Below are 57,671 nucleotides of genomic sequence, written 5' to 3' on the forward strand. Positions count from 1 at the left end.
TTCCAGGTCCTCCACCTGCAGAGGCCTGAGTTACTGATGATACAAGTAATACGAGTGATAACACGAACAACGCCATTTTTTTAACAGCTTTTTTTCCCTTCAAATATAATCCCTCTAATCTGTGGCTATTACGCTGTAAGCGGGTCCTTCTTTGGTCACAAGACTGACAGCAAAAGTAAGTTCTTTATCAAAATGTAAGAGTCCTCTACTCCAGTAGACTGGATTATTAACAGCGAATACACCTCTAGTTTTTGTGAAATCATTAATTACGGGACCAGCATATGCAGCAAAGGCTTTCGAAGTTGGAGAATTCATAGGATTAATTGTTGCTGAATTAAGTAAACTTCCCGCTTGTAGTGCATTCATGGTAGTACTTTTCACGTTCAATTCAAGTTCCGCAAAAGAATAATAAGCTCCTCGTACCAAGGTGTATCCCTCATCTACAAAAACCGGGTAATAAATACTCCTTTCAGAACCCTTTGCAAAGGTATTAACAATAATCCAATTTTTTATCTTGAGATCGGCATATTTAGTATCTGTAATAATATTTTTATTACGAACTTTCGAGAAGTCGTCTGTAACCTCACTGTAGTCAACGTCGGGTCCAACCTTTTTCTCAGGCGTTTTTTTGTAAGATGGCGCAATAATACTCAGATTCGTTCCCGTCAAGCCCACCGCTCGCAGCTCATTCAGCCCCTGAAAATCAGCAGGTTTTGTCTTCGCAACTGCTGCATAACGGGCGATCAATACAGCTACTTCAGCTCTTGTTGTCGTACGATCGACACCAAATGTTTTATCGTTTGCTACACTCATCAGTCCCGTTCCCAGTGCAACAGCGACTGCATTTTTTTGTGCGCTTGCGAGTTTACCTGTGAAATATTCCTTTGCAGGCACAACGGTGTTGGTCACATCAGAGAGTGCTTGTTTGTACTCAGGATCAACCACGGTTAGCCCTTGCGTCAGCCAAGTAGCCATCTCGCCTCGTTGAAGAGCACCTTGTGCATCCAATTTTCCCTTGTAATGAGAAGGGCTGATAAAACCTTTTGCAATAGCCGTAGAGACACCACTTTTTGCCCACTCAGGTATGTCCGTGAAATTATTTTGTTCCTGAGTCAATGCATTGGGCTGGTCGGATAAACGGCCCAGGATACTTGCCATTTCAGCTTTGGTAACCGGTGAACTTGGTTTAAATGTCCCGTCAGCATACCCCTTGAAATAACCTTGTTCCACGGCCGAATTAATCGCTGACGATGCCCAGTGTGTAGCCGGAACGTCTTTGAATGTAGTTGTAGCTTGTGCAGCTTCTACAGGATTGCCAATGGCTCCAAAACCTACGATCCCCCCTGTTAATATAGCCAATGCCGTTGCGCCGGAAATCATCATTTTTTTCATGAATCTTACTCCTCTCCATTGTCGTTTGTTGTATTTGGTATGTACGATTTAGGTTACTAGATACTAAATTTGTGATATTAATGAATATTCTACCATGTAATACTAGGCTGTTGGTATGATTTATCAATATGTTTTCTCCCCTCCACACCACTCTTACTAATTCTCCAGACCTATATTCCCTCAAAAAAACACAAAAAAAGGCCACGAATCCGCAGATTCATAGCCTTATGCTTTAAGGTCTTTAACATATGTAGTTCCTTCATAAACCATCAATACATCAAGAATACTCGATTTCCAAACATTTGAAAAGCCCATATCTTCTTATTCAATATAAAGTCAGGCTATCGGTGTTCCATTAGGCAATGTGCTATCTGGTGTGAGCAAGACTACATCGCCTTCACCCGGCACGCCGCCCAGCACAAGTACTTCAGAGACAAAACCCGCAATCCGGCGAGGTGGGAAATTAACTACAGCAACAACTTGTTTGCCGATGATCATGTCAGGCGTATATCGTTGGGTAATCTGAGCACTGGAGCGTTTAAGACCAAGTGGTCCGAAGTCAATTGTCATTTTAATAGCGGGTATGCGAGCTTTGGGGAAGGGTTCGGCTTCCACCACTGTACCAACCCGGATGTCATGCTGCATGAACTCTTCAAAAGTAGCCATAGGGAGAGATCTCCTTTCAATTATGGGATTATTATAAATGAATAATTAACAAAAAATCCAGATTACGCGGTATCGTAACCTGGATTTCTGTTGTGCTGCTTTGCAGCAAATTAAGCGCCGTTCCAATTTTCCCCGGTGAGATATTTCTCGGTGAGGATGGATAACATCTGAATACCTACTTCATTATGTCCGCCTTCTGGAATAATGATATCGGCATACTTTTTGGATGGCTCGATAAAAGCATCGTGCATCGGTTTTACCGTTTCGAGATATTGTTTGTACACGGATTGGATCGTGCGTCCGCGCTCTTCAATGTCCCGCAGTACTCTGCGCAGGATGCGCACATCGGAGTCGGTATCAACAAATACTTTGATGTCCATCAGACTGCGAAGATGTTCGTCAATCAGCACATGCAATCCTTCTACAATGACAATATGGTTCGGTGCCAGTTCAACCGTCTCATTGGCAGCACGATTATCTATGGTGAAGTCATATACGGGAGCATACGCCGCTTGGCCTTTTTTCAACAAAGTGAGATGCTCAATCAACAGATCATTATCGAATGCAAATGGGTGATCGTAATTGGTGAGTCGGCGTTGCTCAGGTGTGAGCTGCGACTGGTCTTTGTAATAATTGTCTTGGGATATAAACGTGACTTTACCTGATCCCAGACGGTCGATGACGGAGCGAGCTACCGTCGTTTTACCGGAGCCGGTTCCTCCGGCGATACCAATAATGAGCATGGTTGTTCCATAAGCCTCCCTAAAATGGCAGCATGATGAATGGATAAAAGCGCATCAGAAATCCTTCGTTCATGGCCTTTATCCACATGTCTGTCTCTGAATACACAATTCCTTCATTGTACCATAGCAGACGGCTTTTTTCATCTTGGTGCATGGACCATGTTTTGCCTTCAGGGGCTTTATGCTTGTTCATATTCATTTTACTGCATATCTTTGGATGATACTCCCCGTGGTGACTCCCATAGGGCCAGCAGGCGCTGTCCGATGGAACTTTTTGTGAACATATTCAGGATGACATAACCAAGAACACATCCTGTTGTATTGGCTATCAAATCGTTCAGATCGGTGCTGCGACCGTTGCCTAAGGTTGCTCGGAGCAGCAACTGTGTTATTTCGATGAGGAAACTTACGCTCAATCCTGCGAATGCTGCTGTTCGTATCGAGTGAATCCAAGGCTTGATGAAAGGAAGCATGAACCCCAGTGGCATAAACAGCACAATGTTGAGGAGAAAGCTTGGTGCATCTGCAGTCAGAAGCGGAATCCATTGAATGCTTTGATACCATGGGGTCTGATTGGCATAGATTCCGATGTTCACGTCGATAGGGAAAAATACAAAGTGCATAACGCTCAACATATATATGGAAAATGTGAGCATCGACACATATTGTCTGACCGTATATCTGGTTTTGCTCACCCTGGCATGGAGCATCAGGGCGAGCAGGACCAGAACGAATAATGGACCAAGTACGATGGGAGATGAGATTGAATATTGGATGGACATGCGATGGCTCCTTCACCAGGAAATGAGATCAGGCTATTGAAGCTGAATCTTCATTTCCATTCCCTTGATGAATTGAGTGTCTTTAACCTCTTCCGTAAAATCATCCTTGATCTTGAAAGGTTTCACTATCAGATATTTTACATCCTTGGCAGTTGTGGCATATATGCGTTCCGATTTCAGTTGGTTCCCCTCGTATAGACCTTCGCCGCTGAGAGCGGTTAGCTGCCGCCCCTGATCATCATAGACGGCGAATCCGATGTGACGCAGCTGTTCTTCCTCTTTTGCCGTAAGTGTACTCTTATCGTTCAACCCAATCACGGTAGTTAAGCGGGTGGTGACAGGGGTAACCTCCGCTTCCGTAACAGCGGCTGTATACACATCGTTGGTCATGGCTGTGTTAGGCAGAACCTGATGAACGTTTTCTGTTGATTTGGCAAAAGGAACCGTCAACTCGAACTCATGATCGATGCCTTGCAACGTCAATTGAACCTTCGCCTCGAACTGATCCGGCAATTGTGCCGTTCCCTGATCGGAGGAAATGACCTGCTCAAAGAGCAGTGTATTCGGCTGCGTTTCTCCTACCGAACTATAGAACATACCGCTATCCGAGAGGGACCCGTCGACTTTGAAAAAGACATTCTCAATACCACTGCTCAGTTTCACAATGTCCTTGCCATTGTCATATTCACCCTGATTCAGATTCGGCGCAGTGAAATGAACCAGGAATGCAGCACGGGTACCATCATAAACCGTTTCAAGGACTTCCAGCTTCACATCCTGGTAAGCGACCTTGCTGTTAACAGGGGTAGTCAAGCCGTCGTTGCCCGCCGTTCGCAGACCCATATCGGCTTCGATTGAGCTGAAGAGGCTTCCTACAAGTGGGATGTTGCGCAAGGAGGCGGCCATGGCCGGTGACACAAAGCCGGATGCAAATACGGTCACGCCCAATACTCCGGCTGCGATCGTCGCAGCTGCAGCCTTGTTCCATCGCTTGTTCCGGCGACTGGAGCGCAAATTTTGTTCGGTTTTTAATGTGTTTGGGGAAGCCGGCAGAGAGTCCAGTGTGGCATCAATCCGGTTACGCACAAGTTCAGACATCAGAGGACGCTCCTTCGCTTGGTTCTTTAATTCCTGATCGATATTAAACGGGTTTGACATGTAAGTTTACCTCCCGAAAATTTTTGAATTTTTGATATAACTCCTGCCTTGCCCGAGTAAGTCTCATTTTCACTGCACTTTCGGAAATATTCAGCGCATCGGCGACTTGACGCAGGGATAGGTCCTCAAAATAATGCAAAACGACTACAATTCGTTTCGATTCCTCCAGTCGGTCTACTGCTTCTCGCATATCGACCTCATCGTAGGGACTAGAATGCTCCCGCTTTTCTGAAGGTACCTCCGCATAAGCGGTGGATAGAGAGCGGCGGGACAGGATCGTGTTGCATTCATTGATGAGGATCCGAAACAGCCAGGTTTTGAAATACCGGGGTTCCCGGAGCGTGGGCACCGATTTATATGCGTTCAGAATGGTCTCCTGAATGGCATCGGCCACGTCCTCCTCTTTTCGCAGCATGGATTTTGCTGTATTGTACAAAGCGTTCTCAATGTCTCGAATAAGCCGGATAAAGGCTTCACGATCTCCTTGGATGGCCTGGTTAACGAGATCGGTTGAATCCATGGATAACAGCTCCTTTCGTATTGGGAGGAATGAAGTCAGCACTTGGCTGGTTTTGATATGAATTAGACTGGCGGGCGGGGCATATGGTCACATTTTCTTTTTATAATTTTTAAAAAAGAGCGTTGTTATATATGACGTATCGGTTCTCTACGATCCCTTCAATGCTAAGAAAGGTTGATTTATCCTGAAGATTGCATGATTGACTTTTTCAAAAACAGCACTATAATAAACTTATATTCATAACACGGACTGTTACTGGGGAAACCAGGCATGACCGAATTCGATTGCTTAACTGTAATCGCTTTCGGTCTTTTTTTATTTTTGTTGGGGGGTGAGAACATTGAAGGTTATCAAGAAAGTAAACAATAACGTGGCCATTGCTATTAATGAACATAACGAAGAGGTATTTGTTGTAGGTAAGGGTGTAGGATTTCTGAAAACGCCTTATGAGCTGACGGAGACGGACTTGGTGGAAAAAATATTCGTAGCTCCGAAGAACATTCGGATGTATGATCTGCTGAACAGTATTCCAATTGAGGATATTTATCTCGCGGAGGAAGTCATCAAGCTGGGCAGTCAGATCCTGAATAAAACATTTAACCCGAATCTGCTTCTCACCCTGTCTGACCATATCAGTTTTGCATTAACCCGAACCAAAGAAGGCATCCGTATCAAAAATCCGCTGGAATGGGAAGTGCGGACACTCTATCCGGACGAGACCCGGGTGGGGGAGGCTGCGCTGAAGCTGATTCAGGAAAAAACGGATATCGCTCTGCCGACAGCCGAAACAACACTGATTGCTCTGCATTTTGTTAATGCCCAGGTGGGCTCTGGAGAGATGAGTGATACCACCAAGGTAACCACAGTTACGGGCGAGATCCTGTCCGTGATCAAGTATGCGCTCAAAATTGACTTTCAAGAGGATTCCATCCATTTCATGCGTTTTGCCACACATATTCGGTATTTCATTCTGAGGCAGATGAGCGGTAAATCGCTCAAAGACGAGAATGAATCGCTTTTCCTGATGGTGAAGGAGAAGTTTCCGAAGGAACTCGCTTGTGTGGAGAAGATTGCGGATTTCCTGAAAAATAACTATGGCTGGACCTGTTCGGATGATGAAAAATTATATTTGATTTTGCATATTCAACGATTGATCTCAAATGAACCAACGGAATGAACTAGTGAAGGAACTAACCGAATAATCCATATTGGACTGTTACTGATTCGATCAGGCATGACCAAGCGTAGGGAATGACGATTCCCCGGCTTGGTCATTTTTTATATATCCAATTTATTGATGTAGAGGAGAAGAGTCATGAACAACAAAGAATTGGCTAAAAACGTACTTGATCTCGTTGGCGGCGAGCAAAATATATCGGGTCTGACACACTGTGCAACCCGTTTGAGATTTGTACTGAAGGATGATCACAAAGCAGACCTCAAGGCGCTGGATCAGCTCGAAGGCGTGCTTAAGGCACAGAATTCCGGGGGGCAGATTCAGGTTGTCATCGGTGCCAGGGTAGATGCAGTCTACAGTGAAATGAAAAATCTTACCTCTGACCATATTGGCGAACTTATGGAGTCTGCAGATAGTGGACCGAAAAAGAGACGTAACCCCGTCAATGTCGTGCTTGAAACCATTGCAGGTATCTTCACGCCTGTTCTGCCAGCACTCGTTGGTTGCGGGATGATCAAATGTTTAGCCACCGTTATAACTGCCATGGGTTACTTGGAAGGCTCTGGATTCCTAACGATCATTAACATGATCGGGGACTGTATTTTCTACTTCATGCCATTCTTCCTGGCAGTTAGTGCAGCAAACCGTTTCAAAACGAATCCCTATTTGGCGGTAGCTCTCGCTGCGGGACTCATGCATCCAACCATTTTGAACGCTGCGGCTCAGATTGCTGAGACGGGTGTAAACCGTATTGATTTTCTCGGCTTGCCGATTCTGTTGATGAAATATTCCTCTTCCGTCATTCCAATCATTTTGGCGGTATGGATTATGAGTTATGTGTATCCAATCGTCAATCGAGTGATTCCCAAGTTTCTACAGGTCCTGCTTACCCCAATGATTGTTTTGTTCATTATGATTCCAGTGGAACTAATCGTGCTTGGTCCAGTAGGTTCATATATCGGTGACTGGTTGACCAATGGCATTAATTCATTGTTCTCAACCGCAGGTGTCCTTGCTGGTGCGATTCTTGGATTTTTCAAACCGATTATGGTCATGTTCGGTATGCACTATGCCATCATGCCTATTCAGGTTCAACAAGTGGCTACACTGGGTGCAACCGTGCTGTTACCAACGGCACTGGCAGCGAATTTGGCTCAGGCTGGAGCAGCCTTCGGTGTGTTTGTACTGACAAAGAGCAAAACGATGAAATCAGCGGCTGCTTCGAGTGGATTCACCGCGTTGTTCGGGATCACCGAGCCGGCGATCTATGGTGTAACACTCAAATATAAACGTCCTTTTTTCGCAGGTTGTCTTGCAGGTGGATTAGTCGGTGGATTCTACAGCTTGGTGCATACCACAGCGAACGCTATTTCACTTCCAGGTGTATTGGCAATTGGTACGTATTCATCTGATCGTTACATGTATGTTGTTATTGGTTGTATTGCCGCCGTTGTACTCGGTTTTGTCTTCACGCTGATGGCAGGCATCAAGGAAGATGCAGAAGGAGCCAAGTTGAAGCAGCAAACCACTGGTGGAGTAAATAGCAATCCAACCGTTGCTGCCACAGAGGTAACTCCAGCATCCGCATCAACACAGACATCCACATCTGCTGACATGCTTATCGTTAGTCCGATGACAGGGGAGATCAAACCGATCTCTGAAGTGGAAGATCAGGCATTTGCCCAAGAGTTAATGGGTAAAGGTATTGCGATTGTTCCGACAGATGGCAAGGTATATGCTCCATTTGACGGAGTAGTCGAGGCCCTTTATCGTACCAAACATGCCATCGGATTGAAGGCGGCGAATGGTGTCGAGATCCTCATTCATATCGGGGTAGACACCGTCAGCCTCAAAGGCAAATATTTTACCGCCCATATCGAACAGGGACAGACCATCAAGGCTGGCGATTTATTGGTAGAGTTTGATCCAGAGGGCATTACGACAGCAGGTTATAACACCATTACATCCATTGTGGTGACCAACATGCAACAGTATGGGGACGTGCTGACTACAGCGACCAGCGGCCCGATCCGGGAGAGTGAGGCGCTGATCAAGCTAATCCCCTAGAACGTTAAATAAACCATTTAAACAACACGTAATAACAGGAGGAAACTAAAATGACTCATTCTAATTTTCCAAAAGATTTTTTGTGGGGCGGGGCGCTTTCTGCCTGTCAGGCTGAAGGTGCTTATAATGTTGATGGCAAGAGCCTAACCATTCCAGAAGTGATGAAGTTTAATGAGAAGAACGACCGCAAGGTGACCAAGCAGATCAGGGTGAATTGGGAGATGATTGAAGAGGCCAGGAATGACCCGGATACGATTAAATATCCAAAGCGCCGGGGGATTGATTTCTATCATTCTTTCCGTGAAGATATCGCCTTGTTCGCCGAGATGGGCTTCAAAGTATTCCGTTATTCCATTTCATGGGCCAGAGTATTTCCAGGTGGCGACGATGCTGCTCCGAATGAAAAGGCACTGGAGTTCTATGATCAGGTTATTGATGAATGTCTAAAACAGGGCATGGAGCCCCTGATTACCATCAGCCACTTTGATACACCGATTGTACTGATGGACAAGTTCGGAGGATGGTACAACCGCAAGTTGATTGATCTATATGTAAACTATTGTGATGTGCTGTTCAAGCGCTACAAGGGCAAAGTGAAATATTGGGTGACGTTCAACGAGATCAACATGAGCGTGAAGGCATCGGCCAAGACGCTGGGAATCATTGATTATGATGCGCCGAATTATGAGGAAATGCTGTTCCAAGGGCTGCACCATCAATTTGTAGCAGCGTCCAGAGCAACCAAGATGGCTCATGAGATTGATCCGAATAACCAGATCGGAAGTATGGTGGCTTATTTTACAACGTACCCGTACACATGCAAGCCGGAGGATGCACTTCAGATGCAGCAGGATGATCAGATGAAAAATCAATTCTATCTGGATGTGCTCAATAAAGGCGAGTATCCTTATTATAGTAAAACGTATTTCAAAAATAAGCAGATCCAGTTGAACATCGAGGACGGTGATCTGGATAATATTCGCGCACATACAGCTGACTTCGTGGGGATGTCGTATTACAACTCCATGATATCCAGTAGTGATACCGAACAACTTGAATTAACAGCCGGGAACGTACACAGTGTCTACAAAAACCCGCATTTGCCTGCAAACGAGTGGGGTTGGCAGATTGATCCCATTGGCCTGCGGTATACGTTGAATCTCGTCTATGATCGATATCAAAAACCGGTCTTCATTCTGGAGAACAGCTCAGGCTTCTACGACAAGCTGAATGAGGACGGAACGATCAACGACCCCTACCGAATTGATTTTCTGAGCAAACATATTGAACAGATGGGACTCGCCATTGCGGATGGGGTCGAAGTATTGGGTTACACGATGTGGGGACCCATTGACATGATCAGTTCAGGGACTTCCGAGATGAGCAAACGGTACGGATTTATCTACGTGGATCAGGATGATTACGGTAATGGTACGCTGCAAAGATATCGGAAGGATTCGTTCTTCTGGTATCAGAATGTGATCCGTACCAACGGAGCAGAACTGTAACAGGTCATGAATATTCTGGGCCGAATCAAAAAAATTCCCGGCGGCTTGCTGATTGTTCCCATGCTTGCCGCCGCGGTCGTCAACACGGTGTTTCCATCGTTGTTTCAGATCGGAGATCCAACGACAGCACTATTCACATCGAAAGGTACCATGGTGCTGATTGGCATGATTTTGCTCGTGTCCGGAACACAGCTCAATCTGTCACAGCTTCTGGTGACCTTGAAAAGAGCAGGGGTACTTTGTATTTCACGTATTCTTATCAGCTGTCTGTTCGGCTGGGCGTTTGTACACTTTTTTGGCATTAGTGGGGTTGGAGGCGTGTCTGCGGTAGCTTTCATTGCTGTTCTGACCAGTTGTAATCCGGGTTTATATCTGGCCTTGATGAATACGTATGGAGATGATGTGGATCGTGCCGCGTTTGGCATTCTGAATCTGATTGCCGTACCGGTTATTCCGGTTATGATATTGAATTCGGCAAGTGGGGTCGGTATCGATTACCTCAGTGTCCTTGCTACCCTGGTGCCTTTCTTCATCGGCATATTGCTTGGCAATCTGGACAGTAATATACAGAAGATGTTCGCTCCGGGAACACTGATTCTGCTGCCTTTCCTGGGCACAAGCTTTGGGTCCAATATTGATCTGCGCATTGCATTTCAATCCAGTCTATCCGGTTTGCTGGTCACGGTGTTATTTTTGCTGATCTGCATGCTGCCGCTCATTGGAATCGATCGTGCGTTATTAAGGCGGCCCGGTTATGCAGCAGCTGCGACATGTTCGGTTGCTGGATTGTCTATGGTGGTACCTTCAATGGCTGCCGGGTTCAATCCGGCATATGCGCCCTATGTGGACACAGCCATCGCTCAGATTGCGTTTGCCGTGATCCTGACATCGGTGACCGTGCCTTATATCGTGAAGCGACTGGCTACAGGAACAGTGACGGAAGCTTCGACAAAAGCAAATCATTAAAAAACAGCATGTGTTCTGTCAGGTCATGACGGATCACATGCTGTTTTGCTTTTACATCTATATGATCTCCTGGGGGGAGGAGAGGGATCGATCGGTTTATTTTACAGACCCAGCAATTGTTTAACACTTTCAGCTACTGCTTTGCTAGATTGCGGATTCTGTCCTGTGACCACGCGGCCATCTGTTGTGACATAAGAGCTGAAGGCAGCAGCTTTATCGTACTGTGCGGCACGTTCTCTCAAAGCATCTTCCAGCAGGAAAGGAACATATTCGGTTTGTTGTGCCAATGCTTCCTCTTCATTCGTGAAGCCGGAGACGGTTTTGTCTTTGATCAAGAGCAAGCCGTTGGACAACTTCACGTTCAGCAGGGCTGTAACCCCGTGGCACACACCGGACACAACGCCACCTTTTTCATAGATTTCACGAGAAAGCTCTTGAAGTTCCGCATTGTCCGGGAAATCCCACATTGTACCGTGACCCCCTGTGAAGTAGATCGCATCATAATCACTTGCATTCACTTCGCCAGGTTTCAACGTGTTCTTCAATTGGTTCATGAATGTTTCGTTCTCGAAATAGGCTTTGGTGCTCTCATCCAGGGAGTCACCGAGACTTTTCGGATCAAGAGGTACGTTACCCCCTTTAGGGCTAACCAGATCGATCTGAACATTGTCATTATGGTCAAACTCTTCAATAAAGTGAGTTGCTTCGCTCAGCCACAAGCCGGTAGGTTCGTCCTTCGTTGCGTATTTATCTACGTTTGTTAGTACAACCAGTATCTTTTTCATATAAAAACCTCCCGTAAAGTGTATAACATCATTTATATTAAATATCACAAAATTAAATTGTGTAAAATATATTATTAAACATAACATAATCATGTTCTAAAGTAAAATCATGAACGTATCTTCGATCTCCATTGTTACTTTCAAGCGTAGGCGTAAAGAACAATCTAGTCGTAGTTAATATGCTCTCAAGAATGCACGTTTACTTATAATGTTCTTTTTAATTTACTCAATTTGTAAGCGGAGGTAGGCATGTGTAAGGGTTATCAAAATTAATTCAAATTTGATGATAATTTGATTGAACAACTAGTTCTTTTGATTTAGAATGGCGGAAGATACCAACAAAAAACTGGTACATATTACATAGGGACTCGGAGGAACACAAATGAAACGTTCAGGTAAATTTTTCGCTTCAACAGCAGTTGCTGTTGTCGCTGCAGTCTCCATCGTCTCTTCAGCCTCGGCAAGCACAATCTCTAATTCGAATATCTCTAGTATTTCTATGGCTAATATTCAAAGTATGGATATCGAAACTGCTTTGATGTTGGTTCAACAAGAACGCACCAAATTATTGGATGCCCAATTGCAGACACAAATTCAGGAAGTACAGAACCGTAACAATTATATTGCAGATTTGAATGCACAATTGTCGATAGCTCAACAAAACGGGGATGAAGCAGCTATTCAGAAGCTGAAAGGCCAAATTGATGCTGCAAGCAATTCCCAACAGATGGACATGCTTCGTCTGCAGTCCCTGTCCAACAAGCGTAATGAAGCATTTGACGTAATGACAAACTTTATCAAAAAAATGCAGGATTCAAGATCATCCATCATCGGTAACATGCGTTAAGAACGGATGATTAACTGCAACAATACAAAAAGAGCGGAGCCGGAATTTTAATTCCGAAACTTCGCTCTTTTTGTGTTTTTTATTTGTTTTATCTCTCTGAAATCCGGGTTTGGCCTGTACTATAAATCTTCTGCCAGGTTACCCCGACCAGTCACGACGCCGAGTGAACAGATCCTTCAGCTCGTCCGTCGACAGTTCCGTAATCCAGTTCTCGGAGCTTGTGATGATGTTATCGCTAAGTTGTTGTTTGCTCTCCAACATCTCGTCGATCCGCTCCTCCAATGTACCGAGAGAGATGAACTTATGCACCTGTACATCTTTGGTCTGACCCATCCGATAAGCCCGGTCGGTGGCTTGATTCTCCACAGCAGGGTTCCACCAGCGGTCAAAGTGGAAGACATGATTGGCTGCGGTCAGATTCAATCCCACGCCGCCTGCCTTGATGGACAGAATGAAGACGGACGGCTGCTTGTCCTCAGGCAGTGTTCGGGATTGGAATTCCTCAATCATGCGGTCCCTTGCCGTCTTAGAGGTGCCCCCGTGCAGATACAGCACAGGTTCCTGCAACTCCTGACGCAGTACCTGTTGCAGCATCTGTCCCATACCGATGTATTGGGTGAAGATCAGGCATCGCTCGCCCTCATCCCGCAATTCACGGACAAGCTCCATCAGTCGTTCCAGCTTCGCGGAACGGCTGATCAGCATCGCCATATCCTGCGGGCTGTACACATCATAAGAAGATGTTAATGTGCCGTCCTCGGGCAGTTCCTCCGGCAAAGCTTCTTTTGTCAGCAGCAGAGGGTGGTCACACAATTGTTTAAGCTGAGTTAGTGCCGACAGAATCGCACCTTTGCGTTTGATACCTTCCAGCTCTTTCATTTTATCCATCAGGGCTTGCACGGACTGGTCATATAATGCACTCTGCTCACCCGTAAGGTGAATGTATGTCTTCATCTCGTTTTTGTCTGGCAGATCAAGCTGGATATTCGGATCTTTTTTCTTGCGGCGCAGCATGAACGGTTTCACGAGCTGTTGAAGATCTTGCATCCGCTGCTCATCCTTGTCTTTCTCGATGGCACTGATAAAGCGAGTCTGGAATGCTCGGGCACTGCCCAGATATCCTGGATTCGTAAAATCATAGATCGACCACAGCTCGGACAACCGATTCTCGATTGGTGTGCCTGTCATGGCAATGCGGTGTTTTGCCGGGAAGCTGCGGACGGCCAGGGACTGTTTGGTCTGGGCGTTTTTGATATTCTGCGCTTCATCGAGGCAGATGCATGACCACGTATATGTCTGCAACATTTCCTGATCGAGTGTAGCCGTAGCAAAGGACGTGATGATAATGTCCACTTGTTCCGTTTGCTCCCGGAATTCTTCCCCGCTTAATCGGCGTGCTCCGTAATGCAGGCTGACATGAATGGAGGGTGCGAAGCGGCTAATCTCCTTTTGCCAGTTGCCCAATACAGAAGTTGGACAGATCAGAAGTGCCGGAGCCTGTCCTGGCTTACGTGGTTCATGTTCTTTGATGTGTAATAGATACGTAATGAACTGTATGGTTTTCCCGAGACCCATATCATCGGCAAGACATGCCCCAAGGCCGAATCTGCGCAGGAAACCAAGCCATGCAAAACCTTCCTTCTGATACGATCGCAGCTCGGCATGAAGCCCTGTAGGAATGGGCAGGGAAGGCGCACCGCCTTGTCCGCCTCCCAGTTGTGCAATGACCCGATTCAGGTGCTCATTCAGTTCTACTTCCAGCCGAATGTTCTGATCATCCTGTGGTTGCTGCTCTTCCTCGGCTTGTTGTCCTTCCTTCCATTTCTGGTTGCGATATTCCCGCTGTTCATTGTGCAGCAGATGCAGGTGCAGAATATCCTGAAATGAGAGTCCTTGTTCCCGATCTACACCGCCCATGGCACGACGTATCTGTTCCAGCAGGTCGGGGTCGAGAGGAACCCATTCTCCACGGAAGCGAACCAATCGTTCATTACGGGCCACAAGATCGGCGAACTCATCTTCGCTGAGATCCGTATCACCAATCGCAATGCGCCAGTCAAAATGAATAATTGAGTCCAGTCCGAAGAAGGACTGTCCCCGCTCACTGCCTTCCTCTGGCTTCACCTTGGCGCGCAGCTTAGGTTTCTTCTTCCGGGCTGCTTCCCACCAACCCGGGAGCAAGACTTGCCAACCTGCTGCCAGCAACCTGCCGCTATCCTGTGTAAGGAACTGCCAGGCTTCCTGATCTTCCAAAGGATCACTCAGCACATCCCGTCTGCCGCTAATAGAGCTTGCAAGACGTGGCAGATGTGCACGAAGCTGATCCAGCCATCCGGCGGAGCGATCCAGAATGAACGGTGTCCATACCTCTGGCCATTCGCCTTCAAGTCTGCCGCGTGAATCCAGCATGACGGGCACCAAGATGGCGGCATCCAGCTTGTTCTGCAACACCAGTCGCAGCCGCCAAGCTGGCTCATCCTCGTCCGGCTCCTGCAATTGCAGCATAGGTCTGAATGGTGCGGCATCCGCTTTCCAGCCAATGGATACAAGCCAGGACTGAGCGTCCATTCCGGCTGTCTTGGGTAGAGTACCGCGCTCTGGGAACAACTGCGGAAATTCACGCCGCAGATCGGTCGCAGCTTCCTCCGAACTGTACCAGCGTTGGAATACGAAGGCAGAGTAAGCCGCCCCGAGCCCTTCCGCGTAGCTCTCGTCCGTCTGTTGAATCGCTTTGGTAAGCGATGCCCGATCCTGCTTTTTCAAGCTGTCCGGGTCCCAGGTCCACTGAAGTTGTCCTGCGCGATAGGCCTCAAAGCTGGGTACGTATTTGCGTTTCTCAACAGATGCTGCGAGTGCAGGAGCCAGTCGAATCAGATGTTCCGCTTGCTCGTCCCACTTCCATTCAATATGAAGCAGCGTGTGCATCTCGGCAAAGAAGGGAATGACTTCTTCTGCAGGCAGAACAACCAACTCAATCTCCTCGATCTGCCGAACTTCCAGTTCGGTACCGTAGAAGGAAGGTGCATGCCAAGCGAACAATCGCTGCTTAAGCGACTGTCCCGATACAAAGTGGTGTGTGTTGAGTGCTCCGTAAAACAAAGCATCGCCATATCCGGTTAAAGCGACGTGAACCTCAATCGTTTCAGTGTATGGATGAATTAAGCTCATGAGATCAGTTTACCTTTCCGAAGCTCTTCCTGCAGGGCGCGCAGCCGACTGTTACGAACGGCGAGTGTGGTGATGAATTGCTCCCAGTGCGCTTCTTGCTTCAACTTTTTATAGATTTTGGACAGGCGTTTCAGCAGCTTCACCGCGGCCTTGTATCCGTCCCTGTTCTTATGTCCGATATAACGCTCCACCGCCTGATGATAGAAGGGCAGCAACAGTTCAGGTGCATCTTTTTCAATCGGTTGCAGCACCGCTACGCGGAATTCGAGAGGTTCTGTCCCTGTACTTAGCTGAAAATCAATCCACCTGCGCCACTGACCACGAGAATGCATGGCATCCTCATAGGCTGGGCGAGAGTGGGGGAGCATGCTGACAAGTGTGTCCCACATGCGGTTCTCTGTATCCGGCAGATGTTGAATGGCCGTGTCCCACAGATGCATGTAATCATTCAAAGGTGTGTTACGCCGATTCGCCAGCAGGGGACCAAGTTGTACCAACCAATCTCCGAGCCGCTTCCATTCAGCTGCATCTGTGAGCACGTGGAGAAAATGCAACAGATGTTCTGGCGGGATACCATAGGCCGAGCTTCCATGGATGAGTCGCTGCCATGCCTGATCGTCTTGCCCTACATGGAAATACATCCAGCTCTGCGCGAGTACGAGTGGTAAAGGCAGGGATACGGCTTTGCTTGGTCTATCACTACTACTTCCATTACTCTGAGCGCTGCCCAAGACACTCCCACCTGACTGGGAAGGTGCTGAAGTCGCTGTTAGATTGCGCTCTATATCATTTAAGATGGTCTGTTCCGACACTAACATGTCCCGCGACCCTTGAAGCTCAGGTACGATCCAGTTCAACCACAGTTGTCGATAGATCGGAGTGAAGAACATCATGCTTGCTGTCTCAGGCATCATCTGTTTACGTAAATAAGCTGAGGTTTCAGACAATCTGTTCCAAAGTTGCTCAAGCTTGTTTCCCTTTAGACCGGACAAGTCTAGCGGATGGCTAAAGATCCGTTCAATGTCTTTCAAAAGTGCATCAACCGCGAGCTGGGCAGGGTAGCTCATGTACACGGGGGTATGCGTAATTGAGTTACGAGCCGGCGGTACGCAGAATCGTATGAGGTGCAGCTGCACATGTAGTTCAAAAAGTTGGTCCATCGCAGCGGTCAGCCTTGGCTTAATGGCATATAACTCGTCCGTTGCTTCCTGCACGTAGGATGTGCTTGCTGTGCCGGTACCCAGCCGTCTCAGACAGGAGTGGAATAGCTCATGCCATTCCGAGATTTCGAGAGCGGCAAGCTCTGTTGCACGCTCCTTGATCTGACTGTATTGGTTGTCCTGAATGTCCATATCCTGTTGTTCATCAGCTTCGGCGTAGCTGGATCGTCCTGCGGACATGGCCCCGACGGGTTTAGTCGTTTGTTTGAGCGCAGTACTGGAGTGTGCATTCACAATCGCATGTACAGGTCGCTCCAGTTGCTCGGCATAACTCATCAAGACTGCCGTCATGTGTTTGCATACGGAACTCACCGGGCAGGTACAATGACTGGTAGACAGGGATTGCATGCTCAGGGTGACCTCATATTCTTCCGATCCTTGTACAACGGCCGAGATCCCTTGTTGTTCGGAATAGGTTAATGGTCCGACACGTTTCTGTTTATAATATTGGAATCCGCGCATGATCGTCAGGTTATTAAAATGCTCTGCAACCTGCCTGATCAACTGTTGCCACTGCGCATCATCCATCCTCATGTTATTCGGTATGTTCATCATTCCATCTCCTGGGGTAAACATAGGTTCAGTAATCACCACGTCGATGACGTGATGTTGTAAAATCGTTGTATCCATCATATCAGTTATGAGCCAATCCGTGCATGGGTTATAAGAATATGAAGTTCTTTTTGGACAAACATGAATTTGGATGAATACGCAGGTGCCGTGAGCGAGTGGCATGCATGATTGCCTCATATTGTGTATGCTTATCGTATGTATTCCTTTCAGGAACGATGCAGGCCGGGGAAACGGTCATATTACAAACAACAGGAGAGAGCATATGAAAATACTGACGTTAAACACACACGCTTGGGCGGAAGAGGATCAACTGAACAAGATCGGTCAGCTGGCTGATTTTATAAATACACATCAATTTGATGTAATCTCCATGCAGGAGGTTAACCAGTCCATGCAGGAAGCGGCGCTTTCTGAAGAAGAACTGAGGCGGTATTATGCGACTGAATCGGATGCTGTGATTAAAAAAGACAACTACGCCTACGTCCTGCTTCAGCAGCTGACAGAGCAATATTACTGGACGTGGATTCCCGCACATGTCGGGTTCCAAAAATACGATGAAGGACTGGCGATCCTTAGCCGGACGCCGATCACACAGGCTTTTGGAGAATACGTGTCCCACATGCGTGATTATAACAATTACCGGACCCGTAAGATTGTGGGAATCCAGACGGTCGTCCAAGGTGAAGCAACCTGGTTTGTGAACGGACACTATAACTGGTGGGATGATGCGCAGGAACCGTTCAAGGGACAGTGGGAGTTGACAGAGAGCAAGCTTGCCCCCTACATGGATCAGCCGTTATATATAATGGGTGATTTCAACAATGTCGCGGAAGTGCGTGGAGAAGGCTATGACTATATGATGAGCAAAGGCTGGAACGACCTGTACACCACAGCATTGCAAAAGGATGAAGGAGCAACCGTGGTGAAGGCCATTGCCGGCTGGGCAGACAACAAACGCGATTTGCGAATCGACTATATCTTCTCCAATCGTCCCATTCAGGCCAAGTCTTCCACTGTGGTTTTGAACGGTAAAAACGGGCCGGTCGTGTCCGACCATTTTGGCGTTGCTGTAGAGATCTAACAGCCATGCGGCTATAAATGGGATATCCTCTCAATTAAAGAAACAAAGCCTCCGCTGACTTCCTGTTAAGGGAAGTGTAGCCGGAGGCTTTGTTGCATTCAAACATCATTTCCTATGTACATGTAGTATGGTTGTTCTTCATTTTGTTGCGGGACTGGCCTACTATTCTAACGCCAGCATCTGATGTACGAACTTTTTCAGATTCTCGCTTGTCTCGCTAAGCTGTTCAATGCTTTCCATAAACTCGCTAACGAGCTTGGCTTGATCTACTGTTGCGGTTGTAATCTGACCGATCTCCTGCTCCATATGTTTCATGGAATCCTGTACACTACCGAGAGAGGTTTCGATATCAGCCGCTGCTTGTTTCGTATGATCGGACAGTTTGCGTACTTCACTGGCAACCACACCGAATCCGGCTCCCTGATCGCCCACACGAGCTGCCTCGATCATGGCGTTCAGTCCAAGCAGATTGGTTTGTTCCGATACTTCACGAATGACGTTTGTTACTTTAGACACACTAACCGAGTTCTCTGAAGCTTTTTTGGAGTTGCGCAGAATCTCCTCTGAGGTTGCAGAGAGTTCTTCCGAATGTGCCGCAATCTGCTGAATGCCACCGACAAGCGCATGAATAGTTGTTTCATTTTCACGGATCAGCGTCTCCAGTGTCATATGACTATCCAATGCGTAGTTCACACCCAATATGCCCACGACCTGATCGTTTTCCTTGATGGGAATAAGGATGGCGTCGAAAGGTCTGCCTTGCAGATCACCAGGCATGCGTGCCACGGTACGCGTATCCTTGTTGGTGAGCATTTTGAAATCTTTGTAATCGTCATGCAGCTCATCTCCGACCTTCACGCCAATCTCCAGACTTTTTGCTTCGGAAAAATACAAAACTTTCTCATGATCATTAATGGATATGGATATGTCGTCACGGAACATTTGGCTAACAAAAGGCATAGCATTTACCAGAGATTCAAGAGTATTCAATGTGCATCTTTCCTTCCCGATACAAAAAGTGGAATTTTTCGACCTACTATCTATATCGGTAACGGTTTCTGTTTTTTTAAACGAATGTTCAAATATAAGTTCAACGGACGAGACATAAAGTAGCGCTTCGAATTTATTTGTAAGCGTAAACAAAAATCTGTAGCCACCATAGAACATGTCAGTTATACTGGGATTATTAATTGGTGCCTGAGTAAAATAGAATATATTAACGTTCAGGGCAAGGGCGTTCCTTACGAAGGTTAAGCGCTATATCTCTAGATCCTGCCACAGCAGAATATGGGTCTGAGCTGCCCGGTTGGACGTTTTATTTCGGATAAGATTTTATTTCAATGTGAGAGGGATGTGTGCGATCAATGACAACCTATTTCAGCGAACCGCAGAGCATGTATTACCGATTTGGAGAAGATCAGGATCAGGTGTTGAAAGTGCTGGCCGAGAGGTATATTGGGGCCAATGCGCAGGCTGATTTTGTATATCGGGTATTCCAGAAGTCTGGTATTTTGCAAAATGAGAAAGGGCTTTATGATCTGAATTTAGGTAAACGCTTTCCTGACGCTCCCAAAGATCATATATCTTACGCAGCTGCGCTGGTCTGGGGGGATGAGGATCGGAATCTGGATGTGTTGGTTCGCTGTTATGGACCTGTTCGCTTTTATTTTAATGAGCAGTTGGTTTATCGCTCTACCGTAATGGATGAGATCAGTCCTGATGCAACGGTGAAGCTCAGCATCGATATCAAGCCCGGTTGGAACACCATTTGGCTGGAAATGAAAAATACCCCTGCCGGCTTCGGTTGCCAGTTCGGCTCAGATGAAGGTAAAGTGCGTATTCTGAACGTATTTGCGCCGTTTCAGGAGAGACAGGGACAAGCGGGTTGGGTGTTCTCCCAACCAAACCTTGCTGCGAGTAAGCAACCAGACCTGCTTGGAAAAGAAGCAGATTACAGTTTGAAGTGGCTGCCTGAGACAGGCTGGTCTAATGAAGAGATAACCAAGCCGGCTCTCGAACGAATATACGGACATCTCCCTGGACGGCATGTGTATGCTTGGACGCATCTGAACAATACCGATTCAACCGGGAGTCAGGTACGATTGTCAGGTCAATCCTCCGGTTCTTTAAGCATATGGATTAGCGGCAAACCTGTGGCACAAGTGAAGGAGGCAGGTCCGTTTGAGGTGGAGGTAGCAGCCTCTTTTGGGCGGAGTGACCTGCTCGTCCGAAGTGAATGCAATGATGCGGCAGGACCGTGGCATTTTAATTTGAATGCAACCGTTTCGGGTAAGCCACTTTCATTGGAACTTCCTCAGCGTGTCCACGGTGCTTCCGGAGAGTCCTGGTTATATGTCGGTCCCTTTGAGTCGGAGATTGAACCGGATGTGCAGGATCTTACCCGAACAGACCGAGTGTACCAAACGGGGCAAGAACAGACATATTGGCGTTTGGATCGACCGGATGCCTGGATTAGACCTTATTATGAAAACGCCATGTTAAGCAACAAATGGACTGTGGGTAGTGTGACCAATTATGGTCGCTGGGATTATCCATTAGGTGTCACTGTCTATGGTCTATTACGGACGGGGCGTTATTTGCAGAGACCGGATATTACACGTTATGCGGCGGAGCATGTGCAGGCATGTACCCAGATGTATGAGTACTCATTATGGGATCGGGAGCAGTATGGTTTCCCGGCAGTCAATCAACAATTGGTCATGCTGAAAATGCTGGATAACTGCGGTTCTTTTGGTTCGGCCATGATGGAAGCGTATTCAGAGTGTCATGAACCGACGTTTCTTCCGATTGCTGAACGGATTGCAGATTTTATGCTCTCCCGCCTGGAACGGCAGGAAGATGGGGCATTTTATCGCACATGTGTAGGGGAGTATGCTGAGAATACCATGTGGGCAGATGATCTATATATGAGCACGCCGTTTCTCGTTCGTTATGCACGGGTGACAGGCAACTCCGCCGCATTGGATGAAGCCGCCAGACAATTTTCACTGTATCGGAAGTATCTGTTCATGCCTGAGTTCAAGATCATGTCCCATGTGTATGATTTCAAATACGGACAGGCCACGCAGATTCCATGGGGACGGGGCAATGGCTGGACATTATTCTCCTTGACGGAGGTATTGGAAGCTTTGCCGGCAGAGCATCCCGAGCGCCCGACTCTAATTAATTTCTTCAACGAATTGTGTGAAGGATATGCGGCGCTTCAAGGGGAAAGTGGGTTGTGGCATCAGGTGTTGAACGAACCGCAGACGTATGAAGAAGCCTCCTGCACGGCGATGTTTGCCTATGGTTTTGCGAGAGGGGTACGTTTTGGCTGGTTCAAAGACCCTGAAGTTTACGTCACGGCCGCCGAACGGGCCTGGAAGGGACTCATCTGTAAAGCGATTGATCGTCAAGGTAATGTCCATGGCGTGTGCAGTGGATCACGATATGCATTTACGGCAGAGTATTACGATCAGGACTTGCGTACCGTCACCAATGACAATCACGGAATAGGCATTATGATGCTGGCAGGAACCGAGGTGGCCAAAATGAAGAAACATCTGGCCGAACACATGGTGTCTTCACCTGCAGTCTCACATTCCTGACACACCATATCTGAGACGGGAACACGACCGCCGGGAATGTTATTCCCGGTGGTTTGTGATTCTTTCAACTCCTTACTTTTTTGACAGGAAAGCTTACTTTTGTTTATGTCATGTCCAGCAATGGACCGATACAATAGGTTTTGTAAGCGATTCCACAGAAGTGAAAAGGGGAGGAAATTCATTCATGATGATCACGAAAAAGTGGGTAACCCTGTTCTGCCTGTCCCTGTTATTGTTCGCTACAGCCTGTTCGGGAGGAGCCACGGATAAGCCAGCTTCTTCTGGCGAAGCAAGTGAAAGTGAAGGAGACTCTTCAGGCAAGATTGAACTGCGCATGACCTGGTGGGGATCACAGACCAGACATGATCTGACGACCAAAGTCATTCAACTATTTGAAGAAAAACATCCGGGAATCACCATTAAACCTGAATACTCCGGTTGGGATGGTTATTTTGACAAATTAACGACACAGGTAGCCGGTTCAAATGCACCGGATATCATCCAGATGGATTACGCATTTCTGACTGACTTTGCCCGGCGTGGTGCCTTGCTTGATCTGACCCCATTTGCAGAGAGCAAAGAGCTGCGAACAGAGGATCATGATCAGAGCATGATTACAGCCGGATCCATTGACGATAAATTATATGCAATTACCCTCGGAGTAAACGCACCAGGTGTCATCTATGACGCCACCGTATTTCAGGAATTAGGGATTGAAGAACCGCAAGAGAGCTGGACATGGAAGGATTTTGGGGATATTGCGACCAAGATTGCCGCAGCCAAAGGTGATGGGTTCTATGGATCTGCAGACATTTCCGGTACAACCAACATGTTTGAAGTATTTATCCGACAATCCGGAAAAGGTTTGTTCGACGGTGGCACAATGACCGCTACCAGCGAGGAGCTCCAGCAGTGGTTCGATATGTGGGGCGCACTGCGCGAGAATGGTGGAGTGACCACAGCGGAGATCACGGCATCCACAACCAATGCACTGGAGACCCGCCCGATCTCACTGGGTACAGCTGCCATGGATTTTGCATGGTCCAATCAATTGCTGACATTCCAGCAGGTGAACAAAAACCAGGATCATAAGCTTGGGATACAAGTACTCCCGCATGGTGTCAACGAGCAGCAAATTGGCGAATACCTGAAACCAGGCCAGTTCCTCTCTGGTTATGGCAAAACCAAACATCCGAAGGAAGTTGCCATGTTCATTGATTTCATGGTCAATGATCCAGAAGCAACCGCTATTCTTGGTTCTGAACGTGGTGTGCCGGTTAACTCAAGCATTCGTGAGCAGATGCAGCCAACGCTGCCGGAAGCGGAGCAAGTCATTTTCCAATTTATCGATACCGTATCGAAGCATTCCAGTGAGATCGATCCACCATACCCGCAAGGATTTGCTGAAGTGGACACAAGTTTCAAGAGCGCAAGCGAGCAGATTGCCTTCGGTCAAGGCGATACTCCAGATGTCATTGCCCAGTTTATTGAAGGAGCCAAGGCTACACTTGGATCAAGTCAATAACGATTGGAACTGTCTCAGACTTCTAATACTGCGGGGAGGTTGCGAAGATGAACACATCACAGGTCAGTCAAGCCCGAATCGAGCGTGTAGCTGCCCGGCGGGTCAAACGGAGATATGCGCATAATGGAGCCGCGCTTCTGTTCCTCGCCCCATGGCTTGTGGGATTGTTATTTCTCACCTTGGGTCCAATGTTGGTATCGTTATACATCTCATTCACTGATTACAGTATCCTGGCCGCCCCTTCTTGGGTCGGTCTGGATAACTACACCACGATGTTTACATCGGATAAACTGTTTACCCAGTCGCTCAAAGTCACCTTCACGTATGTCGCTGTATCGGTACCGGTCAAGCTGATCTTTGCCCTGCTGGTAGCCATGCTGCTCAATAAAGGGATTCGAGGACTTGGTATTTACCGGACCGTGTATTACATTCCGACATTGCTTGGAGGCAGCGTTGCGATTGCAATGCTGTGGCGTAAAATGCTGGGCGGTGACGGGCTGCTCAATAGTGTGCTTGCCATGGTGGGCATTAAGGCGCCCGATTGGGTTGCTAATCCGAAGTATGCCCTGTACTCCATCGTGCTTTTATCGGTATGGCAGTTTGGATCATCCATGATTATTTTCCTGGCAGGCTTGAAGCAGATTCCACCTGAATATGATGAAGCCTCAGCGGTAGATGGAGCAGGTCCTCTGCGGAGATTCTTCTATATCACGTTGCCGATTCTGTCACCCGTCATTTTTTTCAATCTCGTGATGCAACTGATTACGTCCTTTCAATCGTTCACACAGGCTTTTGTTATCAGTAATGGTAGCGGAGGACCAGTGAATTCAACCTTAATGTACTCTCTGTATCTGTACAAAAAAGGATTCTCTTTCTTTCAGATGGGCTATGCTTCCGCGATGGCCTGGGTGCTGGTCATCCTGATTGGCGTATTTACATTGCTCGTATTCCGCAGCAGCAAGCTGTGGGTGCACTATGAGGATGGTGGGAAATCATGATTGGACAACGAAACTCTAAAACATGGGTCGTCAGCAAACATATGTTGATCTCAGGCATCGCCTTTGTCATGCTCTACCCGATCCTCTGGATGTTGGGCAGTTCATTCAAACCGGGACATATGATCTTTACAGAGACCTGGTTCTGGCCACAGGAATGGAATTGGCAAAATTACATGAATGGCTGGTCTGGAATTCAGGGCAACCCGTTCTCCCGGTTCCTGACCAACTCTGTCATCCTGTCGCTTGGTGCCGTGCTGGGCAATGTCATCTCCTGCTCTATGGCGGCATATGCCTTCGCCCGACTGAATTTTCGCTTCAAAGCCATCTGTTTCGGCCTGATGCTCATGACGATTATGCTGCCCCATCATGTAACGCTGATCCCGCAGTATATTCTCTTCAACCACCTGGAGTGGGTGAATACGTATCTGCCGCTTGTGGTGCCAAAATGGCTCGCGACCGACGCCTTTTTCATTTTTCTCATGGTACAGTTCTTCCGGGGATTGCCCAAAGAGTTGGATGAGGCGGCTACCATTGATGGTTGCGGTCCTGTGAAAATTTACACCAAAATCATCATTCCACTTGCGTTTCCAGCACTGGTTACCACGATGATCTTTACGTTCTTGTGGACATGGGACGATTTCTTCAGTCAGTTGATCTACTTGAGTGACGTTAGCAAATACACCGTGCCGCTAGGTCTGCGTCTGTTCCTTGATTCGAGTTCTCAATCCGATTGGGGTCCGATGTTTGCCATGTCGGTGTTGTCGTTGGTGCCATGTTTCATTGTATTTATCGTGTGTCAAAAGTACTTCGTGGAAGGAATCGCGACCTCTGGGCTCAAAGGGTAATTCCAAGACGAAACGAGTTGATTTTTCCATGGGGAAAGGCAGATGGTCTTCATTCATTAATCAAAAGCTGCAACAAAGCAAGCTCTCCACGTTGATGGTGACTTGCTTTATTGCGTTTAACCTGTTGCTCGTCTCGGTTGTTGTCTGGTTGGCATATCAGTCTTTCTCCGCGGTCACATTTGCCGAGATTAGCAAAGCACGTCTGGCTCTTCTGAACGAGAGCACACGTCGGGGATTTGATTTCATTACAGGGATAACAGGAACCGCCTATGGTTTGGCAAGCAATCGGGAACTGTCCCATCTGCTCGAAACGGCCGATACGGGCAGACTTGCACAGATTCACCAGCGGAGAGAGGTCTCTCGAATCCTGGATCATACCATGGTCGTGAGTGACGGCATTACTTCCATTGAACTGTATACGGATGTCTTTAATGAAGTGACAGTGACGATGGCTGATCGCATATTTCCGGTGGACACCATCGCACATGACTCTTGGTTTGCTACGCTGGAAAAGGCTGATGCGGCTTGGGTACCGCTGCGTGAGAACGAATCGGGCCAATCTCTGGTCGGATACGCCCAGCGGATTTTCGACAGTCATGGCGGAACGGTTGCCTATGTGCTCATTCGACTGAGTAGAGCGGACATCGTACGCAGGTTCGCTGATGTACCCATGGTGCTTGATGGAAAAGTCTTGTTGGTAGATACGGCGGGTAATGTCGTAATGGAGATGGGGAAAGCTGATCCAGCAGGGGAGAATGTACAATCCGATCATGCTGAAGGTGATGCATTGGACGAACAGGAACGATCGAATAGGAGTAATGAAGTGAGTACAGCTCCAGAAATGGATGATGCCGTAAACGCATCTTCTTCTATTATAGATAGTGCATGGATTCAGGAGCATGTCCGGCCTGGCGCAGACGGATATGAAGTCGTTTCCGGCCAATCAGGAGGTGCGCAATTGGTGCTCTACTCCAGACCAGCCATGCTCCAGTGGCGCCTCGTACAGACTATTCCGGTGTACACACTGCTATCTCCGGTCAGACATGCGGGCTGGCAGATTCTCGGTATCGCCATACTGGGACTGTTATGTTCCGCTGTGCTTGCGTACCTGTTCGTGAGGCAGATCATCCGGCCTCTGCGACAATTGATCAAGCGAATGAGACAACTGGAGAAAGGGGACTTCGATACCCGGGTGCACCTTTCGTTTACGGAGGAATACGCCCACTTGGCTTATGGCTTTAATCATATGGCTTCACAACTCACAACGCTGATGGAACAGGTGAAGGAGGAGAGCCGGGCCAAGCGTGAAGCCCAAACGGGCTTGCTTGAGGCCCAGATCAAACCCCATTTTTTATACAACACCCTCGACATGATCCACTGGCGTGCACTCGATTATGAAGCCAAGGATATCAGCCGCATGATTGTGCAGCTTAGCAAGCTGTTACGGATTGGACTGAGTGGAGGAAGATTGTTTATTCGGGTTCGAGATGAGTTGGAGCATGCCCGTTGCTACGTTAATATACAGTCAGAGCGGTTACCGTTCTCCATTCATTATCAGGAGCAGATCGATCCACGTATTCGCGGTTGTTACATTCCGAAGATCATTTTGCAGCCCTTTATCGAAAACGCAGTTATGCACGGGCACCCTGAAGAGGGTACACTTCGAATTCAAGTGTATATGCACGAAGAGGTTGGCCCGCATGAGGATATCGTCATTCGTATTACGGATAATGGACAAGGTTTGCCGGAGGGATGGGAACTCGAAGAGACATGTGGCATCGGTGTACGGAATGTGCATCAACGGATTCAGTTGTATTGTGGAAAGAGGTATGGCGTTCAACTGAGCAATAGAGATTCAGGTGGCGTGGAAGTGACCATTACGCTGCCGCGTATTGAGACCGACGAGCAATTAAATCTATGGTTGGACGGTGAAAAATGATGAAGACCATTATGCTTGTTGATGACGATCCTCATATTGTAAAGGCATTAACTGATCATATCGATTGGTCTTCACTGGGCCTCAGCATTGCAGGTACGGCTTCCAATGGCTTGGATGCGCTGGAACTGTTCCACCGTATGAATCCCGATGTCGTTATGACTGACGTCTATCTACCGGGGATGACGGGGCTTGAGATCACCCAGACGTTGCGACGTGATCATCCCAACCTGCCGATTATCATTCTTAGTGGATATGACGAATTCGAGAACGCCAGGGCAGCCATGCGCTGGGGGGTGAATCACTTTTTGCTGAAGCCGGCTGAGGTTGAGGAGATTGAGTCTGTGCTGCGAGAGGTACTACTGGAACAAGATGTGCGAGAGCGGCATGAGCGGCTGGAGCGGACGTATAAGCAGGAAGTTGGACGGGTACTTCCGTATTTGCGCAAACAGTTTCTTCACGAACTGCTGACTACGCGATATCGGGCAGATGAACTACCTAAAGAACGCATGGACTATATAGGCATTCATATGTCCTCACAGACACGTGCGATTAGTCTGCAGCTGAATCGCCCCGTATTTTTGACACGGATGAAAGAACGAGATTGGCAGCTTCTCCGCTATGGGGCGGCTGATATTATTCAGGAGACGGTGAAGGATCAGGCAGCGCGCATGAATGGTCAGGTAGAGATTGTTGATTATTCGGATCAGGTATTTGTGTTACTTCTATTAGGTGATAAAGATATATTGGAGGAATGCCTGCCACTCATAGAGCGGATGATTGATCAGATCTTTACGTATCTGAAAATTGAAGTGAGTGCTGGAATCGGAAGATCCAAAAGTCACCCATGTGAGGCAATAGATTCTTATCTTGAGAGCAGAGAGGCAGTGGAAACAGCAGAGTTTCAGGGTGGAAGTCGTATCTACCACTACGAGGCATCTGAGGATACAGAAGCAAGTGTGACTGATTATTCATTATTACTTCGTCAATGGAATGAGGCTTGGGCGGATATTCGACCTGATCTGGCGGAAGAGCTATGGCAGGACATTCACCTTTTGCTGAAAGAGGGTAACTGTGTTGGGATACAGGATGTACAGGTGGTGGCCGTCAGTCTGTTTGACACGTTGATTCATAGCTGGAACCGACTTCATCCCATGTTAACGCCACCGCTGGCGATGAGTGATTTTTTGCGTGAAATTCAATCGAAGTATGCGTTGCATGATCTGGTAAACTGGATGGACCGTATTATCTGCAACTGGCTGGAACAGATACGCAAGGAGATGGGCGAGAAAAAAAGCAATAAACTCATCGAGCAGGTGAAACAGTATGTGGAGCTTCATTACGCTGAAGAGATTAGTTTTGAAGCGATAGCCAAGGGACTATTCGTACACCCGAAGTATTTGAGTCAACTGTTCAAAAGGGTGACAGGTGAGAATTTCGTGAGTTATTTGAACGGGTACCGAATTCAGAGAGCGCTGGAACTATTGCAGTCGGGACATTACATGGTATATGAGGTGAGTGAGATGACGGGGTTCCGTAATGCGACGTATTTCAGCCAGGTATTCAAAATGCTTACGGGCAAGAGTCCGTCTGAGGTGGGGTAAGCGATAAGGGTAAAGTATTTTAACAAAGTGAAGAGGCGGAATGGTTCTTATGATTATCGATCAACAGGAATATTACATTAAAGGCTTATCTTACTCAATTCGATCCGCAGAGGAGACAGATGCTGAGGCCTTGTCTTCACTTCGTGTACAAATGGACGGGGAAACCGAGAACATGGATCGGGAAGAGGGCGAAGCGTATATCGACGCAGCCGGGTTTAGGCGGATCATCCATTTGGATACTGATAAGTCACGGAATCTGTTCCTTGTTGCTGTAGTTGCGGGCGAAATTGTGGGGTATTCCCGATGTGAAGGCAGAGAGTTGAAGCGCTTTTGGCATAAGGTTGAGTTCGGCGTGTGTGTAGCCAGAGCGTACTGGGGACATGGGATTGGCAAGAACTTGTTAGCGCAGTCGATTGAATGGGCAGACCAGACAGGGGTAGAGAAGATGACGTTAAACGTAGTGGCATCCAACGAAAAGGCAATTGAGTTATACCAAAAGAGTGGCTTCGAGATCGAAGGTATTTTGAAAAAGGATCGGCGAAACGTTAATGGAAAGTATCACGACACGATAGTGATGGGCAGGTTCAAAGACTAATAGTAAAAAAGTGAAGATCACAATTCTATCTTGTATACAACCCATGGAGTTCAATTATTAGATTCGGTATCCACATAATAGATAGCAGTGTTATAGAATAGAGATATTGTGTTTCGTATTTTATATAACGAATGTAATGATGCTGGTTGATTAGTTCACAACCTATATTGAGAGAGATTCGACCGGTGAGCGTATATAGGATATAGTAAGAGGATATTGCCATAGGAAAAAGAGATTAATAAAAGATTGAATTAAGTTAAACCATTCGTTTGCTGATGGGATATTTTACAAGTAGTAATTGTGTTGTGTATATGATATATTCTATTTCGGCCAAAAAACACGAGAAACAAAGTGTCGCAGGCAAATCAAATAAGCTTCGAAAGAAACTTGAAAAAAAGGCTTGCTAAGTTGGTTCGGAAGTGTTATGATATAAAAGTTGCTGAGGAGAACAACGTTCGGTAACGAAACAAGTTTGATCTTTGAAAACTGAACAACGAGTGAGTAAACATTCTGCTTGCAGAATGAACGCGAAAGTTGAAACAAGCCTTGGCTTGGATCGACTGGAGCACAAATGAGATGTTTAATCTCGTCAGATTCAAAATGAGCTTATCGCTCTTTTCAATACTTTATTGGAGAGTTTGATCCTGGCTCAGGACGAACGCTGGCGGCATGCCTAATACATGCAAGTCGAGCGGAGTTGATAAGAAGCTTGCTTCTTTGATGCTTAGCGGCGGACGGGTGAGTAACACGTAGGCAACCTGCCCTCAAGTTTGGGACAACTACCGGAAACGGTAGCTAATACCGAATAGTTGTTTCCTTCGCCTGAAGGAAACTGGAAAGACGGAGCAATCTGTCACTTGGGGATGGGCCTGCGGCGCATTAGCTAGTTGGTGGGGTAACGGCTCACCAAGGCGACGATGCGTAGCCGACCTGAGAGGGTGATCGGCCACACTGGGACTGAGACACGGCCCAGACTCCTACGGGAGGCAGCAGTAGGGAATCTTCCGCAATGGGCGAAAGCCTGACGGAGCAATGCCGCGTGAGTGATGAAGGTTTTCGGATCGTAAAGCTCTGTTGCCAGGGAAGAACGCTTGGGAGAGTAACTGCTCTCAAGGTGACGGTACCTGAGAAGAAAGCCCCGGCTAACTACGTGCCAGCAGCCGCGGTAATACGTAGGGGGCAAGCGTTGTCCGGAATTATTGGGCGTAAAGCGCGCGCAGGCGGTCATTTAAGTCTGGTGTTTAATCCCGGGGCTCAACCCCGGATCGCACTGGAAACTGGGTGACTTGAGTGCAGAAGAGGAGAGTGGAATTCCACGTGTAGCGGTGAAATGCGTAGATATGTGGAGGAACACCAGTGGCGAAGGCGACTCTCTGGGCTGTAACTGACGCTGAGGCGCGAAAGCGTGGGGAGCAAACAGGATTAGATACCCTGGTAGTCCACGCCGTAAACGATGAGTGCTAGGTGTTAGGGGTTTCGATACCCTTGGTGCCGAAGTTAACACATTAAGCACTCCGCCTGGGGAGTACGGTCGCAAGACTGAAACTCAAAGGAATTGACGGGGACCCGCACAAGCAGTGGAGTATGTGGTTTAATTCGAAGCAACGCGAAGAACCTTACCAGGTCTTGACATCCCTCTGATCGATGCAGAGATGTATCTTTCCTTCGGGACAGAGGAGACAGGTGGTGCATGGTTGTCGTCAGCTCGTGTCGTGAGATGTTGGGTTAAGTCCCGCAACGAGCGCAACCCTTGATCTTAGTTGCCAGCACTTCGGGTGGGCACTCTAAGGTGACTGCCGGTGACAAACCGGAGGAAGGTGGGGATGACGTCAAATCATCATGCCCCTTATGACCTGGGCTACACACGTACTACAATGGCCGGTACAACGGGCTGTGAAGCCGCGAGGTGGAACGAATCCTAAAAAGCCGGTCTCAGTTCGGATTGCAGGCTGCAACTCGCCTGCATGAAGTCGGAATTGCTAGTAATCGCGGATCAGCATGCCGCGGTGAATACGTTCCCGGGTCTTGTACACACCGCCCGTCACACCACGAGAGTTTATAACACCCGAAGTCGGTGGGGTAACCGCAAGGAGCCAGCCGCCGAAGGTGGGATAGATGATTGGGGTGAAGTCGTAACAAGGTAGCCGTATCGGAAGGTGCGGCTGGATCACCTCCTTTCTATGGAGAATCGTTTCCCGAGTGGAAACATTCAAATACAAAATCTAGCCAGGTCGGCTAGTTACTCACTCGTTGCTCAGTTTTGAGAGCTCAAACTCTCAAACAGCTTGCTTTTGCATGGAGCTTGTTCTTTGAAAACTAGATATCGAAACGAAACAAACGCGAATTAGAACATTCCTTTTTAGCTGAACTTGTGTTAAACAAGTTTCAATAAAAACGGTAGATTGCTGGAGCGAGTGATCGAAATGGAGCGACTTTTGGATTTGCGCAAGCAAACCAAGCGGAGCGACAGCTCGAACACGAGCGCAATGGTTAAGCTACTAAGAGCACACGGAGGATGCCTAGGCGCTAGGAGCCGATGAAGGACGTGGCGAACAACGAAACTGCCTCGGGGAGCTGTAAGCAAGCTTTGATCCGGGGGTGTCCGAATGGGGAAACCCAGCTGGGGTAATTTCCAGTTACTCATAACTGAATACATAGGTTATGTAGAGGCATACCAGGGGAACTGAAACATCTAAGTACCCTGAGGAAGAGAAAACAATAGTGATTCCGTCAGTAGCGGCGAGCGAACGCGGAGAAGCCCAAACCAGAGAGCTTGCTCTTTGGGGTTGTGGGACGTCTCACATGGAGTTACAAAGGAACCGGTTAAGCGAAGAGGTCTGGAAAGGCCTGCCAAAGAAGGTAAAAGCCCTGTAGTTGAAAGTCTGTTCCCTCCGAGACGGATCCCGAGTAGTGCGGGGCACGTGAAACCCCGTATGAATCCGGCAGGACCATCTGCCAAGGCTAAATACTTCCTAGCGACCGATAGTGAAGCAGTACCGTGAGGGAAAGGTGAAAAGCACCCCGGAAGGGGAGTGAAATAGAACCTGAAACCGTGTGCTTACAAAAAGTCAGAGCCCGTTTTAGGGGTGATGGCGTGCCTTTTGTAGAATGAACCGGCGAGTTACGTTCCCGTGCAAGGTTAAGGTGAAGAGCCGGAGCCGCAGCGAAAGCGAGTCTGAATAGGGCGACATAGTACGTGGACGTAGACCCGAAACCGGGTGATCTACCCCTGTCCAGGGTGAAGGTGCGGTAACACGCACTGGAGGCCCGAACCCACGCACGTTGAAAAGTGCGGGGATGAGGTGGGGGTAGCGGAGAAATTCCAATCGAACTCGGAGATAGCTGGTTCTCCCCGAAATAGCTTTAGGGCTAGCCTCGGAAAACAGAGTCGTGGAGGTAGAGCACTGATTGGGTGCGGGGCCCGCAAGGGTTACCAAGCTCAGTCAAACTCCGAATGCCATAGACTTACTTCCGGGAGTCAGACAGTGAGTGCTAAGATCCATTGTCAAAAGGGAAACAGCCCAGACCATCAGCTAAGGTCCCCAAGTGTGTGTTAAGTGGGAAAGGATGTGGAGTTGCACAGACAACCAGGATGTTGGCTTAGAAGCAGCCACCATTGAAAGAGTGCGTAATAGCTCACTGGTCGAGTGACTCTGCGCCGAAAATGTAACGGGGCTAAACACACCACCGAAGCTATGGCTTGATGCTTTGCATCAGGGGTAGGGGAGCGTTGTATAAGGGTTGAAGGTGTACCGTAAGGAGCGCTGGACATTATACAAGTGAGAATGCCGGTATGAGTAACGAAAAGATCAGTGAGAATCTGATCCGCCGAAAGCCTAAGGGTTCCTGAGGAAGGCTCGTCCGCTCAGGGTAAGTCGGGACCTAAGGCGAGGCCGAAAGGCGTAGTCGAAGGACAACAGGTCGAAATTCCTGTACCACCGTAAGCCGTTATGAGCAATGGGGGGACGCAGTAGGGTAGTGACGCGGACTGATGGATGTCCGTCTAAGCAGTGAGGCTGATGTGTAGGCAAATCCGCACATCATTAAGGCTGAGCTGTGATGGGGAGCGAAAATTGTAGTAGCGAAGGTCATGATCTCACACTGCCAAGAAAAGCCTCTAGCCAGGTGAAGGTGCCCGTACCGCAAACCGACACAGGTAGGCGAGAAGAGTATTCTAAGGCGCGCGGAAGAACTCTCGTTAAGGAACTCGGCAAAATGACCCCGTAACTTCGGGAGAAGGGGTGCCCCGGTAGTGTGAATAGCACGAGGGGGCCGCAGTGAAAAGGCCCAAGCGACTGTTTAGCAAAAACACAGGTCTGTGCGAAGCCGTAAGGCGAAGTATACGGGCTGACGCCTGCCCGGTGCTGGAAGGTTAAGGGGAGTGGTTAGGAGCAATCCGAAGCTGTGAACCGAAGCCCCAGTAAACGGCGGCCGTAACTATAACGGTCCTAAGGTAGCGAAATTCCTTGTCAGGTAAATTCTGACCCGCACGAATGGCGTAACGACTTGGGCGCTGTCTCAACGAGAGATCCGGTGAAATTTTAATACCTGTGAAGATGCAGGTTACCCGCGACAAGACGGAAAGACCCCATGGAGCTTTACTGCAGCTTGATATTGAATTTGGGTACGATCTGTACAGGATAGGTGGGAGCCTGAGAGACATGAGCGCCAGCTTGTGTGGAGGCAACGTTGGGATACCACCCTGATCGTATCTAGGTTCTAACCTGGTACCGTAATCCGGTGCGGGGACAGTGTCAGGTGGGCAGTTTGACTGGGGCGGTCGCCTCCTAAAGAGTAACGGAGGCGCCCAAAGGTTCCCTCAGAATGGTTGGAAATCATTCGAAGAGTGCAAAGGCATAAGGGAGCTTGACTGCGAGACCTACAAGTCGAGCAGGGACGAAAGTCGGGCTTAGTGATCCGGTGGTACCGCATGGAAGGGCCATCGCTCAACGGATAAAAGCTACCCTGGGGATAACAGGCTTATCTCCCCCAAGAGTCCACATCGACGGGGAGGTTTGGCACCTCGATGTCGGCTCATCGCATCCTGGGGCTGAAGTAGGTCCCAAGGGTTGGGCTGTTCGCCCATTAAAGCGGTACGCGAGCTGGGTTCAGAACGTCGTGAGACAGTTCGGTCCCTATCTGTCGTGGGCGTAGGAAATTTGAGAGGAGCTGTCCTTAGTACGAGAGGACCGGGATGGACGTACCGCTGGTGTACCAGTTGTTCCGCCAGGAGCACCGCTGGGTAGCTATGTACGGACGGGATAAACGCTGAAAGCATCTAAGCGTGAAGCCCCCCTCAAGATGAGATTTCCCAGTATGTAAGACCCCTTGAAGACGACGAGGTAGATAGGCTGGGGGTGGAAGTGCAGCAATGCATGGAGCTGACCAGTACTAATCGGTCGAGGGCTTATCCAAATATGCAAGTGATAGTTCGCATGTTTCGTTTCGAATCTAGTTTTCAGAGAATAACAACTCTGAAATGTAAGCTATGCGTTTGGTGGCGATGGCGGAGGGGTTCCACACGTACCCATCCCGAACACGACCGTTAAGCCCTCTAGCGCCGATGGTACTTGGACCGCAGGGTCCTGGGAGAGTAGGACGCCGCCAAGCGAAACCCCACTGGGGTATTTTTTTTCGAAAATTGATAAGGGCCCTTAGCTCAGTTGGTTAGAGCGCACCTCTGATAAGGGTGAGGCCGGTGGTTCGAGTCCACCAGGGCCCATAGCAAGACCACTACAAGAAAAGAAACAAACCAGAGTATGGGGCCATAGCTCAGCTGGGAGAGCGCCTGCCTTGCAAGCAGGAGGTCAGCGGTTCGATCCCGCTTGGCTCCACCATTCCCTGATAGCTCAGTTGGTAGAGCACTCGACTGTTAATCGAGTTGTCACAGGTTCGAGTCCTGTTCGGGGAGCCATTAAGGCCCGTTGGTCAAGGGGTTAAGACACCTCCCTTTCACGGAGGTAACAGGGGTTCGAATCCCCTACGGGTCATAGCAATACCTATTGCTTTAACAAGGGATGAGAATCCCAAAGGTTCGTCGGAGGATATACCTCGTGAGCAACTGCTTCGCAGTCTCGAACGAAGTGAGAGTATCCCCTACGGGTCATATTATGGAGGCTTAGCTCAGCTGGGAGAGCATCTGCCTTACAAGCAGAGGGTCGGGGGTTCGATCCCCTCAGCCTCCACCATATAATCTTTTAACGACGCGGGGTGGAGCAGCCCGGTAGCTCGTCGGGCTCATAACCCGAAGGCCGCAGGTTCAAATCCTGCCCCCGCAATTAACTTTCCTTGAGAAAGTATTATGGAACCGTGGTGTAGTTGGCCTAACATGCCTGCCTGTCACGCAGGAGATCGCGGGTTCGAATCCCGTCGGTTCCGCCATTTTTTTAATGTAGTAAGGCTCGGTAGCTCAGTCGGTAGAGCAGAGGACTGAAAATCCTCGTGTCGGCGGTTCGATTCCGTCCCGAGCCACCATTTTTCACACCATGTAATACGCCGGTGTAGCTCAACTGGTAGAGCAACTGACTTGTAATCAGTAGGTTGGGGGTTCAAGTCCTCTCGCCGGCACCATGTAATCCTGGAGGATTAGCGAAGTGGCCAAACGCATCAGACTGTAAATCTGCTCCCGTACGGGTTCGGTGGTTCGAATCCATCATCCTCCACCAGTTTTTCTATGAGTCATTAGCTCAGTTGGTAGAGCACCTGACTTTTAATCAGGGTGTCGAAGGTTCGAGCCCTTCATGACTCACCATTATATGCGCGTGTGGCGGAATTGGCAGACGCACTAGACTTAGGATCTAGCGTCTTTGACGTGGGGGTTCAAGTCCCTCCACGCGCATTCTTTATTTGCGGAAGTGGCTCAGCGGTAGAGCATCGCCTTGCCAAGGCGAGGGTCGCGGGTTCGATTCCCGTCTTCCGCTCCAATATTTGCGCCCTTAGCTCAGCTGGATAGAGCGTTTGACTACGAATCAAAAGGCCGGGAGTTCGAATCTCTCAGGGCGCGCCATTATAACTTCATATTTTGCCGGCGTGGCGGAATGGCAGACGCGCTCGACTCAAAATCGAGTGGGAAACCGTGGAGGTTCGAGTCCTCTCGCCGGTATAGATAACGGGATGTAGCTCAGCTTGGTAGAGCACCTGGTTTGGGACCAGGGGGTCGCATGTTCAAATCGTGTCATCCCGATTTTTTTATTTGCGGGTGTAGTTCAATGGTAGAACTTTAGCCTTCCAAGCTAATAGCGTGGGTTCGATTCCCATCACCCGCTTACATATTGAAAAGAAAGAGATGGTATTCACCATCTCTTTCTTTTTTGCATTTATAGGCATATGGATCATGAATATATACAGAGATTTCAGATGATATGAGTATGTATCCCAACCTCTTGATACATTCCCCACATTTTTAGACCTGTTCTTAGTAATTCTTGAGGTGTTCCAATGAAGAAGGTTTAGTGCATTTTCGAACACTTGAATATTTTTTCTGCATCACATTTATAAAAACGCTTACAAAAATAGCTTGCGTAAATCATTAACCTGTAATACCATATCAATTAAGCGCTTAACCTTTAGGTGTAAGGCGCTTAAACTTAACGTAGATTAAGCGCTTAACCCGTAAAGGAAAGGAAGGCGATCAAATTCATGAATACAATTAGATTAACGATGGCTCAGGCACTGCTTCGATATCTGGATCAGCAATATATCTCGGTTGACGGGGTGGAAACCAAGTTCGTGAAGGGAATCATCGGTATTTTTGGACATGGCAACGTAACAGGCATTGGAGAAGCGCTGGAGCGCAGTCCGGGAAGCCTGAGGTATATGCAAGGCAAGAACGAACAAGGTATGGTGCATACGGCAGCAGCCTATGCCAAGCAGAAGAACCGTAGACAGATCTATGCATGTACAACATCCATTGGACCTGGTGCTTTAAATATGATTACAGCGGCAGCTACTGCAACGGTGAACCGGATTCCGGTTTTATTGCTGCCTGGAGATAACTTTGCTACGCGGGAACCGGACCCGGTACTTCAGCAGTTGGAAGTGAGCAGTGATTACACGATCTCAGCCACTGATCCATTCAAAGCCGTCAGCAAGTACTGGGATCGTATTGTTCGTCCCGAACAGTTGATGATTGCTGCTACACAGGCCATGCGTGTACTAACTGATCCAGCAGAGACAGGAGCGGTAACACTCGCACTGCCGCAGGACGTACAGGCAGAAGCGTACGATTACCCGGAATCATTCTTTGCACGCAAAGTGCATTATCTGGACCGTCGCCCCCCCGTACAAGCAGCGATTGAACGGGCAACGGAGCAGATTGCCCGTGGCAGAAAGCCGCTTCTCGTTGCAGGCGGCGGTGTGTTGTACTCTGAGGCGTCTGTTCAACTCGTGGAGTTCGCCGAGGCATTTGGCATTCCGATCGCCGAGACGCAGGCGGGCAAGAGCGCAGTCTCTTGGGACCACCCACTGAATGTGGGGGCCATCGGGGTTACCGGCTCTCTGGCAGCTAACAGGCTGGCGAGAGAAGCGGATGTGGTGATCGGCGTCGGTACTCGTTTCTCCGATTTTACGACGGCGTCCCGCTCTGCTTTTCAGCATCCGGAAGCTTCATTCATCAACATCAACCTGAACGGTATGGACGCCGCCAAGTTAGGCGGAGAAGCCATTCTGGCAGATGCACGCGAAGGATTGCAGGCTTTACAGAAGGAATTGCAGGAAAGACAATACCGCAGTGCATATGGCGCATCCGAAATCGCTGATCTCCGTACTGAGTGGAATGCAGAAGTAGATCGGCTGTATGGAGCACAGCATGAAGCAGGGCTGGCACAGACCACGGCAGTTGGCATAGTTAATCGGACCATTGATCCATCTTCCGTTATTGTGTGTGCGGCAGGCAGTCTACCAGGAGACCTTCATCGTCTGTGGCGTGCGGCTGAACCAAAGACGTATCACATGGAGTATGGATTCTCCTGCATGGGGTACGAGGTAAGTGGAGCGTTCGGAGCAGCACTTGCCGAGCCAGATCGTGAAGTGTACGCCATGGTCGGTGATGGCAGTTATCTGATGTTGCATTCAGAGTTTGTGACCAGCTTGCAGGAACAGAAGAAGATGACCGTTCTATTATTCAACAACAATGGTTTCCAGTGTATTCATAATTTGCAGCGGGAACATGGTAGTGATGGTTTCGGCAATGAGTTCCGTTATCGGGAATCCGAGAGTGGACGACTAACGGGGGATTACATGCCAATAGACTTTGCTGCACATGCCCGAAGCATGGGAGCCAAATCCTATAGAGCGGAGACAGCAGAACAGCTGGAACAGGCACTTCGAGATGCGAAGAACGAAACGGTGAGTACGTTGATTGAGATTCCGGTCGTGCCTGGAACCAACGCAAGTGGATACGAGTCTTGGTGGAATGTAGGAGTGCCAGAAGTATCTGCCGAAGAAAAAGTAGTTCATGCTCATCACACCATGCAAGCCAACCGAGCCAAAGCAAGACTTATTTAATCGGATTTAATAGAGCATTTTTCAAAAAATAAAGCATTATTTGTACTCCTCACGGTATAAATCGGTGGACGTATTTATCTATATATTGAAACTAAGAGCACTGCATTCCAAGTGAACCATACATGCTGAACGACAAAGGAGACGTGGAGCAATGAGCAAGCTGCCATTCCAGCTTGGGATACATCCGATCAATTGGGTCGGTGAAGATGTGAAAGAGCATGGTGATACGACAACGTGTGCGCAGATTCTGGATGACATTCAGCGCCTTGGGCTGACAGGTACAGAGATGGGACGTAAATATCCAACTGATCCCGCCATACTGCGTGAGGAGTTGAGCAAAAGGAATATCAAGCTGGTCTCTCAGTGGAAATCCGTACTGTTCTCCGACCCGGCATATCGTCAGTCGGAGCTGGACAGTTATCGCAGACATGCGGAATTTCTTCAATCTATGGGCAGTAAGGTGATCAGTACGGCAGAGGTAGGTGGGTCACTTCATTTTGATCCAAGACGAACTCCGCATGAAAAAGAAGTGCTTAGACTCAGCGAATCGGAATGGCATATTCTTGCTGAAGGGTTGAACGAGGCAGGAGCTATCGCCCATGAACACGGGTTGAAGCTTACGTACCATCATCATGGAGGCACAGTGGTCGAGCAACCGGATGAGATTGATCGACTGATGGAGTTGACGGACCCTTCTCTCGTATATCTGCTCTATGATACAGGTCATGCCTACTATGGCGGAGCCAATCCGCTGGAACTGCTGCGCAAACATTATGATCGGATTGCCTATATCCATCTGAAAGATATCCGCCCTCATGTGCTGGATGAAGCACGCGCGGAGCAGTCTGACTTTGTCGGTTGTATTCGCAGAGGCGTGTTCACCGTACCAGGGGATGGATGCATTGATTTCGAGCCAATTCTGCAAGAACTGATCACACGAGGGTACGATGGTTGGGCGATGCTTGAAGGAGAGCAGGACCCTGCGATTCATAACCCGTATGAGTATGCCAAGCGATCTTTGAGCTATATGGAGTCCTTATACCAACACAGCTAATACAGAAGTAGCGATGGGGAGAGGACCATACTCATGAAGTGAAGAGGAAGAAGGCAGCAAGAGTATAACGTTCCAATTGGAAAACAAACCTGACCTATTCTAGACGTTTACGAGTCCTCACCAATGGAATGAGTAACGAGTCTAGATATCCATATATAACATGTAAAATCTCAACACAGAAAGGGGCTCACATGCAATGACTTATGTATCCTTTCCAGAATCAAGGAAGAAGGATTTCACCGCGATTGGTCGCTTGTGCATCGACTTGAACGCCAATGAGATCAATCGCCCGATGGAAGAGACGATGACGTTCACGAAGTATGTTGGCGGATCACCGGCCAATATTACGATAGGCATGTCTAGACTGGGTATGGAGACAGCTTTTATCGGTAAGATCGCGAATGATCAGATGGGTCGATTCATCCATAGCTATCTGGAGAAGAACGGCATCGACACATCAAACGTGGTCACAGATGACACCGGAGCGGTGACAGGGCTTGCTTTTACCGAGATCAAAAGCCCAACCGATTGCAGTATCTTAATGTACCGGGACAATGTAGCGGATCTGTTATTACGGGCGCAAGAGGTGCAGGAACAGTTAATTGCTGACTCCAAAGTGCTGCTAATCTCAGGCACGGCCCTCGCACAGAGCCCATCCCGTGAAGCCGTATTACAGGCACTAACGTATGCGAAAAAACATGGAACCGTTATTGTGTTTGATCTGGACTATCGCCCATACACCTGGACATCGGACGAAGAGACAGCAGTCTATTATAACCTCGCAGCCGAGAAATGCGATATCATCCTGGGCACACGCGAAGAGTTCGACATGATGGAAACATTTGACCATAATCCGGATCATAGTGATCAGGTGACTGCACAGAAATGGTTTGATTTCTCAGCGAAGATCGTTGTCATTAAACACGGTAAGGAGGGGTCCATTGCTTATACGCGTGAAGGCCTTTCCCACCGTGCGGACAGCTATCCGGCAAAAGTAGTCAAAACGTTCGGGGCAGGCGACTCCTACGCAGCCGGGTTCCTGTATGGATTGATGCAGGGCTGGACGATTGAGCGCAGTATGGCGTACGGCAGCGGCGCAGCAAGTATCGTTATTTCGAGCCATAGCTGTTCGGATGCGATGCCAACGGTAGAACAGGTGGATGATTACATCGAACGTTGCAATCGGGGCGAGATTACCGCGCTCTGAAGCAGATTGCAATACTTTGAATAACACGGTCATACAGATCAACATCACTAATATCAGTTGAACATAAGGGATCACACATAAGCGAAGGGAGACAGGGCTATGGGAAAAGGGATTTCTGAAGCGTCTACAACAGCGACAATGGTACAAAACTGGATTGGGGGTGCCTGGGTGACCCCAGCGGCAACCCGTACCGAGCCGGTTGTGAATCCGGCTACAGAAGAGGTCATTGCACATGTGCCACTGTCTGAACAAGCGGACGTAGATCTGGCTGTACAGACGGCACGGGAAGCGTTCAAGTCCTGGAGCGGCACACCGGTTCCACGCCGTGCACGTATTCTGTTCCGATACCAGCAGTTGCTGGTCGAACACTGGGAAGAGCTCGCCCGCCTGGTAACGCTGGAGAACGGCAAAAGCTACGCCGAAGCGTATGGTGAGGTACTGCGTGGCATTGAGTGTGTCGAGTTCGCGGCAGGTGCCCCGAATCTGATGATGGGTAAACAACTGCCTGATATCGCGACAGGACTGGAGTCAGGCATGTATCGTTACCCAATCGGAGTTATTGGGGGAATTACCCCGTTCAACTTCCCGATGATGGTGCCGTGCTGGATGTTCCCGCTGGCTATTGCATGCGGTAACACCTTTGTCCTGAAACCGTCCGAGCGTACACCGCTCCTTGCAGGCCGCCTGGCAGAGCTGTTCAAGGAAGCAGGGCTTCCGGATGGCGTGCTCAACATTGTACACGGTGCACATGATGTCGTGAACGGTCTGCTGGAACATAAGGATGTTCAAGCGATCTCCTTTGTCGGATCACAACCTGTAGCTGAATACGTCTATACCACTGCATCCAAGCATGGCAAACGGGTCCAGGCACTCGCGGGTGCCAAAAACCACTCCATCGTTATGCCGGACGCCGATCTGGATCTAACGGTAAAAGAAATTACGAGTGCAGCCTTTGGCTCAGCAGGGGAACGCTGTATGGCATGTTCAGTTGTTGTGGCTGTGGGTGATGTGGCTGATGAACTGGTACAAAAACTGGTGGAAGCAGCAGATCGTATTACCATTGGTAATGGTATGGATGAGGGCGTGTTCCTCGGTCCTGTTATCCGTGGACCACATAAAGAGCGTACACTCGGTTACATTGAATCCGGAGAGCAGGAAGGTGCGGCATTAATTCGGGATGGACGTAAGGATCAGGCGACAGATGGTTCGGGTTATTTTGTAGGGCCAACGGTATTCGACCAAGTGGAGAGTAATATGAAAATCTGGCAGGATGAGATCTTTGCTCCAGTACTTTCGGTGGCAAGAGTATCTACCCTGGAGGAAGCCGTTGAGCTGGCAAACCGTTCCGATTTTGCTAATGGTGCGTGTCTGTTCACCCGCAGCGGGGCAAGTATGCGTCAATTCCGTGAGACAATTGATGCGGGCATGTTGGGTATTAACCTAGGCGTACCTGCACCAATGGCATTTTTCCCGTTTTCCGGTTGGAAAAAGTCCTTCTATGGTGATCTGCATGCCAATGGTACGGATGGTGTTGAATTCTACACTCGCAAGAAGATGGTAACGGCGCGCTGGTAACAACCAGAGCATAACTCGGGCTAAGGGGAACGCTCAGCCCATATGGACGCACATAGGGAGGATAACGGAATGGGCAAGGACAAAGTGAGAATTGGCATCATCGGTGCTGGACGGATCGGCAAAATTCATGCAGACAATCTCCTGCGTAACCCGCATGCCGAGATTGTGGGAATCAGTGACTTGTTTGCAGGTCCTGAATTGGAGGCATGGGCCTCCACACGTGGCATCCCTGTTGTAACAACGGATAGCAGTCAGTTGATCTCGATGCCTAATGTAGACGCGGTGCTGATCTGTTCTTCAACAGATACACATGTGCCGCTGATCGAACAGGCCGCCAAGGCAGGCAAACATATCTTTTGCGAGAAGCCAGTCAGTATGAATCTGGCACAGACCCAAGCGGCTGTAGCAGCGGTTCAGAAGGCGGGCGTGAAGCTGCAAATCGGGTTTAACCGCCGTTTCGATCACAACTTCAGACGGATACGTGCTCATGTGCAGGATGGTACGATTGGTGATCCGCATATTATCAAAATTACGTCTCGTGACCCGTCTCCACCACCTGCGGAGTATATCCGGGTGTCTGGCGGGATCTTCATGGACATGATGATCCACGATTTTGATATGGCCCGTTATCTGTCAGGAAGTGAAGTGGAAGAAGTCTACGCTCAGGGCAATGTGTTGATCAATCCGGTCTTTGCAGAACATGGCGATGTGGATACGGCAATTGTAACGATGACGTTTGCCAACGGGGCGATTGGTGTGATTGATAACAGCCGTCAGGCTGTATACGGGTATGACCAGCGTGTAGAAGTATTTGGTTCAATGGGCAGCGCCGCAGCGGCGAATGACCATCCGAATACGGCTGAGATCAGTACAGCGGCCGGGCTAATGCGCGACAAACCGTTACACTTTTTCCTGGAACGTTACAATGAAGCGTATGTGCAGGAGACAGCTCTCTTTATCGATGCGATCATCCACGATACACCCGTTATCGTAGATGGCCACGATGCAGTACAGGCAGAGCGAATTGCGCTGGCAGCAAAAATGTCCATGGAGCGGGGAAGACCTGTGAAGCTGAGTGAAGTCCCTGGGTTGTCCCTGGAATCGCAAACGGCAACGCCATAAGTGGATGATTAAAGTCACTTTTTCTGGATAGAGCGCATGAATAAGTCCAAGTTTTGTTTTTTTATAAGGTTCAGATTGTTGTGGACGACTACAGAAAGGAGCGGATAGCAAGATGTCAGAACGTATTGTGAAACCCGTGGTCAACCCGGAGGGAGACGGTACACTTATCAACGTAACACCGGAGTCGGCCGGGTGGGAATATGTTGGATTTCAGGTAGCGAAGTTGGCAGAAGGGGAGACGCTAACCCGTGAGAGCGGTGATCAGGAACTCTGTGTGGTGCTTCTCAGTGGTTTCGCCAATGTAAGTACCCGAGAGCATACATGGGATAATATCGGAAAAAGAATGAGTGTTTTCGAGAAAATTCCGCCGTATTCAGTCTACGTCTCAACTTCCGATCAAGTGCAGATCACAGCACGTACCGAACTGGAAATCGCTATATGTGTTGCACCCGGTAAAGGCACGTACCCGGCTCGTCTTATTGCACCCGAAGATGTAGGGGTAGAGGCACGAGGGTATGGCAATCTGGAACGCCAGATTCATAACATTTTGCCGGAACAAAAGGAAGCGGACAGTTTGCTCGTTGTTGAGGTGTTCACGCCAGATGGGCATTGGTCTAGTTATCCGCCACATAAGCATGATCGGGACGCACTTCCGGATGAATCTTTGCTGGAAGAGACGTATTATTTCCGTGTACAGCCTGAGCAGGGGTTTGCCATTCAGCGCATATACACGGATGATCGCTCTGTAGATGAGACGTTGGCAGTGAAGAATGGCGAAGTGGTGCTTGTTCCGAACGGATATCATCCGGTAGGTGCCCCTCCGGGGTATGAGGTCTACTATCTGAACGTCATGGCTGGCCCAACCCGAACTTGGAAATTCCATAACGACCCTGACCATGAGTGGTTGATGAAAAAGTAAAACAGTTCATGCTACGCAGATTGTGCTCACTTCAGGTTGCGTATGCAGACTTCCCCCTGCATAATGAGAAGAGAACAATGATGTATGCGAATCAATTTCATAACTCACTAAAAATGGATTTCTGTAACTTAGCCTTGATTGAAGCAGCTAAAGGTATCATGAAATTGATTCATGTATAACGCAATTTATATATAGCACAAATGGGGAAAAAACAATGAAAGCAACCATATACGATATAGCACGCGAGGCGGGGGTATCCATTGCAACCGTCTCGCAGGTCATTAATGGCAAAGGCAAGATCAGCGAGAAACGGCGCGCGGAGATTATGGAGATCATGGAACGCCTTCACTATCAACCCAGCGCAATCGCAGCTGCACTTACGGGCAAGCAGACGTATACATTGGGGCTGCTCGTACCGGACATCTCAAATCCGTATTTTGCAGAACTCGCCAGAGCGGTGGAGGATCGTAGCCGTCAATTGGGCTACAGCGTGGTCATCTGCAGTACGGATAATAAGGACGAGCGGGTAGAGCGTTACCTGAACCTGCTCCAGCAAAAAAGGGTCGATGGCATGATGATCGGAACCGGGATCGATAATGCCGAAATTTTATCTCCCCTCCTGCAACAATCGATACCTGTTGCTCTGATTGCCCGTCATATGCCATCCCTGTCCGTACATACGGTCACCATTGACGACATACTCGGCGGGGCACTCGCAGCGGAGCATCTGCTTGAACTTGGGCACACCCGTGTAGCGGTATTGTCGGAACCGTCCAAAGTCAGCAGCAGTCAGGAACGTGTACGCGGATTCCGTGAAGCATTGATTAAGGCAGGTTATACGTTGGAACCGACTCAGATCCGAGAATCCGCAGCTGACTTGAGTTCGGCCAAAAAAGAGGCGCTACTGCTGCTCCGTGAGGACGATCACCCAACAGGTTTGTTCTGTTGTAATGACATTCAGGCCATCGGTGCTCTTCAGGCAGCCAAAGAGCTGGGGCTACGTGTGCCAGAGGATGTGTCGATTATCGGGTTTGATAACACCATTCTAGCCTCGGTAACCAGTCCACCGCTTACGACTGTAGCCCAGCCAATTGAAGAACTGGGGCATCGCGCTGTAGACCTGTTGATAGAAGAGTTAAAGGATGAGCGTAAAGAACCGCAGAAGATTGTGCTGAAGCCTGAGCTGGTTATCAGAGACTCGGCAGGCCGCGTATTGCGCTGATAAAATTAGGTTGTTTCGATGTAACCTAACAAGGCGTCAGTCCAAGTTGATATGCGTATATCCCTGTGTGGAGATACGGGTATCGTTTGACCTCACATTCTGAACATGTACGGTAACAAAATAACAGATAAGCCGCGCTCGCCCTAGGGTGAACGCGGCTTATTGACGTACATTTTAAATTATTATTTTAGCTACTAGTGGTATTGAGAGAATAACATAGTATGAACAAAACATTATCGATTGCATAGCAGCAGTAAATAAGAATAACTATGGAAGAGAAGAAGTATGATGATATACTGGAAAGTATCATTAATTACCATTTTATATATGTTTTGTGGTGTGTGGAGGGAGAGCAATGATTAAAAGAATTAAGATAATTATGGGTGTCGCTGCAATTATTGTTGTTGCAGCTATTGCGGCGCGTATGTATACCTCTGGACAATATGCGATGTACATCCCTAGCAAACATACGACGTTTCGAGCTGAGGTGACAGATCATATGAGCATGCTGGATCGCTTGGATCGACTGACCATTAGAAAAGTTTCAAGTGCAGATCCGAATAATGATGAGGATGAAGTGACGATCACAGATCCCAACGAGATTAGGGATATGCTGAAGCTGTTAAAGGATGTTGAACTTAAAAAGGTTCGGGAATTGCACGTTTCCGAAAGGAATCCGCATTACTATGAGTGGCGAGTTACCATTAACAAAGAAGGTCGCTTTACCGATCGATTCGGACTGACCTTCTATAATGAACATTCCCTCTCAATCTACAGCGAGGCGAAAACAAGAGATAATCTGGAAGAATACGAGATTACTAATGAGTTTAGCCTGAATGAGATGGAACGCCTATTTGAAAAACTAAAGGAGGAGCAAACAAGACCGTGACCAACTATCATGTCCGTCCGATTGAGGAAGAAGATATCCCTTTTCTGTGGGAGATGTTATACGCATCCCTGCATACACGAGAAAATGATGAACCTCTCCCAATCGAAAGTGTTCATACACCTGAACTGTCCAAATACGTTGAAGAATGGGGAAGGGAAGGAGACTTCGGATATATTGCAGTTGACCAACATAACCGAAGATTAGGTTCAATAACATTACGATTCTATACGGATCAGAATGCGGGATACGGTTATGTGAATGCAGCTACGCCAGAGATGGGGATGGCTGTAACACAAGATGCACGTGGAAAAGGAGTAGGTACCTTACTGCTTCAGAGCGCATTAGATGAGGTGGAACGGAGGGGAATTGAAGCAATCTCCCTCAGTGTTGATCCCGATAACCAAGCGATTCGCTTGTATAGGCGCTCAGGGTTTGTGGAGAAAGGGCTCTGTGGTACATCGGTAACGATGGTACGAGTGAGTACTTCGAAATCTTAAAGGATAAGCGATCGTTCTATAAAGTAAGAAAACAAGGGTAAGCAAAGTATTCCTGCATAATAAAGGCGCTTCCTCATGGGAAACGCCCTTTTTTTCACGTGAAGCACATACATATTACATATTTCTTTGAACTCACGTTGTAATACCTCAATTTATTTCAACAAAAATGCCAAAGCCTCGTCATACGTTTCCCATTGGAATTCCGTCTGATGCGCTGATTCCTTGGAAATTCGATTCAATTGCATTTTGGCGATCGCACCGCCTACAGCTACACTAGCCCGCTTCATACCCCAATCTAGCAGTAATTTCTGATGCTCCACAATTTTTTCTTTGGTATCCTGAGGAAATGCCTTCATCGTTCTCATGTCCACGAGCACATCAAACGAATTTCCCAATTGCGCCGCTATTCTCTGAATTTCTTTATTCGCTTGTTCGACATGTTCAGGAGTAACAATACCTTCCCAGATAATTTCAATAATAGGTTTAGTTGAATCCAAACGTCTAACAGACATGTAGGCAACTCCTCGATTATAAAATAATATGTAATATATGAGACTATAAGCCTATTAATTATACCCTTTTATAACGAGAATGAAAACTGAAATCATAATATAGTGGTTCTTATGGACTACTTTTTCCTAGCGAAGTTAAATTCAGGGATTGTTTTCATATCGTCATTGGCAGGAGATTGAATAGCTAAAAGCCATCCAGAGGATGAACTCCGGATGGCTTCAATAATTGTAACATGATAAAGTGAAAATCCTGCGTCAGTTAGAAGCCAATCTTCAAACTGTTACCTTCCGTTGCTACACCTTTGGATAGGGAAATGCTTAGCTTTTGTTCTGCCGAGAAACCGAGTGTCTCCCCATCATGCAGTGTGACGTCGTTTTCAACCACATACGTTGTGGTCATGAACATCATCTCAAATACATCGCTTAAGGCTTCAGACGATTGTATAATCTCCATCTCTTCTTTTCCAAAGTTACGTAGTCCGTAAGTATAAGCTGAAGCGCCTTCGGCATTTTGAAATAATCCGATGAAAATCCAGAGCGAGACGGGCAACTCATCATGTTTGATCCCACGGCTGGTTTCGACATACTGACTGGCTTCCACGACAAGGGGGGCCATGTATATTGCCAGCGCGTGATCCAACTGTAACAAGGCACTCGCTGTTTGAGTGAACAGAACATGTCCTTCAATTGCATTGGTTGCGTTCAGAACCGAAACAATAATCTGAGACTGATGCCGTGAGGTAACTTGCTCCGCTTCTCGCCAAAGGATGTTTAGCCTGGCATTCTCCTCAACTTCACGATCTGGTACAGGCGCGGCAATATGAGCGCATACCACCTGCATTCCATTCACTTCGAAAAAAAGATTGCCCTCCTCCGGTCGTTCCTCAATTTCAATATTCCATTCGTTCTTCATATTTCTGATGAAGAGGTCAAAATCACAATCGTCACGCTCCAGCAGGACAAAACCCACGATGGTCTCACTGTAATTCGTGGATTCGACAGCACCACTTGCAGGCACCTTTTCCTTTTTGCGTCGCCGAAGCTTATCAAACAATCCCATGACATGTTCTCCTTCCGATCCCAGATTGATTCTGGTCATTGTACACTGCTATCTATTCACTACCTTACCATAACGGAGTTAAGATGAATCGCAGCAATGCACCTATCGACAGGAAATTACAGGAACAGGACCAGCAACAACGCAATGATCGCAGGCAATCCTTGTTTGATGATGATTGATCGTGAGGAAGTTGCTCCTCCATACAGAGCCGCGATAATCACACACGCCAGGAAGAAAATCTGAATATGCTGTCCAACGGCAGCATCCGGATATACGAGTCCCCAGATCAGACCTGCCGCAAGAAATCCATTGTAAAGGCCTTGATTGGCCGCGAGCGATTTGGTGGATTTGGCGAATTCCGGCGTGAGATTGAAGGTTTTCATTGTGCGTGGACGAGTCCACATGAACATCTCCATCACCATGATATAGAAGTGTTCGACAGCTACAAGAGCTACAAAAATGATGCTAATCAATGGAAACACCTTGCTTTCTATATGTAATTTATTTACTTGTCCATCCTAGTATAAATGTTTGCAACGAGAACGGAAAGAGTAAAATTAATTTATAACAATTTAATTGTGTATTATTTAAAATGCGTATCATTTTCCAATTGAGTTATAATGTTAAAAATAAAGATTTGTACAAAGGTAAGCATACGCCGATTGTCGGCAATCCATTCACTGGGTAATAATGAACAATAAAGAAGTGATATTGCTGAGGAAAGGGAGGAGATTACTATGGGAACGGTTCAATTTGTCTTGCTAGCTGATGATCCATCCACATTTTTGACCCGAGTTGTCCCCTTTATCGATATTGAGCTTGCGGGAATTCCGGGTGACCGTCATTATGGTCTGCTTCGTCCAGCGGACTCACGTCAGAAAATATACAAGCGCGGTACACCCATTGCGAATCGCCGCCAGATCAGTATTGTGTCCGAAGAAGAATGTGCTCTTATTGCAGAGAAAATGAATATTCCTGAAGTGCGTCCAGAGTGGCTGGGTGCCAACATACTGGTCCGTGGCATTGATCGATTAACGGAACTGCCTGCTGGAACGCGGCTTTTATTTCCGAACGGGACAGGGTTAATATGTGAAGGGGAGAACCTCCCCTGTGTACATCCGGGGAAAATGATTGAACAATTCTACAAACAGGACGGTTTGCGTAAAAAATTCGTGCCTGCGGCTCGCAAAAAACGTGGGATTGTGTGCTCGGTTGAGCGGGAAGGTGTAATCCATACGGGGGACACCATAGAGGTCATTCGCCTGTCCTGATGTTCAGGACAGGTTCTATTTGATCAGGCCCCGGCGCTCACCATTCGGATGTCTAGAGTGGTAGTACTCCTCTGGTGTACTGCCAATAATAGATTTGAAATCTCGGATAAAATGGGATTGGTCATGATATCCAAGGTCCTGGGATAGCTTAATCAGGTCACAGTGAAGACCGCGGTCCATCAATTCCGCAGCATTTTGCAGACGATACAACTTAATTACGGTTTTGGGTCCGATGCCCACATACTGATTGAACAGGCGTTGAAGCTTTCGGGTATGCATATTCCAATAGGAAGAGAGATCATTTACTCTCAGCATCTCCCGGTTCTGTTCAATCTGTTGCACAATATCGTTAACCATTCTTGCTTGAGCATCTTCAGCAGGAAGGTGTGTACATAATAGCTGGTCAATGTAACTGGTTTTATCCGCATCATCCCCCGCCCCAAGAAGCCGGTCTTCCAAGGATTCCGCTGTGACGTCAAGAATATTGGATACATTCATCGGCTGTCCGTACAAGGATGAGACAGGAACCCGGAGGAAGGGATAAAAGCCTCCTGGCTTGAATTTCACGCCAAATACACGACCTTTCCCACTCACAAGATAGGAGAATTTACGTCCGGATGGACCGAAGAAAAACGTATGGTTCCGTTCCACAACCAGATTGACACAGGGGTTAGGCACGACATGTTGGGGATACGGTTCAAGTCCCGTCAGATCCCAGGATACGATCCAGTAATGTTTAACAAAAGGGCGAATTGCTTCGGAAGGAGCATGGCGTGTCAGTTGATACTTATGATCACCTTCATTCAGATTCAGCAGGCCCATACTTGGTCTGTCTCCTTGTTCTACCTGTTTCATCCGAATCATTCCTCCTGCTCATCTCACATTATTTAGGTTCTCGGAACAACAATGCCCGCACTGCAAAACGGGGTAAAATGAGTTGCCTGCGCCATCTTGAAGGTTGACTGAGGAGGCGATAGAGCCATTCCAGGTTAAGTTTCTGCCATATCGCAGGGGCACGTTTGGTTTTGCCAGCGAGGATATCGAGACTGCCTCCAACACCTATGGCTACACGAGCGTTCAATTGATGGCGATACTTGTTAATCCAGTGTTCTGCATGGGGGGCGCCAAGAGCAACGATAAGAAAGTCTGGTTGAGCAGTACGAATCTCTTCCACAATCTGTTGTTCCTCATCTGCCTGGAAAAAACCATGGTGTCTGCCTTTTACGACGACTCCCGGATAACGCTGAGCAATGACTTTCACGGCCTGTTCACTTACGCTTTCCTCTGCTCCTAGCATATAGAATGACCAGCATTTTTGATCACCTTCCTCCAATAAACGAAACAGCAGATCACAACCGGTTACCCGTTCAGTCAATTGTCCGCCCCGCAAACGGGATACCATCACAATGCCAGCACCGTCAGCTGTAACCAACCCGGCTTGATCGACGACTTGGCGAAGATAGGCATTTTTCTGACAGGACATCACAATCTCGGGATTGCCTGTTATTTCATTCCAGTTTAGTATATCTGATCTTCTGGAAAAGGACTATATATGGGCGAAACCCGTTTTAGTAATGATATAAAAATTCCATGAGTGATAAATATCTTTATCGATATGACCTGTTGTCGCGTTTTTACAATACGGCCTTTGGGGTATAACGGTAGGATAGGAGTGCGAGGTGGGTAGATCGCGTGTCCAATACTTAAAGGGAGTGAGTCCATGGAACTGAAATATGAATTCTATATCAATGCAGGACTTGAAGATGTGTGGAATGCTCTAATATCACCAGACGGCACACGGAACAGCTTTTTCGGTAGTGAACTTCGCACTAATTTCCAACCAGGTCAGCCATTTGCTTATGTAGGGCCGGGTAATGATGGTGCGGAGACTGTACATGTGTACGGAGATATCTTGGAATTTGAACCACTGTCCAGACTTAGTTATCAAGAGCATCCTGGACCGTCGTACCATGCCAATCATGCCGAGCTTCAATCCAGGGTGGTCTTCCAGTTGGAGACTGTGGGGGAGTGTACGAAGCTGACACTGATTAATGATCAATTTACAGATAACCATCCTTCCTTTGCGAATGCACAGAGCAGCTGGTGGATGATTCTAAGCAGCATCAAAACATGGGTGGAAACGGGGAAAACATTGAATTTTGGCTGGTAGCTGGTATGAGACATCATGTGAGATTAATTATCATAAAAAAATAAAAGCAATCTAATATAAGAACCGGTGCTGATTCAGCAATGGTTCTTGTTTTTTTATACAAATTTAAGACTATTGCTCTACATTTAATGTCTGATAATGTCGAAATATATATCATATGACCTAAGAGGAGAAATGAACATGTTTCGTAAACGTACTGAATCTACCAAACCAATTCGTATAGATGCACATCAAAAGTTACTGGAGTATAGTCGTAAACTCGTAGCAAATGCAGAAAAGGGCGATTATAACGCATGGATTGAAGATGGCATTGAATTTCCGGAAAATGATGAAATAGCTAGTAACATCAAAAAAGCAGTACATATGATGAAAGCACAAAACGAAGCCGTGGAAATGCGTCTTAGAATGCTGAATCAGGCAATGAATGTAGGATTATGGGAATCTGACATTGTTGCAGGTGATCCGCTGGATAACAATAATGTCGTGGCATTTTCGAATGAATTCCGCCAAATGTTAGGATTCAATAATTCCAAGGATTTCCCTGATGCATTTGCAAGCTGGGCCAAATCGATATATCCGGATGACAGAACCCAACTGGTGCAGGAGATTATGGAGCATGTAAATGACACAAGAGCAACAACTGCCTATAATGTCATCAGCCGTATGATTACAAAAAGTGGAGAAGTTCGCTGGTTCCGGTGCCTTGGACAAGTCATCCGAAATCAGGCTGGGGTTCCAGTCAAACTTCTGGGCATTATGTTTGACATTCATGAGGAGAAGAGCAAGTCTGATGAGCTGGAAGCACTCGTCACCCGATATGATCTTGTTAACCGCGCCTTGGTGGAGGCACCGTGGGATATGACCGTTGTGGCTGGAGATGTGGTGAATCCGAATAATGAATTTTGGTGGTCACCCCAGTTCCGTAGAGAATTAGGATTTAAAGACGAGCAGGATTTCCCGAATGTGTTCAGCAGCTGGAGCAGCAGACTTCATCCGGAAGACCATGATCGGACGATCAACGAATTCGCCAGACATATGAACGATTACAGTGGTCGTACACCGTACGATCTGGATTATCGTTTGCAGCGCAAGGACGGGGAGTACCGATGGTATCACGCAGGTGGGGAGACCATTAGGGATCAGGATGGAGTACCGCTCCGTGTAGCCGGAACCATTCGAGATGTAACCCATGAGAAGAATAAGGAACAGATCGTGGAAGCCATGAATCTGAAAACCAAACAATTATCCGAATCCATTGGCGAGATGGTACGTGGAATCAACTCAATCACCGATCAGGCACAGGATCTGGTTACTGCACAGGAGTTATCTGCCGATGCAGCCATTCAAGTGAAAAGCAGTGCAGATGATACGAAGAATATCACGGTGTTTATACGAGAGATTGCCAGTCAGACCAATCTCTTGGGATTGAATGCAGCGATTGAAGCTGCACGTGCGGGAGAGCTGGGACTGGGATTTGGCGTCGTTGCGGGGGAAGTCCGGAAACTGGCTGATCACAGTTCTGAGGCCACAGTCAATATCGAAGACAGCATGCAGAAGATGAAAACACTGATTGATCAGATTCTTGAGCATATCGGTAATATGTCTACGTTAACGCAAAATCAGGCTGCCCTGACACAGCAGGTGAATGCTTCAATGGATGAGATCAACACCATGTCACAGGATCTGGTTGATTACTCGCGGAATCTATAATTTCGAAGCCGTTTGTTGTAACATCACGATCATTGGCACACATCATCAACAAAAAATCCACCGGGATGCATTTCTGCCCTGGTGGATTTTTTGCATATCTATATATAGCTAAGATGTATAGCTTCAGTTTCAGTTAGTGAATTAGACTTGTTGAACTTTGATCAGGTTTGTATTACCGGATTGACCGATTGGAACACCAGCGGACAATACAATGATGTCGCCTTTTTCGATGTAACCTGTTTTGATTGCGTTACGTGTAGCGGACTCGAACATTTCATCCGTAGTGGTTACTTTGTCGCCCATAACCGGAATGACACCGGAGAGCAGGCAGATTTTCGCCAGTACTTCTTCATGTTGTGTAACTGCGATGATCGGCGCTTTTGGACGATATTTGGAGATCATACGTGCTGTGAATCCACTCTCAGTCGAAGTGATGATTGCTTTTGCATTCAGTACGAGGGAAGAACTTACTGCGCCCTGACTGATAACTTCAGTAATATCAGCGATCTGTTGAGCCGATTTTTGTGCGAATTGCTCTTTGTAATCGATCATTGTTTCAGCACGGCGTGCAACTGCAGCCATCGTGCGCACGGATTGTACCGGATATTTACCAGCAGCCGATTCACCGGACAACATCACAACGTCAGCACCTTGAAGTACAGCGTTAGCTACGTCACTTACCTCGGAACGAGTAGGGCGTGGGTTCACTTGCATGGACTCCAGCATGTGAGTAGCTACGATAACTGGTTTACCCGCACGGTTACATTTGTCGATCATTTCTTTTTGCATCATTGGCACATCTTCGATCGGTACTTCAACCCCGAGGTCTCCACGAGCAACCATGATACCGTCAGATGCTTCAATAATATCGTCCAGGTTCGTCATACCTTCCTGGTTTTCGATTTTGGAGATGATCTGTACGTGCTCTACACCGCGTTCTTTCAAAATGCTGCGGATTTCACGGATGTCGTCGCCTTTACGAACAAAGGATGCTGCAATAATTTCGATATCGTTTTCAATCCCAAATCCGATGTGCATAACGTCACGCTCGGTTACACCTGGCAATGTCGTTTTGATTCCTGGCAAGTTAACTCCTTTGCGTGGTTTGAGAATGCCGCCACTGATGATTTTACAATGGATGTCGGATCCTTCCACAGACAGTACAGTAAGATCGACGAGACCATCATCGATGAGGATACGATCGCCAGGTTTCACAACGAGGTTCAGTTCTGGATAGTTTACCGAGATACGCTCAGCGTCACCGAGAATTTCTTCGGTAGTCAGGATCAGCTCTTTACCTGCTTGCAGATGGCAAGATGCTTCTTTCAGTTTGCCAATACGAACTTCAGGCCCTTTGATGTCCATCATGATCGGTACATAGGTGTTCAGTTCGGAAGCTGCTTTGCGGATATTGTTAATCCGTGTAACGTGATCTTCCAGTTCGCCATGAGCCATGTTCAGACGAGCAACAGTCATACCTTCCTGAATCATTACTTTCAGCAATTCGATTGAGTCACAAGCAGGTCCCATGGTACAAATAATTTTTGTTTTTAACATGCTAATTTCCTCCTCATATTTAAGCTTATATGTGTATTGTAGCGTTTTCTGTCGAATCAGGGTATGAACTATAGTACAATGATTAGAGTATAGTCCGATAATGAGGTGTGTTATGTTCACTCCACTTGAAGTACGACATATTAACGGTGTTGGTTGGTACGAAGAAGCTGTGCAATCTCAACAAACCTGGCGACTTAGCTTGGTTACTTATGGAAAATGTGTATATTGGGTGAACGGTGATAAACAGATCATGGAAAAGGGGGAATTGCTCCTCATTCCAGGTGGTGTCCCATATTACGGCAAGAGTATTCCAACAGTAACGCACACACAGATTGTAATTCAATTGCAACGAAATCATACAGAAACTCTACCTGCGCTCGAACGGTATGAGGCTTTGCGCCATAAACCTGGATGTTACGAACTGATCCATCAACGCATGAGCGCTATTCATCAACAATGGCAGGAGCGTCCGTCTTATTATGTCATGATGAGCCAAGCCTTATTGATGGAAGTGTTGATTTATATTAACAGGGAGTTAGATCGGGGCGTCATTCCGCCGGAGAGACATAATCATGTTGAACGGATGAAGCGGTATATTGAGCGGCATTATCGGGAGAAAGTGACAAAGGAAGAACTCGGGGACGAGATCAACAAGACTCCCAATTATGCTGCTGCATTATTCAAAAGCATGACGAATCAGACCATCAGTCAGTATGTCCATGATCAACGGATGAAACGAGCCATATACCTGCTCACGGAGTCACAACTCTCCATCCAGGAAATTGCCGAATTTCTAGGCTACCGGGACCTGTCTTATTTTTACCGCATATTTAAGCGTATAACGGGAAGTCCACCATCCGATCTGCTCCATGAACGGCCACCTATAGTATGAAACGCTTAGCATAACCCTAATAAGTTCTTCTATATAATTAGGCTTAATTAAATGAGTACAAAAAAAGAGGGCTCAGGCCCTCTTTTGCTGTATAACAGGATTATCATCCCACCTGCTACACATATATAAATGCTGTTAAACATGACTGCTTGAATTAGATGCTGTGATTGCTTGCTTGCCCTTTTTTCGTGCCTGCCCAAGACGAAGAGCAAAGACATGTACAGTCCAATACGCGGCCTCCGCAAACAAGATGCCTCCGGCGATGTCCAGCAAGGAATGCTGTTTGACAAACACCGTTGAAGCAATAATCAACCACAGCCACACTGACCAAGAGATGCGTGCCAAAGGTTTGAAGTTCAAGTGTCTGTTAATCACAATAAACAGCAAGTAGCTGGTCAGAACGTGAACACTTGGGAAACAATTGAAAGGCGCATCGTTGGTATAGATAAACTGTACTAAAACACTGCTTAGATCAGTTCCACCGATCACCGGGCGTGGGACATGAGTGGGGAACACCGCAAAACAGACATTGGCAGCCATCACCCCAATATTATAGGTAATTAACGTGCGCCAGAATAGCGACTTGTTTGTCAGACCCAGATAGAGAAATCCGAGATACAGAATGGGCATCCAACTAATGTATGGATAAATAAATTCTTTGATAAAAGGAATCTGTGTGTCAATCCAAGCATAATTGTAGAATACATCACTACCCGTGTTGCTACCTAAAAAAACGTAAATTGAGC

General features: G+C 47.7%; 44 protein-coding genes, 17 tRNA genes and 3 rRNA genes (1 of these 64 running past the window's edge). 46 read left to right on the plus strand and 18 right to left on the minus strand.

All coding sequences use genetic code 11. The features are described 5' to 3' along the window. Positions 1 to 114: 114 nt before the first annotated feature. The 7 genes from MKX40_RS01295 to MKX40_RS01325 form a co-directional block, all read right to left on the minus strand. The gene (locus tag MKX40_RS01295) at positions 115 to 1,392 is read right to left on the minus strand and encodes an S-layer homology domain-containing protein (protein WP_339239102.1); all 1,278 of its coding nucleotides are present in this window, start codon (positions 1,390 to 1,392) and stop codon (positions 115 to 117) included. 336 nt (positions 1,393 to 1,728) lie between these two features. Next, positions 1,729 to 2,058 (minus strand): chaperone CsaA, encoded by a 330-nt coding sequence (gene csaA, locus MKX40_RS01300; RefSeq protein ID WP_339239103.1) that lies wholly within the window; start codon positions 2,056 to 2,058, stop codon positions 1,729 to 1,731. 110 nt (positions 2,059 to 2,168) lie between these two features. Continuing rightward, entirely contained in the window at positions 2,169 to 2,801 is a 633-nt protein-coding gene (gene udk / locus MKX40_RS01305) for a uridine kinase (RefSeq protein ID WP_017691162.1), read from the minus strand. A 19-nt stretch (positions 2,802 to 2,820) separates the two neighbouring features. Then, positions 2,821 to 2,994, minus strand: coding sequence for a hypothetical protein (locus tag MKX40_RS01310; protein ID WP_339239104.1), 174 nt, complete (start codon positions 2,992 to 2,994; stop codon positions 2,821 to 2,823). A 7-nt stretch (positions 2,995 to 3,001) separates the two neighbouring features. Further along, positions 3,002 to 3,583, minus strand: a complete 582-nt coding sequence (locus MKX40_RS01315) for a VanZ family protein (protein WP_339239105.1) — start codon at positions 3,581 to 3,583, stop codon at positions 3,002 to 3,004. Positions 3,584 to 3,616: 33 nt separating this feature from the next. After that, the gene (locus MKX40_RS01320; RefSeq protein WP_339239106.1) at positions 3,617 to 4,741 is read right to left on the minus strand and encodes a DUF4179 domain-containing protein; all 1,125 of its coding nucleotides are present in this window, start codon (positions 4,739 to 4,741) and stop codon (positions 3,617 to 3,619) included. Beyond that, a complete protein-coding gene (locus MKX40_RS01325; protein ID WP_339239107.1) occupies positions 4,725 to 5,261 on the minus strand; it encodes a sigma-70 family RNA polymerase sigma factor in 537 nt (178 codons plus the stop codon). The genes MKX40_RS01320 and MKX40_RS01325 overlap by 17 nt, the downstream gene beginning before the upstream one ends. Positions 5,262 to 5,592: 331 nt before the next feature. Between MKX40_RS01325 and MKX40_RS01330 the strand changes: the two genes are divergently transcribed. The 4 genes from MKX40_RS01330 to MKX40_RS01345 all read left to right on the plus strand — a co-directional run bounded on the left by MKX40_RS01330 (position 5,593) and on the right by MKX40_RS01345 (position 10,979). Continuing rightward, the gene (locus tag MKX40_RS01330; RefSeq protein WP_311768645.1) at positions 5,593 to 6,438 is read left to right on the plus strand and encodes a PRD domain-containing protein; all 846 of its coding nucleotides are present in this window, start codon (positions 5,593 to 5,595) and stop codon (positions 6,436 to 6,438) included. A gap of 138 nt (positions 6,439 to 6,576) precedes the next feature. Further along, complete coding sequence (locus MKX40_RS01335) at positions 6,577 to 8,505, plus strand: beta-glucoside-specific PTS transporter subunit IIABC (protein ID WP_339239109.1); 1,929 nt, start codon at positions 6,577 to 6,579, stop codon at positions 8,503 to 8,505. Between the two features lie 50 nt (positions 8,506 to 8,555). Further along, a complete protein-coding gene (locus MKX40_RS01340) occupies positions 8,556 to 10,013 on the plus strand; it encodes a family 1 glycosylhydrolase (protein ID WP_339239110.1) in 1,458 nt (485 codons plus the stop codon). A gap of 6 nt (positions 10,014 to 10,019) precedes the next feature. After that, the gene (locus MKX40_RS01345) at positions 10,020 to 10,979 is read left to right on the plus strand and encodes a 2-keto-3-deoxygluconate permease (protein WP_339239111.1); all 960 of its coding nucleotides are present in this window, start codon (positions 10,020 to 10,022) and stop codon (positions 10,977 to 10,979) included. A 101-nt stretch (positions 10,980 to 11,080) separates the two neighbouring features. Here the strand turns inward: MKX40_RS01345 and MKX40_RS01350 are convergent, their stop codons facing one another. Next, a complete protein-coding gene (locus MKX40_RS01350) occupies positions 11,081 to 11,764 on the minus strand; it encodes a type 1 glutamine amidotransferase domain-containing protein (RefSeq protein WP_339239112.1) in 684 nt (227 codons plus the stop codon). A 382-nt stretch (positions 11,765 to 12,146) separates the two neighbouring features. Here MKX40_RS01350 and MKX40_RS01355 point away from each other — a divergent pair, with 382 nt between their 5' ends. Then, on the plus strand, positions 12,147 to 12,611 hold the full coding sequence (locus MKX40_RS01355; protein ID WP_339239113.1) for a hypothetical protein: 465 nt from the start codon (positions 12,147 to 12,149) through the stop codon (positions 12,609 to 12,611). A gap of 138 nt (positions 12,612 to 12,749) precedes the next feature. Here the strand turns inward: MKX40_RS01355 and MKX40_RS01360 are convergent, their stop codons facing one another. Together MKX40_RS01360 and MKX40_RS01365 are read right to left on the minus strand one after the other, a co-directional pair. Further along, a complete protein-coding gene (locus tag MKX40_RS01360) occupies positions 12,750 to 15,770 on the minus strand; it encodes a DEAD/DEAH box helicase (RefSeq protein ID WP_339242868.1) in 3,021 nt (1,006 codons plus the stop codon). Between the two features lie 5 nt (positions 15,771 to 15,775). Continuing rightward, positions 15,776 to 17,551: an SWIM zinc finger family protein gene (locus MKX40_RS01365; RefSeq protein ID WP_339239114.1), complete on the minus strand. Its 1,776-nt coding sequence runs from the start codon at positions 17,549 to 17,551 to the stop codon at positions 15,776 to 15,778. 283 nt (positions 17,552 to 17,834) lie between these two features. Here MKX40_RS01365 and MKX40_RS01370 point away from each other — a divergent pair, with 283 nt between their 5' ends. Next, positions 17,835 to 18,653 (plus strand): endonuclease/exonuclease/phosphatase family protein, encoded by an 819-nt coding sequence (locus MKX40_RS01370; protein WP_339239115.1) that lies wholly within the window; start codon positions 17,835 to 17,837, stop codon positions 18,651 to 18,653. A gap of 162 nt (positions 18,654 to 18,815) precedes the next feature. On the opposite strand, the gene MKX40_RS01375 is transcribed toward MKX40_RS01370, so the two are convergent. After that, the gene (locus MKX40_RS01375) at positions 18,816 to 19,643 is read right to left on the minus strand and encodes a methyl-accepting chemotaxis protein (RefSeq protein ID WP_339239116.1); all 828 of its coding nucleotides are present in this window, start codon (positions 19,641 to 19,643) and stop codon (positions 18,816 to 18,818) included. Positions 19,644 to 20,017: 374 nt separating this feature from the next. On the opposite strand from MKX40_RS01375, the gene MKX40_RS01380 reads away from it, so the two are divergent. From MKX40_RS01380 to MKX40_RS01555, 36 genes are all read left to right on the plus strand, one after another. Then, positions 20,018 to 22,261: a glycoside hydrolase family 88 protein gene (locus tag MKX40_RS01380; RefSeq protein WP_339239117.1), complete on the plus strand. Its 2,244-nt coding sequence runs from the start codon at positions 20,018 to 20,020 to the stop codon at positions 22,259 to 22,261. Positions 22,262 to 22,445: 184 nt separating this feature from the next. Continuing rightward, the gene (locus MKX40_RS01385) at positions 22,446 to 23,786 is read left to right on the plus strand and encodes an ABC transporter substrate-binding protein (RefSeq protein WP_339239118.1); all 1,341 of its coding nucleotides are present in this window, start codon (positions 22,446 to 22,448) and stop codon (positions 23,784 to 23,786) included. 47 nt (positions 23,787 to 23,833) lie between these two features. Further along, positions 23,834 to 24,784, plus strand: a complete 951-nt coding sequence (locus tag MKX40_RS01390) for a sugar ABC transporter permease (protein ID WP_339239119.1) — start codon at positions 23,834 to 23,836, stop codon at positions 24,782 to 24,784. Beyond that, the gene (locus MKX40_RS01395; protein WP_339239120.1) at positions 24,781 to 25,629 is read left to right on the plus strand and encodes a carbohydrate ABC transporter permease; all 849 of its coding nucleotides are present in this window, start codon (positions 24,781 to 24,783) and stop codon (positions 25,627 to 25,629) included. The genes MKX40_RS01390 and MKX40_RS01395 overlap by 4 nt, the downstream gene beginning before the upstream one ends. A gap of 28 nt (positions 25,630 to 25,657) precedes the next feature. Then, entirely contained in the window at positions 25,658 to 27,568 is a 1,911-nt protein-coding gene (locus tag MKX40_RS01400; RefSeq protein ID WP_339239121.1) for a sensor histidine kinase, read from the plus strand. Next, positions 27,565 to 29,169, plus strand: a complete 1,605-nt coding sequence (locus MKX40_RS01405) for a response regulator (RefSeq protein ID WP_339239122.1) — start codon at positions 27,565 to 27,567, stop codon at positions 29,167 to 29,169. The genes MKX40_RS01400 and MKX40_RS01405 overlap by 4 nt, the downstream gene beginning before the upstream one ends. Before the next feature lie 49 nt (positions 29,170 to 29,218). Then, entirely contained in the window at positions 29,219 to 29,764 is a 546-nt protein-coding gene (locus MKX40_RS01410) for a GNAT family N-acetyltransferase (protein WP_339239123.1), read from the plus strand. Positions 29,765 to 30,390: 626 nt separating this feature from the next. Then, positions 30,391 to 31,942: ribosomal RNA gene (locus tag MKX40_RS01415) — 16S ribosomal RNA — on the plus strand. A gap of 310 nt (positions 31,943 to 32,252) precedes the next feature. Further along, positions 32,253 to 35,179, plus strand: a 23S ribosomal RNA gene (locus MKX40_RS01420). Positions 35,180 to 35,257: 78 nt separating this feature from the next. Next, positions 35,258 to 35,374: ribosomal RNA gene (rrf, locus tag MKX40_RS01425) — 5S ribosomal RNA — on the plus strand. The 16S, 23S and 5S rRNA genes sit together here with 17 tRNA genes alongside, the layout of an rRNA operon. Before the next feature lie 38 nt (positions 35,375 to 35,412). Next, positions 35,413 to 35,486: transfer RNA gene (locus MKX40_RS01430), tRNA-Ile, on the plus strand. A gap of 39 nt (positions 35,487 to 35,525) precedes the next feature. Continuing rightward, a tRNA-Ala gene (locus MKX40_RS01435) sits at positions 35,526 to 35,601 on the plus strand. A gap of 1 nt (position 35,602) precedes the next feature. Beyond that, positions 35,603 to 35,678, plus strand: a tRNA-Asn gene (locus MKX40_RS01440). Positions 35,679 to 35,682: 4 nt separating this feature from the next. After that, positions 35,683 to 35,754: transfer RNA gene (locus MKX40_RS01445), tRNA-Glu, on the plus strand. 122 nt (positions 35,755 to 35,876) lie between these two features. Further along, positions 35,877 to 35,952 (plus strand) — tRNA-Val (locus tag MKX40_RS01450). Positions 35,953 to 35,968: 16 nt separating this feature from the next. Beyond that, positions 35,969 to 36,042 (plus strand) — tRNA-Met (locus MKX40_RS01455). A gap of 25 nt (positions 36,043 to 36,067) precedes the next feature. After that, positions 36,068 to 36,145, plus strand: a tRNA-Asp gene (locus MKX40_RS01460). A gap of 17 nt (positions 36,146 to 36,162) precedes the next feature. Continuing rightward, positions 36,163 to 36,238 (plus strand) — tRNA-Phe (locus MKX40_RS01465). Between the two features lie 20 nt (positions 36,239 to 36,258). Next, positions 36,259 to 36,334, plus strand: a tRNA-Thr gene (locus MKX40_RS01470). A 9-nt stretch (positions 36,335 to 36,343) separates the two neighbouring features. Continuing rightward, positions 36,344 to 36,429 (plus strand) — tRNA-Tyr (locus tag MKX40_RS01475). Positions 36,430 to 36,439: 10 nt separating this feature from the next. Then, positions 36,440 to 36,515: transfer RNA gene (locus tag MKX40_RS01480), tRNA-Lys, on the plus strand. A gap of 6 nt (positions 36,516 to 36,521) precedes the next feature. Next, positions 36,522 to 36,602 (plus strand) — tRNA-Leu (locus MKX40_RS01485). 10 nt (positions 36,603 to 36,612) lie between these two features. Then, positions 36,613 to 36,687, plus strand: a tRNA-Gly gene (locus MKX40_RS01490). Between the two features lie 6 nt (positions 36,688 to 36,693). Continuing rightward, positions 36,694 to 36,770, plus strand: a tRNA-Arg gene (locus tag MKX40_RS01495). A gap of 17 nt (positions 36,771 to 36,787) precedes the next feature. Next, a tRNA-Leu gene (locus tag MKX40_RS01500) sits at positions 36,788 to 36,866 on the plus strand. Positions 36,867 to 36,873: 7 nt separating this feature from the next. Further along, a tRNA-Pro gene (locus MKX40_RS01505) sits at positions 36,874 to 36,947 on the plus strand. Between the two features lie 11 nt (positions 36,948 to 36,958). Beyond that, positions 36,959 to 37,029 (plus strand) — tRNA-Gly (locus tag MKX40_RS01510). A gap of 373 nt (positions 37,030 to 37,402) precedes the next feature. Further along, positions 37,403 to 39,268, plus strand: a complete 1,866-nt coding sequence (gene iolD, locus MKX40_RS01515) for a 3D-(3,5/4)-trihydroxycyclohexane-1,2-dione acylhydrolase (decyclizing) (protein WP_339239124.1) — start codon at positions 37,403 to 37,405, stop codon at positions 39,266 to 39,268. Between the two features lie 151 nt (positions 39,269 to 39,419). Continuing rightward, positions 39,420 to 40,322, plus strand: a complete 903-nt coding sequence (gene iolE, locus MKX40_RS01520; RefSeq protein WP_339239126.1) for a myo-inosose-2 dehydratase — start codon at positions 39,420 to 39,422, stop codon at positions 40,320 to 40,322. Between the two features lie 196 nt (positions 40,323 to 40,518). Further along, on the plus strand, positions 40,519 to 41,529 hold the full coding sequence (gene iolC, locus MKX40_RS01525; RefSeq protein WP_339239127.1) for a 5-dehydro-2-deoxygluconokinase: 1,011 nt from the start codon (positions 40,519 to 40,521) through the stop codon (positions 41,527 to 41,529). Between the two features lie 99 nt (positions 41,530 to 41,628). Continuing rightward, positions 41,629 to 43,104, plus strand: coding sequence for a CoA-acylating methylmalonate-semialdehyde dehydrogenase (locus MKX40_RS01530; protein ID WP_339239128.1), 1,476 nt, complete (start codon positions 41,629 to 41,631; stop codon positions 43,102 to 43,104). 69 nt (positions 43,105 to 43,173) lie between these two features. Then, positions 43,174 to 44,226: an inositol 2-dehydrogenase gene (gene iolG / locus MKX40_RS01535; protein ID WP_339239129.1), complete on the plus strand. Its 1,053-nt coding sequence runs from the start codon at positions 43,174 to 43,176 to the stop codon at positions 44,224 to 44,226. 112 nt (positions 44,227 to 44,338) lie between these two features. Beyond that, the gene (gene iolB, locus MKX40_RS01540) at positions 44,339 to 45,145 is read left to right on the plus strand and encodes a 5-deoxy-glucuronate isomerase (RefSeq protein WP_339239130.1); all 807 of its coding nucleotides are present in this window, start codon (positions 44,339 to 44,341) and stop codon (positions 45,143 to 45,145) included. Positions 45,146 to 45,359: 214 nt separating this feature from the next. Further along, positions 45,360 to 46,367: a LacI family DNA-binding transcriptional regulator gene (locus MKX40_RS01545; RefSeq protein WP_339239131.1), complete on the plus strand. Its 1,008-nt coding sequence runs from the start codon at positions 45,360 to 45,362 to the stop codon at positions 46,365 to 46,367. 355 nt (positions 46,368 to 46,722) lie between these two features. Then, positions 46,723 to 47,256 (plus strand): hypothetical protein, encoded by a 534-nt coding sequence (locus tag MKX40_RS01550; RefSeq protein WP_339239132.1) that lies wholly within the window; start codon positions 46,723 to 46,725, stop codon positions 47,254 to 47,256. After that, the gene (locus MKX40_RS01555; protein ID WP_339239133.1) at positions 47,253 to 47,753 is read left to right on the plus strand and encodes a GNAT family N-acetyltransferase; all 501 of its coding nucleotides are present in this window, start codon (positions 47,253 to 47,255) and stop codon (positions 47,751 to 47,753) included. Before MKX40_RS01550 ends, MKX40_RS01555 begins: the two co-directional genes overlap by 4 nt. 152 nt (positions 47,754 to 47,905) lie before the next feature. On the opposite strand, the gene MKX40_RS01560 is transcribed toward MKX40_RS01555, so the two are convergent. The 3 genes from MKX40_RS01560 to MKX40_RS01570 form a co-directional block, all read right to left on the minus strand. Further along, positions 47,906 to 48,265, minus strand: a complete 360-nt coding sequence (locus MKX40_RS01560; protein ID WP_339239134.1) for a hypothetical protein — start codon at positions 48,263 to 48,265, stop codon at positions 47,906 to 47,908. 259 nt (positions 48,266 to 48,524) lie between these two features. Beyond that, positions 48,525 to 49,325 carry a DUF4261 domain-containing protein gene (locus MKX40_RS01565; protein ID WP_339239135.1) on the minus strand — a complete coding sequence of 267 codons (801 nt, stop codon included), beginning with the start codon at positions 49,323 to 49,325 and terminating at the stop codon, positions 48,525 to 48,527. Between the two features lie 116 nt (positions 49,326 to 49,441). Further along, positions 49,442 to 49,798 carry a DUF1304 domain-containing protein gene (locus tag MKX40_RS01570; protein WP_036608019.1) on the minus strand — a complete coding sequence of 119 codons (357 nt, stop codon included), beginning with the start codon at positions 49,796 to 49,798 and terminating at the stop codon, positions 49,442 to 49,444. A 264-nt stretch (positions 49,799 to 50,062) separates the two neighbouring features. On the opposite strand from MKX40_RS01570, the gene MKX40_RS01575 reads away from it, so the two are divergent. Then, a complete protein-coding gene (locus tag MKX40_RS01575) occupies positions 50,063 to 50,596 on the plus strand; it encodes an MOSC domain-containing protein (RefSeq protein ID WP_339239136.1) in 534 nt (177 codons plus the stop codon). A 15-nt stretch (positions 50,597 to 50,611) separates the two neighbouring features. On the opposite strand, the gene MKX40_RS01580 is transcribed toward MKX40_RS01575, so the two are convergent. Both MKX40_RS01580 and MKX40_RS01585 read right to left on the minus strand, forming a co-directional pair. After that, positions 50,612 to 51,451 carry a helix-turn-helix domain-containing protein gene (locus MKX40_RS01580; RefSeq protein WP_339239137.1) on the minus strand — a complete coding sequence of 280 codons (840 nt, stop codon included), beginning with the start codon at positions 51,449 to 51,451 and terminating at the stop codon, positions 50,612 to 50,614. Between the two features lie 28 nt (positions 51,452 to 51,479). After that, complete coding sequence (locus MKX40_RS01585; protein WP_339239139.1) at positions 51,480 to 52,079, minus strand: WecB/TagA/CpsF family glycosyltransferase; 600 nt, start codon at positions 52,077 to 52,079, stop codon at positions 51,480 to 51,482. A gap of 237 nt (positions 52,080 to 52,316) precedes the next feature. Here MKX40_RS01585 and MKX40_RS01590 point away from each other — a divergent pair, with 237 nt between their 5' ends. Continuing rightward, positions 52,317 to 52,766, plus strand: coding sequence for an SRPBCC family protein (locus MKX40_RS01590; protein WP_253429235.1), 450 nt, complete (start codon positions 52,317 to 52,319; stop codon positions 52,764 to 52,766). 180 nt (positions 52,767 to 52,946) lie between these two features. After that, positions 52,947 to 54,476: a PAS domain-containing protein gene (locus MKX40_RS01595; RefSeq protein WP_339239140.1), complete on the plus strand. Its 1,530-nt coding sequence runs from the start codon at positions 52,947 to 52,949 to the stop codon at positions 54,474 to 54,476. A gap of 141 nt (positions 54,477 to 54,617) precedes the next feature. Here the strand turns inward: MKX40_RS01595 and pyk are convergent, their stop codons facing one another. Next, a complete protein-coding gene (pyk, locus tag MKX40_RS01600) occupies positions 54,618 to 56,033 on the minus strand; it encodes a pyruvate kinase (RefSeq protein ID WP_339239141.1) in 1,416 nt (471 codons plus the stop codon). A gap of 112 nt (positions 56,034 to 56,145) precedes the next feature. On the opposite strand from pyk, the gene MKX40_RS01605 reads away from it, so the two are divergent. Continuing rightward, positions 56,146 to 56,925, plus strand: a complete 780-nt coding sequence (locus MKX40_RS01605; protein WP_339239142.1) for an AraC family transcriptional regulator — start codon at positions 56,146 to 56,148, stop codon at positions 56,923 to 56,925. Between the two features lie 135 nt (positions 56,926 to 57,060). Here the strand turns inward: MKX40_RS01605 and MKX40_RS01610 are convergent, their stop codons facing one another. After that, positions 57,061 to 57,671 carry the 3' portion of a phosphatase PAP2 family protein gene (locus tag MKX40_RS01610; RefSeq protein ID WP_339239143.1) on the minus strand. The gene runs 61 nt beyond the window's last position, so 611 of the gene's 672 nt are visible here — the last part of the coding sequence; its start codon lies beyond the right edge, outside the window; its stop codon occupies positions 57,061 to 57,063.

Source organism: Paenibacillus sp. FSL R5-0517, assembly GCF_037974355.1.
Lineage (GTDB): Bacteria > Bacillota > Bacilli > Paenibacillales > Paenibacillaceae > Paenibacillus.

Bases quoted from the DNA above. Each gene is read 5' to 3' on its own strand.
- iolC (WP_339239127.1), top strand. From the start codon at position 40,519: ATGACTTATGTATCCTTTCCAGAATCAAGGAAGAAGGATTTCACCGCG.
- MKX40_RS01390 (WP_339239119.1), top strand. From the start codon at position 23,834: ATGAACACATCACAGGTCAGTCAAGCCCGAATCGAGCGTGTAGCTGCC.
- iolG (WP_339239129.1), top strand. From the start codon at position 43,174: ATGGGCAAGGACAAAGTGAGAATTGGCATCATCGGTGCTGGACGGATC.
- MKX40_RS01295 (WP_339239102.1), bottom strand. From the start codon at position 1,392: ATGAAAAAAATGATGATTTCCGGCGCAACGGCATTGGCTATATTAACA.
- pyk (WP_339239141.1), bottom strand. From the start codon at position 56,033: ATGTTAAAAACAAAAATTATTTGTACCATGGGACCTGCTTGTGACTCA.
- iolB (WP_339239130.1), top strand. From the start codon at position 44,339: ATGTCAGAACGTATTGTGAAACCCGTGGTCAACCCGGAGGGAGACGGT.
- MKX40_RS01605 (WP_339239142.1), top strand. From the start codon at position 56,146: ATGTTCACTCCACTTGAAGTACGACATATTAACGGTGTTGGTTGGTAC.
- MKX40_RS01595 (WP_339239140.1), top strand. From the start codon at position 52,947: ATGTTTCGTAAACGTACTGAATCTACCAAACCAATTCGTATAGATGCA.
- MKX40_RS01310 (WP_339239104.1), bottom strand. From the start codon at position 2,994: ATGAACAAGCATAAAGCCCCTGAAGGCAAAACATGGTCCATGCACCAA.
- MKX40_RS01580 (WP_339239137.1), bottom strand. From the start codon at position 51,451: ATGAAACAGGTAGAACAAGGAGACAGACCAAGTATGGGCCTGCTGAAT.
- MKX40_RS01385 (WP_339239118.1), top strand. From the start codon at position 22,446: ATGATGATCACGAAAAAGTGGGTAACCCTGTTCTGCCTGTCCCTGTTA.
- MKX40_RS01320 (WP_339239106.1), bottom strand. From the start codon at position 4,741: ATGTCAAACCCGTTTAATATCGATCAGGAATTAAAGAACCAAGCGAAG.
- MKX40_RS01590 (WP_253429235.1), top strand. From the start codon at position 52,317: ATGGAACTGAAATATGAATTCTATATCAATGCAGGACTTGAAGATGTG.
- MKX40_RS01370 (WP_339239115.1), top strand. From the start codon at position 17,835: ATGAAAATACTGACGTTAAACACACACGCTTGGGCGGAAGAGGATCAA.
- MKX40_RS01405 (WP_339239122.1), top strand. From the start codon at position 27,565: ATGATGAAGACCATTATGCTTGTTGATGACGATCCTCATATTGTAAAG.
- csaA (WP_339239103.1), bottom strand. From the start codon at position 2,058: ATGGCTACTTTTGAAGAGTTCATGCAGCATGACATCCGGGTTGGTACA.
- MKX40_RS01345 (WP_339239111.1), top strand. From the start codon at position 10,020: ATGAATATTCTGGGCCGAATCAAAAAAATTCCCGGCGGCTTGCTGATT.
- iolE (WP_339239126.1), top strand. From the start codon at position 39,420: ATGAGCAAGCTGCCATTCCAGCTTGGGATACATCCGATCAATTGGGTC.
- MKX40_RS01365 (WP_339239114.1), bottom strand. From the start codon at position 17,551: ATGAACATACCGAATAACATGAGGATGGATGATGCGCAGTGGCAACAG.
- MKX40_RS01335 (WP_339239109.1), top strand. From the start codon at position 6,577: ATGAACAACAAAGAATTGGCTAAAAACGTACTTGATCTCGTTGGCGGC.
- MKX40_RS01560 (WP_339239134.1), bottom strand. From the start codon at position 48,265: ATGTCTGTTAGACGTTTGGATTCAACTAAACCTATTATTGAAATTATC.
- MKX40_RS01315 (WP_339239105.1), bottom strand. From the start codon at position 3,583: ATGTCCATCCAATATTCAATCTCATCTCCCATCGTACTTGGTCCATTA.
- MKX40_RS01545 (WP_339239131.1), top strand. From the start codon at position 45,360: ATGAAAGCAACCATATACGATATAGCACGCGAGGCGGGGGTATCCATT.
- MKX40_RS01400 (WP_339239121.1), top strand. From the start codon at position 25,658: ATGGGGAAAGGCAGATGGTCTTCATTCATTAATCAAAAGCTGCAACAA.
- MKX40_RS01355 (WP_339239113.1), top strand. From the start codon at position 12,147: ATGAAACGTTCAGGTAAATTTTTCGCTTCAACAGCAGTTGCTGTTGTC.
- MKX40_RS01550 (WP_339239132.1), top strand. From the start codon at position 46,723: ATGATTAAAAGAATTAAGATAATTATGGGTGTCGCTGCAATTATTGTT.
- udk (WP_017691162.1), bottom strand. From the start codon at position 2,801: ATGCTCATTATTGGTATCGCCGGAGGAACCGGCTCCGGTAAAACGACG.
- MKX40_RS01380 (WP_339239117.1), top strand. From the start codon at position 20,018: ATGACAACCTATTTCAGCGAACCGCAGAGCATGTATTACCGATTTGGA.
- MKX40_RS01575 (WP_339239136.1), top strand. From the start codon at position 50,063: ATGGGAACGGTTCAATTTGTCTTGCTAGCTGATGATCCATCCACATTT.
- MKX40_RS01340 (WP_339239110.1), top strand. From the start codon at position 8,556: ATGACTCATTCTAATTTTCCAAAAGATTTTTTGTGGGGCGGGGCGCTT.
- iolD (WP_339239124.1), top strand. From the start codon at position 37,403: ATGAATACAATTAGATTAACGATGGCTCAGGCACTGCTTCGATATCTG.
- MKX40_RS01530 (WP_339239128.1), top strand. From the start codon at position 41,629: ATGGGAAAAGGGATTTCTGAAGCGTCTACAACAGCGACAATGGTACAA.
- MKX40_RS01395 (WP_339239120.1), top strand. From the start codon at position 24,781: ATGATTGGACAACGAAACTCTAAAACATGGGTCGTCAGCAAACATATG.
- MKX40_RS01350 (WP_339239112.1), bottom strand. From the start codon at position 11,764: ATGAAAAAGATACTGGTTGTACTAACAAACGTAGATAAATACGCAACG.
- MKX40_RS01565 (WP_339239135.1), bottom strand. From the start codon at position 49,325: ATGGGATTGTTTGATAAGCTTCGGCGACGCAAAAAGGAAAAGGTGCCT.
- MKX40_RS01585 (WP_339239139.1), bottom strand. From the start codon at position 52,079: ATGTCCTGTCAGAAAAATGCCTATCTTCGCCAAGTCGTCGATCAAGCC.
- MKX40_RS01325 (WP_339239107.1), bottom strand. From the start codon at position 5,261: ATGGATTCAACCGATCTCGTTAACCAGGCCATCCAAGGAGATCGTGAA.
- MKX40_RS01410 (WP_339239123.1), top strand. From the start codon at position 29,219: ATGATTATCGATCAACAGGAATATTACATTAAAGGCTTATCTTACTCA.